The following is a 56298-nucleotide window of genomic DNA, read 5'->3' as shown; positions in this document are numbered from 1 at the left end:
CAGCCGCGAGGGGTCCGCCGGTCAGCAGGACCAGGCAGGTCAGGAGCAGGACCCTCAGCAGGCGTCCCATGACGTCACTCTAGAGCTCACGTGGCGGGTCGTCGTAGGACCGGCGTCACAGCACGCCGGTGTCCCCGCGCTGCGCCGGCCGGACGCTGCGGCATACCGTGGGGTGCAGCCAGGTCCCGATCCCGGAGGGGGAGCCATGAGCACCCAGCACCACGACGTGGTCGTCGTCGGCGGCGGCAACGCCGGCATCTCGCTGGCCGCCCGGCTGCTGCGGGACGGGTGCCGCGACCTGGCCCTGGTCGAGCCCTCGCCGGTGCACCGCTACCGCCCTCTGCTGTCCTACGCGGGCTCGGGCCTGGCCGAGCTCGCGGACCTCGAGAGGCCGCAGGCCGACGTCGTCCCGGACGGCTGCCGCTGGTATGCCGACCGCGTCACCGGGGTGGACGCCGACGGCTCGTGTGTGCGGCTCGCCGGGGGAGGGGAGCTGAGCTACACCGACCTGGTGGTCTGTCCGGGCTCGGAGGTCGACTGGGCGGCCGTCCCCGGCTCACGCGATGCGGTCGCCACGCCGTATGCGTCGACCAACTACGTCACCGAGCTCGCTGCCAAGACGTGGTCGCTGATGTCGGCCCTGACCCGTGGCACGGCGGTCTTCTCCGTCGCCGACGGGCAGGTGCCCTGCGCCCCGGTGGGGCTCAAGCCGCTCTTCACCGCGGCCGACCACTGGCGCCGGCAGGGGGTGCTGCCGGCGGTCACGGTCGAGCTCGTCGTCCAGGCGGACCATCTGGTCGACCACGCCCGTGCCGACCGGGAGCTGCGCGCGGCCGCGGAGCGCTACGGGGTGCACGTGCGCACCGGCACCACGGTCGAGTCCGTGGACATCCACACGCGGGAGCTGCACCTGCGGACGCCCACCGGCGAGGAACGGCTGCATTACGACGCCTGGCATCTCACGCCGCCGCACCGCGCGCCGTCGTGGGTCGCCGACAGTGGCCTGGCCGGCTCGGCCGACGGTGGCTTCCTGGCGGTCGACCCGCGGACCCTGCAGCACCTGGCCTACCCCCGGGTGTGGGGCCTGGGCGACGTGGCCGACGCGGACGCCATGCCCTCCGGTGGTGCGCTGCGCAAGCAGGCGCCCGTCGTGGCCGACAACATCGCGGCAGCGCGTCTGGGCCGTCCGCTGCGCCACTACGACGGCTACACCGTGGCGCCGGTGACCACGTCGCGCCGTCGTCTGGTGCTCGCCGAGTTCGACCGTGCCGGGCAGCCGGAGCCGAGCGTCCCGTTCCCCGACCTGGCACGGCCCCGGGCGAGCACCTTCTTCTTCGACCGCTACCTGCAGCCGGGGCTCTACTGGCACCAGATCCTGAAGGGCCACGTGTCCTGAGAGCCCCGGCTGCACCGTCCTCTAACTGGAGCGGGCGGGCACGACCACGTCGTCGTGCGCGGGGACCAGGTCCTCGTGCGAGGACTCGACGCCGGCGAACTCCGGGTCGTCGGCGAAGGACTTGATCCGGGCGACGCGGTAGATGATGAGCGCGTAGACGCACTTGGCCGCGATGTCGGCGACCGAGTAGCCGATCTGCTTGCCGACCCACGCGTCCCCCCCGGAGATGTCGAGCATGGGCAGCAGGTAGGCGACGGGGTAGACCGTCCAGCTGAGCACCAGCAGCCACCTCAGGTTGCTCAGTGACCTGCGGACGCCCTCCGGCTGGCGGTCGAGCGACGCGGTGAGCTGGACGAAGAGGACGTAAAGGATGTAGAGGAAGGGGATCATCGACAGGACGAAGAAGACGATCCGCACGGTGTTGTCGTCGCTGACCTCGCCGGGGTAGCCGAGGGCGATCATGAGGACCGCGGCCGGGACGAGGCGGGCGAGCAGCCGCGACTGCAGTGTGCGCGCCAGAGCCAGGACCGCGATCAGCTCGACGAGCAGCAGCGGCACCGTCAGCAGCCAGTCGACGTAGCGGTAGCCCTCGTTGAACGACGCGCCTTCGGCCTGCACGTAGACGCCGGCCCCGCCGACCGCGTCGGTGACGAAGGCTTCCTTGAACGAGTCGAAGATGCGGAAGTAGTGGTAGGCCGCGATGCCGCAGACGACGATCGCGACGGTGATTGCCTGGCGGTAGCGAGGCAGGATGCGCGGGAGCGAGATGAGCAGGAACACAGCCGTGAACAGCTGTGAGGCGATCACGAGCGACAGGAAGTTGTAGACGGTGTCGTACTGACCCTGCGACAGGACGTCGGGAATCACGGGATCCTCCATCGGTTCATCGAGCCGCCAGCGGGTTGCGTGGGCAGGAGCTCGGTAGTGCTTTACTAATTAAAGCATATGATAAGTGAAGTATCTTCCCCCTGTCGTACGATCGCGGGGTCAGTGAGCCGGCGGTGGGATGCGGCGTCCCCGGACCGATGGAGGGCCCCTATGACCGCGATGTGCAGGCGCAGGCACCTGCTGACCGGTCTGCCCGATGCCGTCATCCACCTGCTCCGGGCACTGGAGGAGGACCGCCGCCGCATCGCCGCCGACCACGGACTGTCCACCAGCGAGCTGCGGAGCCTGTTCCGCATCGCCGAGTCCGGCAGCCTGACGCCTCGGCAGCTGGCCGCCGACCTCTCGGTGACCAACGGCGCCATCACCGGCATCTCCACCCGCCTGGTCACTGCGGGCCTGCTGCACCGGGTGCCTCACCCGGACGACCGACGCAGCCTGTGCCTCGAGCTGACCGACGAGGGCCATCGTGCCGTCGCTGCGATCCACGCGGACTTCGCTGCCATGGTGGGTGCGGCCACCGGTGACCTCACCGACGAGGAGCGCGAGGTGGCGACCGTGGCGCTACGCCAGGTCACGAGCGCGGTGCGCACCCGGCTGACGGCATCCGTGACGGCCGACCCCGGCTGACCCTGCGACACCTGGCGGTGACGGGGGACGCAGGACGTAGGTCCTCGGGGCTCGGGCCGTTCGACTCCACCGCGACACCCGGGGCGCGGCGGAGAATGGGGTTCGGCAGCGCCGGAGCCCGGGGCGGGACGCGTCCGGGAGGCGGCGTCACCGGAAGGAGAGCCGCGTGATCGAGGCTCACGAGCTGACGAAGCGGTACGGCGACACGACAGCGGTCGACGGGGTCACCTTCACCGTCTCACCGGGGTCGGTCACCGGGTTCCTCGGCCCGAACGGTGCGGGCAAGTCCACCACCATGCGGATGATCGTCGGCCTGGACCACCCGACGTCGGGCTCGGTCACGGTGGACGGCAGACCGTACGCGCAGCACCGGTCCCCGCTGGGTGAGGTCGGTGCGCTCCTGGACGGGCGGGCCGTGCACCCGGGGCGGAGCGCCTACCAGCACCTGCGCGCCCTGGCCGCGACCCACGGCATCCCTCGGCGTCGCGTCGAGGAGGTCATCGAGCTGACCGGGCTGCAGAGCGTGTCCCGCCGGCGGGTCGGTGGTTTCTCGCTGGGGATGGGGCAGCGCCTGGGCATCGCGGCCGCGGTGCTGGGCGACCCGCGCACGCTGATCCTCGACGAGCCGGTCAACGGTCTGGACCCGGAGGGTGTGAAGTGGGTGCGGACCATGGTGCGTCACCTGGCGCGTGAGGGCCGGACCGTCTTCATCTCCTCGCACCTGATGAGCGAGATGGCCCAGACGGCCGACGAGCTGCTCGTGATCGGTCGGGGGCGGATCATCGCCGCAGGGCCGGTGGAGGAGATCGTGCGCAGCACCCAGGACGACCGGGTGCGGGTGCTCTCGCCCAGGGCCGGCGAGCTGGTCGACCTGCTCACCGCCGGCAGGGCAGAGGTGGTGCCGGTGGGCCCGGGTGCGCTGGAGGTGTGCGGGATGACCAGCGCGGAGATCGGGGAGGCCGCTGCGGCGTCCGGCGTGCCGCTGCACGAGCTCACTCCGCTGGGCGGGTCGCTGGAGGACGCCTATCTCTCGCTGACGCACAGCGAGGTGGAGTACCGCTCCGAGCAGTCCCTCCAGGAGTCACGGTCATGACGTCGCACGCGGAGGTGACCCGGGCGCCGGCGCCGGCGCGCACCCTCGTGACGGCGCCGGTGACCTTCCCGCGTGTGCTGCACGCGGAGTGGATCGAGCTCTGGAGCCTGCGGTCGACCTACTGGACCGTGCTGGCGACCCTGGTCGCGATGGTGCTCATCGCGAGTCTGATGGCCGTCGCTGCGACCGTCGCGCCGCCCGACAGCGGCACTGCGCCGGACGGCACCATGGCCATCGGTCTGGGGTACAGCTTCGCGCAGGTCGTCGTCGCCGTGCTCGGCACCCTGGTCGTCACCGGGGAGCACTCCACCGGGCGGATCCGGTCCACCCTCGCCGCCGTGCCGCGACGGGTCCCGGTGCTCGCGGCCAAGGCTGTGCTCATCGCCGCGCTGTCGTTCGTGCTCGGGGTCGTCGGCGTGGCCCTGTCGTTCCTGGTGAGCTACCCCCTCCTGGGAAGCGCCGCAGCGGCCGACCTGTCGGACCCCCAGGTGCAGCGTCTCTTCTGGGGCACCGGGCTCTACCTCGCCGGGGTGGGCCTGCTCGGGCTGGGCATCGGCGCGCTGCTGCGGCACACCGCGGGAGCGATCACCGCGACGCTGGGCATCCTGCTCATGCTCTCCACGCTGGTGCAGCTGCTGATGATGACCTCCGACTGGTTCACCCGCATGTACCCGTACCTGCCCTCCACCGCCGGTGAGCGCATCGCGACCCCGGAGGTGACGACGGCCCTGGCCGGCGCACCGGTCGCGCTGTCACCCTGGACGGGCTATGCGGTGTTCATGGCGTATGTCGTGCTCGCCCTGGCCGCCGCCGCGCTGCTGCTGCGCAGACGGGACGCCTGACCTGTGCTCAGTCCTGGGGAGCCGCGGGCCTGGCCGGTCGAGGTGCGCCTGTGCGCCGGCGCGCCAGTGCGTCGACGGGACCGGTGAGCAGCAGGAACGCCAGCCCCAGCAGAGGCCACCACAGCGCGACGACCAGCGCCAGGGCCGTCAGCCCCAGCATGGCGCCCCACCCCACGACGTGCCCCCGCCGCTCGTGCTCGCCCATGTCGTGCCGCCACAGGCGCGCGCGCTCGGCGTGGTGCACGATGAGCACGATCAGCCCGGTGATGACCAGCATCAGGGCGAGGTAGACCACCGCCGGGGCCACCTCGCCCGGGTCGCGGCCGATGAGCTCGGTCGGGAAGGGCACGAGGGCGACAGCCCCCAGGAGGGCGAGGTTGAGGAGGACGAAGCCCGGGTCGACCTCCTCGATGCGCGCGAGCAGCCGGTGGTGGTGCCACCAGAAGTTGGCGACGATGGCGAAGCTCAGGAGGAAGGCGAGCGCCTGCGGCAGGACGGGTGCGAGGTCGGCGAAGGTCGTCACACCCTCGGGCGCGTCGACCTTGAACGCGAGCAACGTCATGGCGATCGCGAACACGGCATCGCTGAGGTTGACCAGCCGTGCGTGCTCCAGCGACTCCCGGCCGTACCGCACCCCCGGACGTGCCGCGCCCTCCGACGACCCACCCGCCGATGCCCGCACTGCGCTCACCGCCACACGTCGATGCCCTGTCCGACCATCGTCCCACGACCCGGTCGGTCGGGGGCGGACACGAGCAGGAAGAACAGCATCATCGGCACATCGACGCCCTGACCGATGGCAACCCCGCGGCGCCCACGGGCGCGACGGCAGCGCGTAGCCTTCGTGAGGTGACGGAGAAGCAGGCCTACGACGTCGTGCAGGCCTATGCGGGGTTCGAGCTGCGGCGCTATGCGCCGCACCTCGTGGCGGAGGTCGTGGTCCGGGCGCCGTTCGAGGATGCCGGGAACGCTGCCTTCCGGACGCTGCTCGGCTACATCAGCGGTCAGAACCGCTCGGCCACCAAGGTCGCCATGACGGCGCCCGTCCTCCAGCAGGAGCACCAGAGGATCCCGATGACGGAGCCGCTCGACCAGCGCGAGACCGGCGACGGCGAGTATGCGGTGGCGTTCGTCCTCCCCTCCTCGTTCACGCTGGACAGTGCGCCGGTCCCGACGAGCCCCGAGGTGCAGCTCCACGAGCGCCCGGCGGTGCTGTGCGCCGCGCGTCGGTACCGCGGTCGGTGGACCCGGGCCTCGTTCGAGCAGCACCGCAAGGAGCTCGACGCCGCGGTCAGGGCCGCCGGCCTGACGCCGGTGGGTTCGCCGAGGTGGGCGCGCTACGACCCACCCTTCGTGCCCGGGCTCCTGCGTCGCAACGAAGTGGTGCAGGAGGTCGCCCAGGAGGGCCCAGCAGCCGGGATGAGCGGCACGTAGTCTCATCCCGCATGAGGACGGAGCCTGACGGGGAAGCTGCCTCCGGCGGCCAGGAGATGAGGCTGCGCTACGCCGGCACATGCGCCGTGTGTGGTGTCGCGCTGGGGGCCGGGACGCGGGGCGTGTACGAGCGGACCAGCAAGACGGTGCGCTGCGTACGGTGCCCCGGCCAGGCGGCCCCGCACAGAGGGGAGGATGTGGGTGTCCCGGACGGGGTCGTTGCGCCCGGTGCCCAGGGCTCTGCCGGCGCGTCGGCGAAGCGCGTCTTGGCCGACGGCTGGACAGCCTGGCATCGGCATCGGTAGGGGTGCTGCACGACCGGCGGATCCCTGCCACGCACCGAGAAGCTGATGGTCGGCAGCCGGGACTGCAGCACGCTCGTCGACGGGGTGCTCACGCAGGTCGGCCTTGTGCAGGCGGTCCTGGCTGAGGACGAGGTGCCGGTGCATGGGGTCCTGTGCTTCGTGGCAGCGGACTGGCCTGTCATCGGTGGTGCGTTCCGCACCGGTGGTGTGCATGTGCTCTGGCCCAGGAAGCTGGCGTCGCTCCTCAGCGCGGAGGGTCCTCTGCACGCGGCACCCGCTGCCGAGATCCATCAGCGGGTCGCGACCACCTTCCCGCCGGCCTGACTCGTCGGTCGTCGCACACCTAGATGCGCGCTGCTGCGTGCACGTGGTGTGCGACCAGCGCTCGGGCGGCGAGCTCGGCGAACTCTTCGGTGCTGAGGGGCGGCGCTGCTCGACCATGTAGACCTCGCGATCGGCATGGAAGGCGTCCTCGACCGCCGGATGGTTCCTCAGGACGGCGACCACCGGGTCGTCCTCCTCGTCGATGTCGAGATCGAGGTAGGGCTGGACCTCGTCGCCGAGGCCGATCGCCCACCCATCGTCATACTCGAGCCAGATGTAGGCCGCCAGCTCCTGTGCGGTCGCGGCCGATCGCCCACCCATCGTCATACTCGAGCCAGATGTAGGCCGCCAGCTCCTGTGCGGTCGTCGGCTCGAAGCGGGTGTCATCGAGGTGGCTCACCTGCCGCCACAGCGGGGGCCCGGCCGCGAAGGCAGCGGTCACGCCCGGCAAGGACAGCAGCTCATCCAGGCGATGCGACTGCCCGTCGCCTTCGGCGTCGGGGGGGAGGTCGCCGGACACCCGCGACGCAGTGGGCCGGTCGGCTTCGTCGGCTCGGACCCTGCCTGCCAGGAACCCGCCCACGTTGAGGACGACCAGAGCCACGCCCACCCAGAACCAGGCGCCCCGTTCGTCCCAGGAGACGACGACGAGGGCGAGCGACGCCGCCAAGGCCAGCCCCCGCATCAACGGACTACGCGTCCAGCCGATGCGCGCACGCTACGCCAGTGCGGGCTCCGGCACAGCGGGCGCGCCAGCACGATCGAGGTGGGAGCATGCACCATGGGGGCTGTGGACTGGCAGGTGACGGGGCCGGACGTCGATGACGCAGAGCAACTGGCCTCGGTCCATGTCCAGGCGTGGCGGGAGGCCTACGGGGAGCTTCTGCCGGAGCGCTTCTACGACGACTCCGCCCGCAGCGGGCGACTGCTGATGTGGTCACGTCTGCTTGCCCAGGAGGACGCGGGAGACCGGGTCCGCGTCGCCCGCCATGAAGGTCGTCTCGTCGGGTTTGCTCTGCGAGGACGGGCTGTCAGGCACGGCGACCACCCGCCGGCGCGCGAGGAGCAGCTGTATGCGCTCTACGTGCTGGCACCCTGGTATGGCCGCGGGGTCGCCCACGCGCTCCTCGAGCAGTGCCTGAGCGGGCGACCTGCGCAGCTGTGGGTGGCGAAGGACAACGCACGAGCCCGACGTTTCTACGAGAAGAACGGCTTCACGTCCGACGGCACCGAGCAGGCCGACCACGAGCTCGACGGGCTCGTCGAGGTGCGCATGGTGCGGTAGGCCGGACCCCGGCCTCGCACCGTGGCGTCCCTTCCCCACACCCAACGGACCGGGCCCGGGCGGCGGTGGTGCCCTCAGAAGGTGTCCAGCCGTGCCACCTCGGCGAGGAACGTCAGCTTGCGGCGGTTGTAGTCGTCCGTCCACGCGGATGGCTGGGCCATGAAACCGTGGCCGAGCTCGGCGTCTGACCGCGGGTAGAGGACCAGCTCGTGTCGGACTCCCAGCTCGGCCAGACGAGTCGCGAGAGCGCTGGCCTGGTGGGGGAAGGTGCCGGAGTTGCCGTCGGTGATGAACGCGGCCGGGAAGGCCGCGGTGACGTGGTCGGTGACGCTCGCCTCGACGATGCGTGCGGGGTCGAGGCCGAAGTAGGTGCGCAGGGACAGACCGAAGAGCAGGTCGTTGCGCCAGGAGGGTGTCTGCGTCCGGGCGCCCGGGCGGAGGTCGAACGGCGTGCTGTCGAACATGACCGCTGCGAGGTGGCCCGGGTCGAGCGTCGGCCGGAGCCCCAGGCGTGTGGCGTAGCCGGGGTTCGTCTGGACGTTCGCGTACTGGCCCACGACCTGGCCGCCGGCGCTGAGCCCCGACAGGATCACTCGCCCCATGTCCAGACCGATCTCGGTCGCGTGCTCGCACAGGAAGGTGACCGCCTGCCCCAGCTGGATGACCGGTGTCGGGTACGGCACGTGGGGCGCCAGGCCGTAGTCGATACAGACGACGTTGTAGCCGGCATCCAGCACAGGGCCGTGGCCGAGCGCGAAGGACGCGCTGTCCGCGCCGGCGTGCGGGTCCTTCTCGGACTTGCGGCCGGCGATGAACCCGCCCCCGTGGACGACGACGACAGTGGGCCGGCTCCGCGACGCCGCCGCGTCCGCCCGGTACACGTCGAGGTAGCTGTTGGGATGGAGGTCCCCGTACCGGATGTCGGTGGTCACACGCGCGCGCCGGACGACCGAGGTGCGCGTGCGTGCGGCCGGCTCGTCCGAGTTCCGTGCGCGCATCGCTGTCTGCACCACCCGGCTCAGGGCGGTGACGGCATACCAGGGGACCGGCGTCCGCGGGTGGTTCGGCTCCTTCAGGGTGCCCACACCATGACCCCGTCCTCCTCATGCCCGCTGACTGGCCTGAACCCCTCGGTCGCGTACAGGCGCTCGGCGTCGTTCCCGGTCTCGACCGAGAGGCTGAGACGGGCGACGCCCCGGTCCTTCGCCTCCTGCTGCAACGCCTGGAGGAGGGCCCTGCCCACCCCTTGCCCGCGGAAGCCCTCCCTCACCCACAGGCTGATCTCGGGGGTGGACTCGTCGACGAAGCCGTAGCCGGGGTCATCGGCGGGGAGGAAGAGTGCCCATGCCACTCCGAGGGGCTGACCTTCGTGCTCGGCGACGACGCCGAAGTCACCTCTTGTGTCCACGACCTGCGTGTAGTGACGGAAGTGGGACCGCTCCCTCACGTCGTGCATCGTGAAGCGCTGCTCTGACCAGTTCAGGTTGTCCAGGGTGGCGGCGGCCAGCAGAGGGTCGTCCGTGGCTGCCAGTGGCCGGATGGTCACCCTCTCGGTCATCCGACAAGGCTACGACGCAGGGTCCTTCCACCACACCGGTCCATCCGTGAGGGGACGGGTCATCGACGCGTTCGCCCACGTGCGGGCGCAGGGGAGCTCGGCCTTCTCCGGTCGTGCCAGGCAGCGCGTGACGGTGCCTGTGCGCCCGTAGGCTGTGAGGCGGTCGGAACCGGGTGGTCGCGTTCGCCTGCGTGACATGGAGACTGCGGGTGTTCCCGACGTGCTCGAGGTCCAGGAGCCGGGCGCGGTGCGCGAGGACGAGCTCCCTCACTTCGGGATCGCTGTCGAGGAGTGGGGCACGGGAGTCGCTCAGGACGCACATGCCGCCGTGCTCGACCGCATGCGAGCGCGCGGGAGCCGGCGGGCGTGGCTGCGGGTGTTCACCGACAACCGTCGTGGCCGCGGGTTCTACGAGAGGCTGGGATGGCGTCAGACCGGCGAGCGCAGCCACAGCACCGTCCCGCCCCACGCGGAGCTCCTGTGCGACGAGCGGGACCTGGATGACGGGGGAGCGCAGCGTCCGGAGCCGATCACGGTGAGGTCGGTCACCTCTAGGCCGGGTGTGGGCGCGTCAGTTTGGGTGGCGACGCGAAGGGGCGGATAGTGGACACAGTGAGTGAGCCGACGCGTCTTCAGATCAACTGGGTCAATTCCGCAGGTGGCGCCTTGGGCGCCGTGTCTTCGGCCGTGCTCCTGTCCAGTCTCGGCGCGGCCGGCACCCTGCTGGGTGCCGCGCTGGGCAGCCTGTGCATCACGGTGGGGGGCGCCGTCTACTCGCACTACCTGGCGATGACCAAGGACCGCGTCGCAGCGCAGGCCTTCGCGGCTCGGCGCACCGGCCGCGAGCGCGAGCTGGTGCCGGCCCGGGTAGGGGCAGGCGCACAGGCCGAGGACCACCCGCACGCCGAGGACGTGGACCACACCGACCGACCGGACGCGAAGAGGCCCGTCGGGCAGCTGCTGCAGGGCCTGCCCTGGAAGCGGATCGTCGCTCTCAGTGCTGCGCTCTTCGCGATGACGATGGTCGTCATCGTGGCCTTCGAGCTCTCGACCGGGCGCGCGGTGTCCACCTACACGGGCGGCACGAGCAACACGAGTGTCGGGACCTCGATCCCTGGCTGGAGCGGCACGGGGGAGGAGTCGCCCGACGTGGAGCTCGATGTGCCTCTGCCGGGCGACGTCCAGGAGGGTGACGTGCCGCAGGAGCAGGCGCCCGAGGACGCGCCGGAGGATGTGCCGGACGAGCAGGCTCCGCAGCAGGAGGCGCCGCAGGAGCAGGCGCCTCAGGAGGACGCACCACAGGAGCCCGCCCCCGAGGAGCCCGCTCCGTAGGGCATAGGGCATCAGTCGAGCAGGACAGCGGCGTGCTCAGGACCATGAACCGCCGCGCAGCAGCGCACCCGTCCCGACAAGCACGACTACGACAGCCTGGCCGGCGAGACCTGGGCCGTGCACGGAGGCAACCTGCCTGACGCGACCACCGGTGCGATCCGCACCCCGATCATGCCGGCCCACTCCTACCTCGTGCCCCCGGACCCGACGACGATCGACGACCGGGCTTCGACGGCCTCGTCGACACCCGCGAGCACGGCGGCAACCAGCGCGGCCTGGAGCAGACGCCGGCCACGCTCGACCACGGGGAGGCGGCGGCGGTGCTCGGGCCCGGGATGGCCGGGGGGTGACGGAGCAGTCTGCCCAGAAGCGCACTCGGCCACTGGTCCCCACCGGCAGGAGGCGAACAGGGAACGCGCGACGCATGCGCAACGACCGGCTGGGGCAAGGTCCGCCGGCAGGGGCGCACCACTGTCACACGGGCAAGCGGTGCCCCTCAGGCGACGAAGATACAGAACGGATGTCCTGCCGGATCGGCGTAGACGTACAGCGGCTCGTCCAAGTCTTCCGTGCGATGGAAGAGGAGCTGAGCGCCCAGGTCCAGCGCCCGCAGATGTTGTTCTTCGAGCGCTTCCCGGTCGGGGACAGTGAGGTCCAGATGCATCTGCATCGGCACGTCGGGCATGGGCCATGTCGTTCGCTTCAGGTGGTCGACGTGCTGGAAGGCCAGCTGGCGGTTGCCCTGCGCATCGGTCAGCACCAGCCAGTCGGCAGCGTCAGGCGTGCTGTCTCTCGGCGGTTCGTCACCGGGCCGGTACCGAAGGCCGAGGAGCTGGCGGTAGAACTCTGCCAGCGCTCGGACGTCCGGCGTGTCCAGGACGGTGTGGAGCAGCTGGGGGAACCCGGTCATGGAGCGAAACTACCGACCGTTGCGGATGCTCGCGACCGTCCTTACGGTCGCGGCTCGGCCCGTCTGATGGTTCGACCGAGCTGGTGCCTGGGTCCACACTGGGTTCCTGGGAGGAGGCTGATGGCATGCCGACGTTCGTTCCGGGGGCCGAGCTGAGCCGGCGGTTGTACGACGATGTCGTGCAGCCGGTTCTGAGCGCCGAGTTCGCTGACCTGCGGCACTCGGCGGCGCTGCTCGGCCGGGGGTCGGAGGTGCTCGGTTTCGACGACGAGATGTCGACCGACCACGACTGGAAGCCGCGGGTCCTGGTCTTTCTCGACGAGGGGGACGAGCCGCGCTATGGCGTCGAGGTCCGTGCGGCGCTGCGGCGGGATCTACCACCGACCTTCGCCGGCCACCGGATCGGCTACGAGGTCCACACCGTCCCCGGTTACGTCCGGCAACAGCTGGAGCTGGACATCGACCGTGACATCGAAGTGCGCGACTGGCTGACAATGCCGGAGGACGTGCTGCGCATGCTCACCTCGGGGGCCGTCTTCCACGACGAGGTGGGCCTGCAGGCAGCACGGGACCGTCTGGCCTACTACCCCCACGACGTCTGGCTGTACCTGCTGGTCGCTGGTTGGTGGCGCGTCCACCCGGAGATGAACCTGGTAGGCAGAGCAGGAGCCGCGGGCGACGAGCTGGGCTCATCGGTAATCGGGTCGCGTCTTGTCAGCGACCTCATGCGGCTAGCCTTCCTGATGGAACGGCAGTACGCGCCGTACTCGAAGTGGTTCGGAACGGCCTTCTCCCGCCTTGCGTGTGGCTCGGAGCTGACGCCCGTGTTGTGGGATGTCGTCCGCGCGCAGACCTGGCAGGACCGCGAAGCTGCCCTGATGGCGGCGTACGGGAAGCTGGCCCGCATGCACGACGCGCTGTGCCTGACCCCTCCGGTGACGACGAAGGTCGTGCAGCTGTGGGACCGACCCTTCAAGGTCGCCTGGGCCGACATCCCGGACCTGCTCCTCCCGCTGATCCAGGACCCAGCGGTCCTGAGCATTGCGCATAGATGGCCGGTCGGGCCTGTCGACCAGTTCCGCGAGCTCATCTGGCCAGCGAAGAACCGACCCCTGCTGTTACGTCTGTTCGACGAGGGCGGCGACGCGACCAATCCGCCGCCCGAGAAGGATGGTTGCCGGTAGCCACGCACCGTGAGACGTCCTCAGCCCATTCGATGTGCGCGCTCAGCGGCACGACCCTTCGGCGGCAGGCAGGAAGGCGTCAGTCCGTCGGCCAGCGGTGCGGGAGGAGCTCACGGAGGGTGGCTGAGTCGGTGTCGTTCGCCATGGTCTGTGTGTCGAGGTTTGCGTCGGCGAGCTTGCCTACGACGCCGCACCTTCTACGACGAATACACCGCCGGGCAGCACCACCTCAACACCGCCGCTTGACAGAACCAGAACCTGGGATGTCTGCCGCGTGCAAGGTTCTGTGTTCCCCGAGCCCTAGGAGCGCACATCTGGGGTCAACCTCACGGCGTCGTAGCTCAAGCGGGACGGCGCTCACTGCCATGGCAGCACATCGGCGATGTCGTACGAGTGATCTTCGCTCCGCGTGCCCGACCGGTGGCGGTCTGCGCGGTTTCGTTGCCGACGCGGGCGGGCTCGATATGGAGGCCAGTGGGGATGACAGCCCAGTGTCCGTCGCGGGGGGCGCGTCGACGCCTGGCGTTCACTATCGACGCCCGGACCAGGTTGAGGACGAGGACGTTCCCGGTGAGGTCACACGCGTAGTCCTTGGTGTGCGGTACCTGTACCTGATCACACTCCCAACAGCAGCCAGGGGCGGGACCCTCACGTGATGCGAGGCGATGCGGTGCGCCTGGCGCCTGCTTGACGTGCAGTCCTGGATCAGCAAAGCGGTGACGTCTGGTCGCGCTCAAGGTCCAGGCCCATCACCAAGTCACGACGCGACCACGAGTCGCCGTCATATGCCTAGACTTGTTCTGCCTGGGCGCACACCCGGAATCACTTGTTGAACAACATCTGGATCGATGCGTTCTGTCTCGGTCTGCCGTGACCGTGATCTACGTCGCTGCCTGAAGAGCCGCAGGCACATCTGACGAAATGACCGAGCAGTGCCAGCGAGACTCCTTCCACCCTGCCGGGGTCTGCTTCCAGATCAGCGTGGCAATGCAGTCGAACGTGGCCGTCAGCCCGGCCACGGTCAGGGTCTGGCGAAAATCAAGCACGCCATAGCCGAGATCGCCGTTGCGCAGCGCCTCATAGCCAGTGATCTCGCTGTCGGTAGAGGCCCCCATCTGCTCCAGCCTGGGGAACAGCGAGTCCCGAAACCATGCCTCCCACTCCGCACGTGTCCGAATAGGCACACCGGACCCATCAGGCGCGATGTCGACGATCCCGAAGTCGTCATCGCACAGCCGTGCCAACGTGTCGAAGTCGTGGTCACGAACGGCCCTCAGCAACGTCACGGTCTCGGCGAAGAACGGCTTCCCCGCAAGCTCGACCGGCGGCTCATCCAGTGGAGAAGAGGACTGGGCGTGCTTCCCTATCATCTCCGGATCGTGACACGAACCGCCTGCCCGCGCACCTCGCCCGCCTCACCGTACACGGTTCCGCAGCCAGACTCGTGGGCCGCGACGCTGGTCCGTGACCAGCCCATAGCCGCGCCCAGCACACGCGGTGACACCTCGACCGCCGAACGGTCGGACAGCACGGATGGAACCGGTCCACCCACAGCTTCTACTGCCACACATCCTGTGGATCGCCACCGGGGTGGACATCAAGACCATCGCCGTCTGGCTCGGCCACAGCCCCACGAAACTGACGCTGGACACTTACGGGCACCTTAGGGGCACCGACGCCGAGCGGGCCGACATCGAGCGGATCAACCGCGCCGCTTCGGGCACCATCCAGGCACCAGTCCGTGCCAGGCTCAGCCCGATAGTGACCGACGGCGGGGAGGCGGCTGCGTCTGACCTGCACAGACACAACGTGCCCCCGGCAGGATTCGAACCTGCGACACCCGCTTTAGGAGAGCGACCTGGGGAGGGACGCGACGAGCGCCACGCCGAGTCTTGCCTGGTCAAAGGCCTAGAGCATGTGGTCGACACTGGGACGTAGTGGGCCTCTCAAGGTGGTGACGTCCCACTGACGTCCCACACGTCGGCTGCTGGTGCCGTGCCTCATGGACCGTCGGCCGAGGCATGCAAGCGGGGCTCTTGTTGATCCGTACGGGATAGCGTACGGTTGCTGTGGAGGTGGGTGATATGACCGCTGTGAGCGCGACGACGGCCCGAGCGAATCTGTACCGGCTGATCGACCAGGTGAACCAGGAGTCTGAGCCGCTGACCATCACTGGTCAGCGGGGCAACGCTGTGCTGATCGGAGAGGACGATTGGCGAGCGATCCAGGAGACCCTGTTCCTGGAGTCGGTCCCTGGCCTGTCCGAGTCAATCCGTCAGGCCCGAGCCGAGGGTGTTGAGTCTGGGTCCACCGAACTCGACTGGTGAGCGATACATCCTGGGCCCTGGTCTACTCGTGCCAGGCCCAGAAGGATGCCAAGAAGATAGCGTCGTCAGGCCTGAAGAAGAAGACGCAGGACCTCCTGGACATCCTGGCCGAGGACCCGTTCGCCACGCCCCCGCGCTACGAGAAGCTAGTGGGTGACCTCGCCGGCTGTTACTCGCGGCGGATCAATATTCAGCACCGACTCGTCTACGAGGTGCTCCCGGAAGAGCGCGTTGTCCACGTGCTGCGGATGTGGACTCACTACGAGTAGGGCTTGCCAGTGCCAGCGGCCCTCGTTGCGCCGCGCTCGAGAGATCGAGGCGGCCCATCAGCTCGAGCACGGGATCCGGGCCCCGTGCTGGGCATGACTCCTGAGCAGCAACCGGTAGATCCGCGGCAATAGCGGATGGGTCGGATAGCCTCGTCAAAGCCCGCCTTGAGGCGTGGGTCTTGCTCGTGCTGGTCGGGGTGAAGACAACCGACACAGGGGACACTTCTGCGGGCGACTCGGCCGGCAGGTAGCGTCCACACGCCTGAACATCTCCGGGCCTGAAACGCTCCTCCTGCTCCTGCAGGTGATCATCACAACCTTCATCCTCTATTTGGTGGTGAGAGCGGCCGTCCGCCACGCGATCCGCGAGGCGCGAAGAGACCAGACCTGCCTGGGGAGCGCCACGCCTTGGGAGGTCACCAGGGCGACGGCCGAGGACACTTAGGCTCGAACCCATGCCTTCCGCCCGCCGTGCTCCCCGTCGAGGCCCGGCCTGGTGGGTAGTGGCCGCGGCCCTGGCGATGGCGCTGGTCGTGGTCACGGTCACGACCAGCTTCCTGCTGCGGCCGGCCCAGACAGTCCAGGAGTTCGCGTTGTCCAGGGTGGTGCCCGAGGTGCACTCAACGCAGGTGGTGACCGAAGACCGCGCTGAAGGACTGCACCTGTATCTCGTGCCACACGCAGACGACGAACTGTCCGGGTGGACCTCGCTCGCGGAGGGCTCCGACCTGTACCCCGTACTGGTGCTGCTCACCCAGGGAGAGCAGACCATCCGCTGCACAGCAGAAGGACTCCAGCGCCATCTGCAGGCCGAGCTCGGCGAGGAGCACCCCACTCCGGATCCCACTACGGGGCGGGACACCCCAGCCTGTCGGCAGGCACGGTGGAACGCGTTCCAGGAGTCGCTTCGAGAGGCCTCCGAACACACGCCGTCGATGGACCTCACCGACGCGCAGGAGGTCACCACCACTGTTGGAGGAGACTCGGCGACAGTGGTGCGCGGCAGCGGGGTCACCGTCATCGCTCTCGACCTGGGCGACACACAGCTCACCCCCGAGTCGGTGCGCGAGGCGGTCGACCATGTGCTCGCGCTGGCCGGGACCGAGCTGCCGGACCTGCCGCTGACCCGGATCACCTCCTCCGCCTATGTCGGCGCCGACGCGACCGGCTCAAAGGACTGTGCCCAGCCGGCGCTCTGTCCCGACGGGGAGCAGGGTTACGGTTACGCGCACGATGACCACCGGGCCACCCATGAAGCCGCCAGGGCACTGGCTCCGCGCGCCACGGAGGGTGCCTTCCTGGTGACCCACCCCTACGACCCGGCAGCGAACGAGCACCGCGCGTTACCGCCCAAGGTCTACGACGCCTTCATGGAGCTGGGTCCCGGCGACGCCGACAGTGCCCGTCGCCTGGGCAGTCACCAGCGCATTTACGGCTGGCTCGCCTTCCCCGACGTCTGGCGGGTGGGGGAGCTGCCGTTGCAAAGCACCGAGGTCTTCTTCTCGCGCGTGCAGTCCTACGAGGTGTTCGCCCCGTGACGACAAGTGCCCCAAGTGCACCCGCCCGTCCCCGGATCATGTCGCTGGACGTGGCGCGCGGACTCTTCCTCATTGCCTCCGTGACCACCGCCTCAGCGTTGCCGCCGGTAGCGCCCTGGATGCGCCACCCTGCCTGGTTCGGGGTGACCCCCTACGACTTGATCTTTCCGCTCTTCGTGACCCTGTCCGGAGTCGGGCTGGCCTTCGCCTACCGCAGTCCGACGCCGACCACGGTGACCGTCCGGCGAGTGCTCGTGCTGCTGTCGGTGGGAGTGCTCTATACCGCGGTGCACGGCGACCACTACCAGCTCTCGACCCTGCGCTTGACCGGCGTGCTGCAGCTGTACGCGGTCCTGGTCCTGGTCGCGGCGGCGCTGCACCAGGTGACTCGCACCTCGCGTGGGTGGGCGGTGATCACCGTGGTCACGGTCCTGGTCAGCACCCTGGCCTACCTCTGGGCGGAGCAGCAGTGTCCCGGCTCCCTGCTCACGCCGGAGTGCAACCCGTCGCGGTGGATCGACGGCCGTCTCCTCGGGGAGCACATGTACGCCCAGGGCCGTCTCGGACACGACCCCGAAGGAGTGGTGGCGATCGCCGGTGCGTTCCTCACCGCCGCCGCGGGAACCACCGCCGGACACCTCGTGCTGGACGCCCGGCGCGGCTCGCCGCGGGTAGGGGTGGTGCGGCTGGCCGTCTGGACCGTCTACTGCGCCGCAGCAGGCGCCGCACTGGCCACGGTGGTGGAGCCCTTCAAGCGGCTCTGGACACCCAGCTTCTCGCTGCTCGCCGGAGCCCTGGGGTTGGTCATCCTCCTGGTCGCCTATGTCACCTTCGACGTCCTGATGCGGGAGCGAGGGGTCCGGGCGCGGGACCGCGCGACCTGGCCGTTGGTCGCCCTCGGTCGGCAGTCGTTGCTGGTCTACTTCGGCTCACACCTGCTTGCGGTGCTGCTGATCCGCAACGGTGACCCGTCGATCGCGCAGCGGCTGGGAGAGTGGGTGCCCCTCCCGGGCGGGCCAGGGGCCGGCTTCGTCGTCCTGAGCCTGGTGCTCTGGTGGGGGATCGCGATGCTGTTGCACCGGGCCAAGGTCTACGTCAGGCCGTGACCGTTCGACTCATGCTTGCCCCATCGTCTCGCGGCCCACGACGTCGGATTCTCAGTCCGGTAGCGCGGGTTCGAGTCCAGCTGGGGCCCCGGGCCGGCGGGCGGCCTGGTCTACCGCGACGGTCTGTCCGTCGTGTGGAAGGGCCCGGGACGGTCTCGCCCTGGGCCTGTGGAGGTGGCGCCATCTCCACGGGCCGCCGACAGCCCGGTCGCGGAACCCAGCTGCCAGAGCGCCTCGTTCACACCGAGGACGCCGTCAACAGCAGGTTTGAAACCTGAACGTCCGCGGTGCGGCAGATCCGGATGCTTGTGCGGACTACCTCCTGCGGTCGCCCATGACTTTCAAAGCCCGCCGTTTTCAGCCGGGCGGGGGCTCGGCGCCGGCGGCGCGGCTGACCTCGGCCAGGCGCTGCTCTAGGAAGGCGCGCTCCGCGGCGTTCGCCGTGAGCTCCATCGCGCGCCGGTACGACTGAGCCGCGCCGGCGGCGTCGCCGAGGCGGCGCAGCAGGTCGGCGCGGGTGGCGGGAAGGTAGGGGTAGTCGGCGAGCCGGGGATCGGTCGCCAGCTCGTCGAGGAGCGGCAGGGCGGCGGCCGGACCGTCGGCGAACGCCACGGCGGCGGCCCGGTTGAGCGCGACCACCGGGGTGTTCCACACCGCGAGCAGCCGGTCGTAGAGGTGCACGACGCGCGGCCAGTCGGTCTGCTCGAGGGACGGTGCCATCGCGTGCACGCCGGCGATCGCCGCCTGCAGGGTGAGCCGCCCCGGTGGGCCGGAGGCCAGCGCCCCGGCCGTCACTGTGAGCCCCTCCAGAATCGCGCGCTGGTCCCAGCGCGTCCGGTCCTGGTCGGCGAGCAGGAGCAGCTGACCCTGCTCGTCGGTCCGGGTGGCCCGGCGCGCGTCGGTGAGGAGCAGCAGGCCCAGCAGGCCGCGGGTCTCGGCCTGCTCGGGGAGCAGCGCGGCGAGGGTGCGCGCGAGGTACAGGGCCCGGTCGCAGAGCTCCGCACGGACGAGCGCGTCCCCCTCGCCGGCCGTGTGGCCGGTGCTGAAGAGCAGGTGGACGGCGGTGAGCACGCTGTCCAGGCGCTCGGGCAGCTCCGCCCGGCTCGGGACCCGGTAGGGGATCCGCGCTTCGGAGATCTTCTTCTTGGCCCGGGTGATCCGTGCCGCCATCGTCGGCTCGGACACCAGGAAGGCCCGGGCAACGTCGGGCGTGGGAACGCCGCAGACCAGGCGCAGGGTGAGGGCGACGCGGGCCTCGGGGGCGAGGGTGGGGTGGCAGCAGGTGAACACCAGCCGGAGCCGGTCGTCCGGCACCGCGGCGTCGGGCCAGTCCAGGTCGGCCGGGTCGTGCGGATCGACGGTCGCCGGCTCCACGAGCAGCGGGAGCTTGCGCCGGAGGGTGACCTCGCGACGCAACCGGTCCCGCGCCTTGTTCCGCGCCGCCGTGGTCAGCCACGCGCCGGGCCGCTCCGGGACGCCGTCCCGGGTCCAGGCCTGCAGCGCGCTGACGTACGCCTCCTGCACGCACTCCTCCGCGACGTCCAGGTCGCCCGCGACGCGCACCGTGGCGGACAGCACGAAGGCCCACTCGGAGCGGTGGGCCTGCGCCAGCGCGGCAGCGACCGCGTCCGCCTGCATGACGGACGCGGTCGGCTCGTCGCTGGGAGCGATCAGAACGGGTTCATCGTCGGATCCACGACCGGGCGAACCTCGACGCCGCCGCCGGGGGCCGGGCACAGCTTGGCGATCTCGACGGCGTGGTCGAGGTCGCGCGCCTCGACGACGTAGAAGCCGCCGAGGGCCTCCTTGGTCTCGACGAATGGGCCGTCCGTCACCGTGCCGCCACCCTTAATCGTGGTGGCCGTCATCGTGGGCGCGAGCGCCTCCCCGCCCGCCAGGGACCCACCGAGCTCGAAGACCTGCTTGGTGAACGTGCTGTGCGCGTCGACCAGCGCGCCCCACGCCTCGGGCGACATGTTCTCGTAGACGGTCGGGTCGTCGTAGATGAGGATTGCGTACTTGGTCATGGAACTGTCTCCTGCACTGGGTCGCGGGCCGGCCTGTCCGGCTCCGTCATTAGCGACGACGAACACCCTGCCACCGGATCGACAGCCAGGCCCGGATCTTATCCAAGATTTTTCCAGCGCCGCCGCCGTGCGTGCCGGAGTCCGCCTTGCGTGCTGAAGTGCACTCCAGCGAGTACTCCGGCACGCAAAGTGCACTCCGCCACGCAAGGGGTGGGGGAGGCGGGGTCAGGCGGGGGCTCCGCGCCGGACGGCGGCCAGCAGCATCCGCGCGACGTCCACGACCTCGACGTTCTGGGGTGCGGAGCCGGCGGCCTGCTGGGACGTCAGGGCGTCGGACAGCATCACCCGGCAGAACGGGCAGGCGACGGCGATCTCGTCGGCACCGGTGGGCACCGCCTCCTCGCTGCGGTTGCCGTTGATCCTGGTGCCGAGCTCCTCCTCCATCCACATTCGGGCGTCACCGGCGCCGCAGCAGAACAGTGCGCTTCTCGACTGGGCGCCCGCACTGGGGCACGTGGTGCTCACGCTGAACGCAGTAGTGCATCAAGGGTCCGCCGGGCGAGTTGGAAGATCGTGGGGTTGGAGTCCTCGTAGTAGTGCAGGCCGCCGATGGCCATCTCGAACGCCCATCCACGCCCCCTTTGCGATGCGGCCTCATCCATGCCCATTGCCTGACGAAACCGCCTGCCGTGGGGTTCGTCGAAGACGTTCCAGGCCGGCTGCAGGTCTGAGGCGGGGTCACCCACGACCGGTTCGGACACGTCGATCAGGCCGCTGAGTCGTCCCTCGCGCAGGAGGAGGTTCCCTGGCATCGGGTCACCGTGGATACGTACCGGCGGACCGTCGTGGGCCGGTGCGGCCAGGGCCCTCTCCCACACTGACGTGGCCGCGTCACGGTCGATCAGGTGCGCGCTCCGCTGGATCGAGGTGCGCACCCATTCGGAGTCGGCGAGCGGACGGCCCCCGCGTCCGTTGTCGCTCCACCCAGACCGGTCCCACGGGAGCTGGCGGATCGACTGCAGGAGCTGCGCCAGGTCCTCAGCCAGGTGCGCCATGTCAACTGACCCGGATGCGTCGAGCAGGATGTGGTCCAGCGAGCGGCCGGGAAGCCAGGTCCAGACTGACCACGCCCCTTGATATCCGGCGAAGGGCCTGCCTACCCCGACCAGCTGGGACACTGACACCGGCACAACGCTCGCCAGTGCCCGGGCGTACCGGCCCTCTTCGTGAAGGCGGTCGTGGTAGGCGCGGTCCGTGACAGGGACCAGCGGCAGCCGCGCCACCAGTTCCTGACCCACGCGGAAGGGTGCGATGACGGTCCCGGCCGATGACACCACCTGGACAGGCTGATCGGCCAGGTCCGGGAACTGGTTGGCGATGGCTCGTCGTAGCGCAAGGACCGGCACCTGAACCTGCCCCTCGTGCATCACGCCGACCAACGTCGCACAGGAGGACAAGCGGGGGCCACCGGATAAGGGACGGAGGTCGCTGGGTGCACAGAGGTCAACCGGCACCCGAGACGTGGCAAGAGAAGGAGTGCGTGCTTAACCGGTTGACGCCGCTGCCCAGCGGTGCGCACCATCCAGACATGACCGACGACGGTATTGCCTTGGTTCGGCTCACCGAGGTGCCGCTCGAGGCCGTCGCCGCGTTGCTGAACGATGTCCGCAGCCACCGTCACCTCCCGCTGGCGACGGGACCGCTCTCGGTGGAACAGGTGGCCGCCTGGGTGCGTGACAAGGACGCTCAATGGGATGACGCCGGTTACGGGCCGTGGGCCATCACGGTAGACGGACGGCTGGTGGGCTGGGGCGGGTTCCAGCGCGAGGACGGCGCTGCCGACTTCGCCCTCGTCCTTCACCACGCCGACTGGGGCCTGGGCACAAGGCTGTATCCGCTGATGCTCGAACGCGGTTTCACCGACTTCGCGTTCGACGCAGTCACCATCGCGCTGCCGTTCACGCGCAACGCCACACGGGCCCTGACCCGGGTCGGTTTCCGACCAGATGGCGAGGTGACCTATGGCAGCACCTCGTTCCGGCAGTACCGGCTCAACCGCGCTGACTGGCAGGCACGTGCAGAACCGCCACCGTCATGACACCCGCTTTCACATCATCGTCGTCGGACGGTGAGCGACTGGGTCTCCGTGCAAACGGCGATCTGAGCGCGGCAGAGTCCTGCGCTTGGCGACCGTCCTGGCGATCCAGGGATCAGGCTGGACTCGCGGTTCCCATAAATGGCTTCTACGCTCGCATTTTCCGACGACACGCTCATCCGTTCAGCGCCTGGTCGAGGCTCCTGAGAGAACCGCTGCTGTCGATGCCCTATGGATCGGAAGTGGTCGTTGTAGGTGCCCATCGGCGCTCCGGGGCCTGGCACTTGGGTGGATATGGCGTTGCCCAGGCGCCGAGGCCATCATGATTGCCTTCTGCGCGTGGGCAACGCCTGCGTGTTGCTGGCCAGAGTTCCTCTTCAGTCTGGAAAGATCAGCACACGCGCATCACACACTGGAGGGGCGTCATCGAAGCGAAACGACCCGAGTTGCACTTCGCACGATACCGGTGTCCGCCTGAGGTGTCGTTGTCCGCTATCCTGCCACTCACGGGATCTCGTTGCGGCATCTACGTCCTGCACTTTGCTGATGGCTCGGCCTACGTTGGCCAAGCGTCGGATTTTCTGACGCGTTTTGGTACCCACCGCCGGCGATGGGGGGCCGACATAGTGGATGTTGAGTTCTCGTCGGTGAAGCGACCTTCCTTGGACGAGATGGAACGCCTCACCATTCAAAGGCTTGAGCGTGAGCAGCGTCCGCTACGCAATATCGCGTTGGTCGGTCTGCCCATGGGGGACAGCACGCTTGACGTCGTGGTCGAGAGAATAGAGCAGGAACAGTGGCTCGTCGGGGCGGCCACACGGGAGTATGACCTGAAAGCGAGGGTCCACTCGGCTCGGCAGCGGCAGCAGACTGTCAGTACGCGATGGCAGCAGTTGGCTGATCGCCCCGACTATGAGGCGATTCGGCGGGCGTTGTGGGATTACTTAATGGTGGCAGTGCCATGGCCTCATGAGACGGAGAGTCGGTTTTGGACAGTCACAGCTATGCCACAGACGAACCGTTCGAGTCGTCACCGTCGGTTGTCCGCCATCTCGGTCAACAACGTCGAGACCTTGGTTCTGACGGAGGACCGGGACAGGTTAGGGCGCTGGGTTGCCCGGGGCTTCGTGAACGTGGCTCTGGGCGCTGGCGGGCCACGCGCGACCCGGAACGAGTACCGGACCACGGGCCCCCTCGACACCATCCCATTCAGAGGTTGGGGAGACCTGCGGAGACTGTTGCGGGATGATGACGTGGCTGAGGGGGCGCGGCGCACCGTCCTTGGGTTGATGCGGAAGGGCCGGGGCATGATGGGCAAGTACCACGATGACAGCCTGGCGGACGCCTTGTTCGAGCACGGCTACGGTCGGGAGAGAAGAGAGAAGGCCAGCAGGACAAGAAGGTCTTGACCGCCTGTCATGCGGTCAGGTCGCACTCGAGGATGCGAGTCAGGCTCGAGGAGGCTCGGCACGGCTTTACTGCCCTCGTTGCGGCAATACCGGTCGTCCTGGTCAAGCCGCAACGCCATCGCATGATCGAGTCACTGGCTCTCGTGATGAGGTCCAGGATCCGAGGCCATCCCGTTGCTAGCCGCTGGCCTCGAGCCGTTCTCCTGCAGGGTTTGAATCCTCGAGCCCTGCTTCCGCTGGTCCGTCTTGTGAGGAGAGTCCGCCAGATGCTAGTCCTGCTGGCGAGGGAGTCTCCAGGGTCTCCTCCCTGAGTTTCGGGGGAGACGCCGACCATGCCTTCAAGTGCTGCAGTACATCTGCGTAGAAGGTGTCAGTGAGGTCGAGGACCGAGTCGATGAACCCTCCGCGGCCACGCGCGCGCTTGGTTCCCATGGGGGCGCTCAGGGCCACGCGGAAGCTCTTGATGTCCCGCTTGGGGTCTGCCACCAGCAGAGCAGGGGTCTCCCGCACTGCGCCCAGGAGTTCAGTGGTGCCCGGCCCGCGAGTGTTCGCCATGAAGGCCTCGACCCGCACACCGTCGGGAGCGTTCTTCAGCTGACGCACCAACCAGTTCACCCTGGTCTGCGGGCGTCCCTGTCGGGGTGCGTCGATATCGGTGTGGCAAGTGACCTGACCAGCTCGCAAGTCGACGGTGATAGTGATCGCACCGACGGCATCCGGTACACGGATTGCCCCGATCAGCACGCCGTCCGTCTCCAGCGAAGATAGGAGCGTCTGAGGACGCAGAGCAGGGTCCGAAAGCTCACGGCGGCTCAACAGGTGCGTCACGTCAGTCCCTAGACGCCGACCAAGGCGCAGGCCGGCGTACCTGAGCAGGGCATCGAACCGAGCGACGATGTCCGGGCCGCCCTGATCGCTTGCACGGAACGTGCTCGCCGTGACCGCCTGCCGGACCGGCACCCAGTCCGCGCCCATGTCCTCAAACTCCATGGCGCCAGAGCGGGGATGCTCCAGATACCTGATGAGTTCCCCCAGGATCCACGCCTGCTCTGGGTCGGAGACCCCTCGGTGCTCCTTCTGAACGACCGCGGTAGACAGCAGCAGGCTCCACGACCAGTGATGGATGGAGACCTTGCGCAGCTTCCGCCTGTCGACCTTCGTCGGATGCTGAGTAGGTGTAGGCGGGATCTCGTTGCTGATGGTCAGCAAGGCGTCGAACCCGTGCTCTTTGGCAACGTCCAGGTAGGCCTCAAGCTGCTCACTCGCCAGCGCGTTCTTCCCCGTCTTGACCTCGACCAGCGCAGTCCAGACCTTCTGGCCGCGGGACACCCGGATGAGACCGTCGGGGTAGACCCGTTTCCCGTTGAGGTCGAAGGGAACCTCGATATACGCCTCGACCTTCCCGGCTGGCACCCCCAGCGGCTTCAGCATCGCTCGGCTGAAATCCGGAACCGCCGACATCACCGCCAGCAGGGCAGAGGTGGCCCTCCGTTCCTGCTCCTCCGCTCCTGAGATACCGGACGTCGGAATCAGGCGCGCCTCATTCCATGCTTCTTCCGTCATGTTGCTCCTCCCGTTCGATCGCAACCATAGCCTTCACCTACCCACACGCGTGCCGGTACGGGCGCGCTCAGGCCCGGGGACAATCTTGCGAGGCAAGTCTCTGATCCGCCTCATCCGGCACAAGCAGGGCCTTGGTGGCGTCCGACCTGGCCGAGTTGCGCCCTAGCTGAGGCATGAGCCGCAGAGGAATCGGAGGATGTAGTTCACGGCTCACCTCTGGCGTAACAGCTGCTCGATCCTGCTCCACGGGATCACGCGTCGGACTGCAGCGCATTGCGATGCGGCTCGCGGTGGAGCGGCTTTGACCTCGAGAACCGCCTGCTTCACGATGTCAGGCTCCTCGCCCAGCGCTTCGCTGAGCCACAGGAGGCCAGGGGCGCACTGAAAATGGTTGTAGGCCGCCTTTGCGTCCCAGTTACGCGACTCTCGACCGTAGGCGCCGGGTCCGGAGAGCTCTCGCAGCCAGCCAGCTAGGTGCTCACGCTGGTTCCGCCAGCTCTTCCCGGGGCGGGGAGTGCCCAAAGGGTTCTCAGCTTGGTAGGCGTCCGTTACGGGTTGATGGATCGGCAACATCTCGATGATCTTCGCCAGTTCCGCTCCCTGCATCAAACCACCCTATTGGTCGAGAGCGGGATCACCCGGTAGCCGGCCCCAGCACGACAGGCGGCAGAGGCGTGCGTCTGAGTCGGTCCCGGTTGACGCCGCCGCAGGCCCGCAGAACACTGGCCGTTACGTACTTCGTGCGATCAGGGAGGTTGTCATGAAGCGTCTTCCCCGCGCTCCCCGTGTCCTGTGTGGTGCGGCTATTGCGCTGGGCCTAAGCGCCGTCGGAACGGTTGCTGCCGCGGCCGTACCTCCAGCTGGTGGAGAGTGTTTCGGCCCGTGGGTCGAGAACACCACCTTGGTGAACCCCGACAACCCAGGGTTCTTTGACACGATCGACAAGAACGGGGACGAGGTGATCTGCATCAAGGACTGGACCGGGCCGGATCCAGACCCCGACGTCGGTTTCCTAGCGATCGACAACACTGGGCGACACAACGGGTAGTCGAGCGCCGAGCCGTTCCTAAGGGCCCCAAGGCACTGGCTCCGAGGACGCGGCCAGCGGTCCTCAGGCTTCCCAAGCGTGATGGCGGAAGACGACCACGGCAGCTGGATCTCCGAACCAGGGCGCCTCCGTCAGGCGACAGTCCAACTTTGCCTCTCGGAATTCCGGTGGCGCCGCGTCGGCCACCACCGGCGGGACACCGGTCGCCACTCTCCTGCCGGCAAAGTCGGATGCACGGATGGCTGCTCCGACGTGGGGATCATCGCCCCTTGGGTGCGCCACGATCCCACCAAACGATCGAAGGCTCGTTGCGTTTGATCAGGGACGCAGTCAGCTCGACCGACCCAATGTTGCAGAACCTCCACAACTCCTTGGCAGCGCGCGAGTACTGGAAGAGGACCTGGTCGACCTCGAAGGCGTCCAGTTGGCCCGACCGGAAGGCGTCGATGGCCTCACCGACCCGTTGCAGCAATCGGGCCAACTCGGCCTCGTGGTAGGCAGCGACGGTCTCTCTCGCAGCTCGCCGATCCGCCTTGCTCGACACGATCCGAGGCTACCTCGGATCGCCCGCCCCCAGACTCAGCACTAGGACGCTCACTCTCGTCACTGCTCGCGGCAGAATCGGATGCGTCGGAACCGTCTCAGGAGCGAGGGCGATTCGACCTCGCGGTTTCTGTCGGCGGCTTGCAGCAGCCGGACTTCCTTCGGGTGCCTGGGTTCATCGTCTCCACCCAGTCGTGAGCCAAGGGTTCGAGCAGCCCAATCGTTCCCGCCCTAAGGTCAGCAAAACGGTCCTCCGGCACGCTGGTGTCGGTCAGGTGCTGCTGCCAGGTGCGCGCCCTCGCGCGTTCAATCGGAGGACGGCAAGACAGCGTGGATGGCCTACCGCCGGGCGTCGCGCGGGAGCGGTGCTGGAGCGAGTTGGGACCGCCCACTCAGAAGACTGGCAAGGTCGGCCAACGTGTCATCTGCGAGCATCCCGGGATTTCTGACCATCTGCTCAAGCAGGCCCCGGACCTGGTCGTGGGGCAGTTGCTTGATCGACTCCTCGAGCTCTGGCAGTCCCTTCATGTCGGCGATGTCACTGCGCATCAGCAGGTCGATCTGCCCGTCGCTGTAGGCCCGGGCGGCCAGGGCCGCGAGGTATCGCGCCTGCGCCTCCGCGCGCGACATGCTTGGTCTCCCTGCGGCGGATGGCTCCGCCAGCTCGTGGGCCGGCAGGACAGCTACGTCATGCGCGGTATCGGCCTTCTTCCGTTTCTTGAGGTGGGACTGACCAAAGCGCCGAGCCGCCTGCTTGGCGTCCCTCATCGCCGGGCGGCCAGTGCTCTCCCACCACTGCAATGCTGCTGGAAGCTGCTCCACGCCGATCTCGATCAGGCGCAACACGACAGCGACCCTGTCCGCGTAGTCGTCATCGCTGAGGCGCTCTTCGGAGGGGAGGTAGACCGTGTCAGTGATGATCAGTGGCTCATCGTCACCATCGTCGGGGACGAACCGGGCGCTTCCTTTGAGCTTCCCCCCGCTGTCGAAGAGATTCTGGTGAAGACCCCCCTCCTTCTTCTGACCAGGGGAGAGCTGGTCGTCGTCCCACTCGTAGTAGCCCTTGATACGCCCCATGCCCGTGGACTCTAGCCGGCTGCGCTCCTGCCCGTGGTGCGACCGTTGGCCGTGCCCTCCGCGCCCAGGCCGACGTCGCCGTTGCTGACTCGGCTCAGATTTCTTCGGCATGACTGCATCCTTCCTGACCGGCAACGATGCGGCACGATTTTCCGAACGGTTCACGACGACGGGACTACGGCACCCAGAACCACTTGGCGTAGAACGCCTCACGCTGATGTGCGGATGCGTGGGCAAGGCCTCGTCAGAGGCGCCAGTCTTGCCCGGGCTGCGCGCTGGCGTGCAGCAGGGGACGACCAGCGCGGGCACCCCTCTGGCGGGACGGCCTACAACGTGGGAACGTGAGGGTCGGGGGTAGGGGCCTTCGCACTCTAGGAGGGGTGCTAGACGGCCTAGGGTCCCGCGCTGTGTTCCCCTGCACCAGCGCGGGACCTCTACCCGTGCACTGTCGCCCAAACCACCATGCGCCGGTCCGCTATTCTCGCCGTCCCGTGGCAGAACGCACCCCCCCCGGACCTAGCCCTGGACGACCCATATGCCTACACCTTGCTGACGGTCGCCACTCGCGCCGGGCCCAGGCATCTTGCCGCCGACCACCTGCGCGCGGTCCTGGTCACCGAGTTCGGCGATGACAGCTGCGCGTGGGAGATTTGACGGCTTCCGTTTGGGTCCCGCGCAGATATCCACGCGTGCCCTCCCCGCGGCAAGAGCGGACATCAGAGCGCGGCGCGAATGTGCGCCGCTGTGGCGTCTAACTGCACCCGGGCCGGATGGGAGAACTCGGCACTGATCTGAAACCCATCGCCGCTGGTCCGGGGCACCACGTGCAGGTGGACGTGGAAGACCTCCTGGCCGGCCACCTCGCCGTCGGCCATCAACAGGTTGATGCCATCGGTCGGGACGGCTGACCGACGAAGCGCGCCGACGAGCTCCTGCGCGACGACCATCAGCTGTGACGCGTCCTCGGGGTCGACGTCCGCCAGTCCGGTCGCGTGCGCCCGCGGCACGACCAGCAAGTGCCCTGGCGTCGCGGGTGCGATGTCAAGGAACGCAAGCACTCGCTCGCTCTCGAAGACGGGGCTGCAGGGCAGATCGCCCCTGACGATGGCGCAGAAGACACAGTCCATGTCGTCGAGTGTGACGCCACCCTCTTACGCACGACTGCGCCCACGCCCAGGCCCGCGCACGAGGTGCGGCATGAGAGTAGGTGCAGTCCGGGGCGCGGCGGAGCCTGGTTGGGGCTCGCTGCCGCGGCGACTCTTGCAGGACGGTCACCGGTGGGTGTGCCCCCCGGGGGCTGTGTTGCGGTGGTCGCGGCTGGACCCATCGGCAGGGGCGGGTGGTTACGTGACCCAGCAGAGACAGAACGGGTGGCCAGCCGGGTCTGCGTAGACCTGGAAGCGGACCGGTTCCCCGGTGTCCTCAGCGGGCTTCAACAGCTGTGCTCCGAGCGCGATGGCGCGCTCGTGGGCAGCCTGTGGGTCCTCTACCCACAGGTCGAGGTGTAACTGCTGCTGCGTCCCGTCCGGCCACCCAGGAGGGGTGTGGTTCGGTGCGTGCTGGACTCCAAGGCGCCACTGCCCGTCGACCATGATGCTGTGCCAGCCATCGTCCTTCTCGACAGTGCCGGCCAGCAGGCCAGCCCAGAAGGCGCTGACCGCGTCGATGTCGGCGGCATCGAGGACGACGACGGTGCGGGTGATCTTCATACGGTCATCCTCGGGGACAAACAACGTCCGTAGAAGCCTCACGATGGAGATCGTCGTTGGTCGCAGGGTGTGGGCCAACAGTCGACCCAGGCAGACCACACTGACACGGCATGTATATGGGCCTCAACGGGACCGGTCGGCGGCATGAGAGTGGTCCCGAGGCGCTTCGCGAAGGTTCGCGGGCCCACCCTCGACCCTGCGACAATTAACGTCAAGAGGCGTAGAGTGGAGGCAACAACCAAAAACACTCGCGCAGCGCGCATTTACATCGTACGGACAGGCTAGGCCCGCTGTTCAGCAATCAGATCAGAACTAGGGCGGGTTCTGGGACCGGTATGGTTATCTCTTGCGGAACTCTAGGCATCACCCAGCCTCCTTAGCATCTCCACGAAATGGAGGCGGTGCTTGCCTGGTTGCGCAAGCCCATTGGAGAGGGCCCTCATTCGACCAACCAACCGAGCCGGGCCGTGCTGTCCGCCAACAATCGCCTTCTCGTCGCCCTGAAGTCGGTCAATTAGTACGCCGACAATTTCTTCGAACTCGAGTGCGCCAGGAGCGCCACGAAGGCGGAGAGCCCTGGCCGCTTTTTGAGCGGCTCCAAGGCTGTAAACAATCTGGTCGGCGTATAGCGGCACTCCACTCATGTCACTACATGAACGCAGTGCAAGCCGCAATGCTTCGGTAGGGCGCGAAGAGCCCAGTTCCAAAAGCGACCACTCGACCAGGAATCCGCGATAAGTGTTCCGCCAATCAGAAAAATCGGAAACGTGAGTTTCAATACCGTCCGCGTACTTGGTCGCGAAGTCATGCTTCCGGTTTTGTCTCAAGATCCAAAGATAGGTCACTCTCGCTTCGAGGCGTCCCGTCGCTGCATCCCTATAGGCCGCCCCCCACACTTGGGCGTCCTCTGGGTCGAGTGAGCGGTAAGGGCTTAGAGCACTCAAAACCTCACGGTCCCGTTCGCGATGGGCAAGCTGCCTGCCAGCACCGCGGCCCAGTAGCCCCAAAGCACTGTTCCGCGCAGTGGCAAGAGCAGCCTCCCCTTCAACAGGGTCGGACTCTGCAATCAACGCCTCGGCGATCGCAGGGTGTCGGCAGTAGATGCGATCGCCAACACGCGAGATGCCAGCCTCGCGACCCAACGGAGAGATGACGATGGGGAGGACATCAACCTCGGCAACTTCAAGCATGACGGCAAGGGACTGGACGGTTAGGCCGCCACTCCCTCGCCCGTGACGGTCACTTGCTATTTGAGCAAGCGCAATTGCCATCAGGACTTGATCGAGGCCCACGCCGCGGACTGAGAATCGAGTCAGACGCTCCATTAGATCAGTTAACCGCGCGAGAAGTTCCTCGCCGTACCACAAATGGAGTACGGCCCCAAAGAGCGAAGCATCACGCATGTCAACGCCAGCTGCCTGGATGATTTCCTCCGCGACATGTTCTTTCCCCTGGTCCGAGTGTGCAGACGGCAATACGCCGCTGCGGAGGTACAATTCGGCCAAATCGTACGCATCCGTTCGGGCGAGGCCCTCGAAGTCGATCTGCCGTGCGCGCAGACGACCAAGCGCACTTCTGAAGCTAGTTAAGTGATCATGGTGGCGATGGGCGCTTGCGAGGATCAGAACGCCAGGTTTCCCTGCAATCCGAGGTCGCGCGGCCTGGACAGCGTCTGCAAGTTCTTCGAGTATGAGATCGGCGTCATCGATGAGCAAGACCAACCGCCCCTTTGCCGAGGCGGCAGCATCGAGGATCGCCTCTGTGGTTAGGGGTGGCGCACCTGGTCGCATACGCCAGATCCGGAGCGTTTGGTCTTCCAGCATCAATTTCCTACCCGCTTGCAGTAGTCCAATTGACTTACCCTCACCTGTGGGACCCATGGCGATTACGGAGGAAATGCCCCCATCGATGCGTGATAGTTCATCTCTAGCCGCGTCCAACAGGCGTAAGGTGTGCGAAAGAAGGGGTGCTGACGCGACGGCGTTTTCGTCAACGCTTCTCCCCTCCGTCAGTGCGACGACATCCGCCATATCTGTCGATTCGAAGGCCGGGGAGAAAACCTGCCATCCTTGGGGCAATTGATCGGGCACAGGGGCGGACTCTGTGCGCACGCTCGCCTCCGTGAGCATTTTAGTGGCATCAACGTTTATGTACTCCGTGATTCCTACGCGTCCAAAGACCCCCTGAAGTCCGGCGGATTCTATGTCGGCACTCTGCTGCCCATGGGTGACCCAAGCAATCTCGGCCTGCAATAGCTCGAGGGAGGTGCCCTGCACGAGGGTGCGGAACGCGCGCATAAAGCTGTCCTCCCATCCACCATAGCCCATTACCCACGTCATTGTGTCGCGGATGCTTGACAGGATAGCCTCTTCAAGCTCTTCCCGGGCTGCGCCCAGTTCGAGTATCGTGTTTAGCGTGGCACTGTCCTCGCAGAAACCATGAAGATGCACGACAGGTAGGGCTCCATGCACCTGGCGCGGGTTGATGGAGCGGTCACCTCCGACGGCCAGTGAAAAGGTATCCACTCCCCTTCGTTTCAAGGCGACCTCGATCAAGGGATCGAAATTGGTCGTGTACACGACGAGTCGCCTTGAGGGGTGAATGTTCTTCAATACACTCGCAAACGCTGTAAGGCCTTTCGGCACTTCCCACGCACTGACTGGGACCTGAGCGATCTTTTCAGTGTCTTCGTACCCAGGGGCCGCCAAGAGGGTGGCCCGCTTGATTACTCTTGCTAAGGCTCGGGGGCCGCGTCGTCTCGTCAGTAATCGAGCAGCTTCCTGATATGCGCCTGCTGGCCCTAGTCTGTCGATCAATTCGTCGTACTGTTCCGATTGCCCCATCTCGGCGCAAAACAGCTCGGTCATGCCTGCTACTCCAGGTACACGACCGTTACTCATGCCGGATCCCAAGACGAAGGAGAACTCGCGGTCGGGTTCCTCCTCCATGGCATAAACCAGACGTTCCAGCGCGTCGTCTTGAGCTCCCATGACCAAGTCCCCTGCATCGTCGCGGATACGATCGTCCGTGAAACAGTACAAGACCCGCCGGCGGCGAGTGCGGATTCGCCGCCAACGCGGCTGCGCCTTGTTCTCGGGCAGCGGAGCGCGGTGTGTCCGACCGCGTGGAGGGTCGTGACCAGGTATCCGGACGCGGGCGGTCCGCGGCCTGCGCCGAACGTCCGACTCTCGGCAGATCCGGTCTGTCACGACCCTCGGCGCGTGCCGATCACCGTATATATCCCTGATGAGTGCACGCACCTCGGCAGATCCGGTCTGTCACGACCCTCGGCGCGGGCCCAGCACCTACATATCCCTGATGAGTGCGCGCACCTCGGCCTGTCCGCGATGTATCGACCACGGTGTTGCGGGGGGTCAGCGCTGACCGACTCCGGTCACCGCGAAGGGCCGGATACGTCGTGTGAGGGACGTTCACGGAGCCGGTCGCGCTCAGCTTGTCGCTGACTGATTCGTAGCTTCTCGCGCTCAGCGTCTGCCGTCTGCCTGCTGAAGACCGAAGACGGTGCGCTGAGTCGCCGGTTGAGTCGGGCCTGGTGCCGGGCTGCGTCGGGTTCTTTCGTGGGCGGACCGGTGGGGTTGGGCTCGGTCGGCGCGATGCCGTGGGCGGCGCGCCAGACGGCGAGGTCGCCGATGAGCTGGTCGTCGACGTCCGGGGGCAGTGCCCGTTGCCAGGGCGCGCGGGCCGCGGCGCCTGCATGCTGGGCCTCGCCGGCGACCCGTTGCACGAGCTGTTCGACCTGCTGGGTGAGCCGGTCGAGATAGTCGCTCGTCGCCGTGTCCTGTCGTAGGGCGGGTGGGATGTCGGGTAGCCAGGGCAGGGGTGCGTCCCGGTGCGACGTTGGGCAGGTGCCGGCGATGCGCCAGGCAAGGGCGGCGGCAGGGTCCTCGGCCTCGGTCAGGGCCTGGGTGCCGCGGTACCATGTGGCCTGCTCGACCACGGTCTCCGGGTGGGTCCCGTCGACCCAGTGCAGCGCCAGCTGTCCCCGCAGGTGCGGGTAGCCCGGTTGCTGCGTCAGGCCGGGGATCCACCGGTCCAACGCGTCGTCCAGCGCGGCCATCCGCTCGGCCCCGAGGTGCTGCTGGGCCAGGACGGGAAGGGCGTCTTGGTAGGCCAGCGCCGCCTGCCGCAGGTCCCGTGCGGCGTCGCCCCGCTCGACGGTCGTGGCGGACTGTGCCCGGCCGTCCCGGGCCAGGATGTCCGTGAGCAGCTCCCGCGGGTCAGCGGTTGCGTCATGGACCTCGGGGCCAACGCCGTCCAGCGTTGGCGCGGGCGCGCCGAGGTACAGGTCATTGGTCTGCCGGCCGCGGGACACGGCGACATACAGGCCCTGACGGGTCTCAGCCCCGGTGAGCACGGTGTGGGTGGTGTCGACAGTGGCTCCCTGGGCGCCGTGGATCGTGCTGGCATACCCCAGCTGCACGTGCGCGGCCACGTACCCGGCGGGCAGGGTGAGCCGACGGGCAGCACCTGCGTGTGTGCTGTGGTCGTGGCGTTCGACCGTGACAGCCCCGTCGCGGTGGACGTCCACGAGGTGCCACCGGTCGCCGTTCTTGACCCAGGACCCGTCCCCGGTCCGCAGGGCGCGCTCGTTGCGTCTGGTGATCACGGTGTCGCCGGCGCTGGCCCGAGTGCCGTCCGCCAGGACGATCTCACGTCCAGGCGGCTGGCCGGTGGTGTCGAGACGGTCCTGCCGGGCGCGCTGATTCAGCTCGCGCACGGAGTCGCGCGTCGCGGCCAGCAGCAGGCTGGACAGCCCGGCCTGCTGGTCGGCCTTCCACGCGGCGTACGCCGTGTCGGTCGCGGTGCCCACGTCGCCGGTGTGGACCCGGCCGTGGTCGAGGTAGTGGTCCAACGCGGTGGGGTCACCGTCCCGGACCGCGAGGGTGGCGGCTCCTTCGGCGGGGTCGGAGAACCGGTGCAGCTCGGTCAACGTGGCCGTGGTGCCGTGCGCGTGACCCTGCTCGGCCAGGTCTCGAAAGACCCCGCCGGCGGCGACAGCACTGAGCTGCTGGTCGTCCCCGACCAGCCGCACACTCCCACCGGCGTCGACCACATGCCGGACCACCGCGGCGAGGTCACGGGTCCCAGCCATCCCGGCCTCGTCGATGACCACCAACGTCCCCGGCCCCACGTTCGGGTGCCCATCGCTAGCAGCGTCTGTGGCGTTGCGCGTGGTCTGGTGGAGGAACTTGGCAAGGGTGTCGGCGGGGATCCCGGTGGCGCGGCCGAGCTCGTCAGCCGCGACCGCCGTGGGTGCGAGCCCGACCACGTGCCCACCGGAGGCCTCCCACGCCCGGGCGAGCACACGCAGGGCGGCGGTCTTGCCGGCCCCGGCCGGGGCGAGGGCGACCTGCACGCGGCACCCGCTGGTGGCCAGGTCGCGGACCATGGCGGTCTGGGACCGGTCCAGGGTTATCCCGGTGCCGGCTTGGCCGACCAGGACAGCCTCCACCACCCCGGGGCTCACCTGCCGGCCGTCACGGTGCACCCCCAGGCCGAGCAGCTCTTCCTCGGCGGCCAGGATGGCCCGGGAGGTGTAGGCCTGGCTGCCGTGCACGGTGTGGGCGGACTGCCCGTCCGAGCGGCGCAGCACCGCCGGCTCACCCAGCTCCGGTGGTACCCCTACGGGCACGGACAGGCCGGTCAGCACTTCGTTCTCGACCTCTCGGACATAGTCGTCGAGCTCGGCGAGGGGTACCTGTGCGGTGCGGGCCTGGCGCAGGGCCTCGGCACGGACGTGCCACACCTGCCACGTCGCCCTCGACCCCTCCAGCACCTGCAGCACCCGGTCGGCGACCACCTGGGGGCGCACGTCCCCACCCCGCCGCTCCCGGACGCGTCCCTGGAGCGTCCCCACCCGCTGACCTGCGGCGATACTCCCGTCCCCACCGCCTTCCCGGTTGCGTCCCTGGTGCGTCCCCACCGCCGCGGCGATGAGCTTGGCGACGGCCACGTCCCCACCGCGCCCGCCCCTGGCGTACATGGCGCTGGCCTGCGCCCACCACTCGCGCCGTTGCTCGGCTTCGCTGCGGGGTTCGTGCTTGGCCGGGCGGGTCTCCAGGTTCGCCTGTTGCGCCAACGCCAACGCCTCGACGGCGGTCGGGGCACGGTGGTGCTCGGCCCGGAACACCGCGACCAGCTCGCGCTGGCGCAGCTCGATGGCATGCCGGCGGCTGGACCACACCGCGAGCAGCCCGGCGTCCAGGCCGGCGATCTCCCGCACCGGCCTGCGCCCGGCTGGGGCGGGCCGGTCGACGAACCGGACCCCGAGCCGGTCGACCAGGCTCGCTTCGAGGTGGGTGTTGTAGTGCTCGGAGGCCATCACCTTGGCCTTGAACAGCATCCGCCCATCCAACGTCAACCACCGGCCGCCCTCCTGCGGCAACGACTGCACCTTGTTGGACACGACCACATGGGTGTGCAGGTCCGGGTCCCCGGTGCGGGAGTCGCGGTGGTCGAACGCCGCCGCCACCAGGCCGGTCACCGGTACCTGCCGGATCCCGCCCTTCCCGACCCGCGTGAACGCCACCTCCGCCTCGAGCATCGCCAACGTCGCGCGGACCGCGTCCTGATGCGCGGCCTCCACCTGCTTGGCAACGTCAACCGGGGCGAGGGCCCACAGGGCCGAGACCGACTTCACCGGCGAGAACGTCAGGTCGAACCCCGCGACCGGGACCTGCGCCGGCCGCGACGCCGACGCGACGAACCCCGTCAGCTCGCCCTCGTCCACCGGCGCCCGGCCGTGACGGTCCACGAACGCCTCCCGGGCGACCTGGGTGCGGATCCGCGCCCGGACCTCCGCCGGGATCGGATGGTTCCATACCAGCCCCTGCCCGGTGTTGTGCTCGCTGAACGCCCGCGCGATCACCTGCCGCAAGGTCGTGGCGCCGAACGTCGGGAACGCCCGCCCCAACCCATCCCACCCTTGGGCAGCCGCCTCCGGTTCGTCGGAGCGGGGGTGGCGGCCCTGCCCGAACAGCAGCTTCATCTGCTCCTCGGTCACCACGTCCCCCACGTTGAGGTCGAGGCCGGCCAGGCCAGTGCCCAGCCAGCGGCCCGGTGCCTCACCCTTCTCCTCGTAGTAGGCAGCGAGCCCGACCTGCCGCATCTCCGTGGCGTCGTGGGCAGCGACCTGCTTCGTCAGGTACGTGTACCCGCTGCCGGCGGCGAGCTTGTGCAACGTCATCACACCCACCAAAGCGGGCGGTCAACGCTCAGGGTCTCACCGCGGCGACCGAGTGCACCGGGTGTGTTCCTTCTCCGTAGTGCTCATGCGGCTGTCGACTGTCTGCTCAGGCCCTGGGGTCACGGCTGAGTCGGCGCCGGCGGCGCGCACATCGAGAAGTGCGTCTAGAGCGGGCTGATGTGTGACAGCGAGAGGGCTGGGGCGGCCAGGTCGAGCGTGAGCGAGTGGCTCGAAGTGCGTGGCTGTCTGTCCACAGCGTGGTCGGGGGTCGATCGTCGGACGGTCGGAAGTGGCTGAATTGGAAGAAGGTGAGTCCCTGGGGTGGATCTCGACGCTTTGGGGACTACAGCAGAAGAAGCTGACCACGAGTGAAAGGAACCTCAACGCCATGTCTCAGACCATCAGCCCCATCGAACTGCTCACCATCGAGGAGGCGGCCCGGTGGTGCCACATCTCGCCGAACACTCTCAACTACCTCCGCCTCCAACGCCGGTTCGCCCCGGCCATCCGTGTCGGTCGCAGGGTGTTCTTCAAGCCGTCGGACCTCAACGACTGGCTGGAGGCTCAGCGAGAGGTCCTGGAGTGATCGAGAAACGCGGACGCCGCTACCGCGTCAGGGTGTGGCATCGAAGTCGGATCGTCGCCACCCGCTCGTTCGAGCGGCGCGGGGACGCCGTCGCGTGGGAGCGGGAGCAGCAGCAGCTCATCCTCATGGGCGACTTCGTCTCCCCGTCAGCCGGCAGGGTCAGCGTCGCCGACGTGGCCAAGGGCTTCCTGGAGGTCCGTCGGGGGCAGGTCTCGGTGCGGGCGTGGGAGTCGGACGAGAGCGCCCTCCGGGTCCACATCCTCCCGGTGTTCGGCCAACGGTCGACGGGATCGGTGAACCGGCTGCAGATCGAGCGGTTCCTGGCCGACCTTGCGTCCTCCCGCTCGGTCGGGACCGCAGCGAGGGTGCGGACGACCCTCCGTGGCCTCTTCGACTATGCGGTGCGAGCGAGGGTCATCCGGGACTCCCCGGCCGCCGCTGTGCGGATGCCCCGCCCGGACGCGCCGAGCGCGGGCGCCGAGGTGCGTCCTTTCACGCTGGACGAGCTGCTCGCGCTGGTGGACGAGCACCGAGAGCTCGCCGGCGACCTGGCCGACGTCACGCTGATTCTCGGTCTGACAGGACTGCGCTTCGGGGAGCTGCGGGGGCTGCGGGTCCGGGACGTGACGCGCGTGCCCTACCCGGCCCTGGTGGTGTCCAGGTCGCTGCCGCAGTCGGGTCGGACGGGCAAGGTCATCGAGAGGTCCACCACCAAGAGCGGCCGGAGCCGTGTCGTCCCCCTGCTGTCGCTGGCTCTCCCGGCCGTCGAGTCGCGGGCTGTCTCCCGGGAGCCGGACGATCTGCTCTTCCCGGCGCCGCACGGCGGTTACCTGCATGCGCAGAACTGGCGCCGTGACGTGCACTGGAACGCGACGGCCGGCGGTCGACGCCCGCACGACCTCCGGCATACCGCGGCGAGCATGTGGATCGCAGCCGGCGTGGACATCAAGACCATCGCCTCGTGGCTGGGCCACAGCTCGACCAAGCTGACGCTCGACACCTACGGGCACCTGATGGGCACCGACGCCGACCGGGCAGCGATCGAAAGGGTGAACCGGGCATTCACGTCCCAAACACGTCCCAAGATGGGGCAGGGGATCGATCTGGGAGGCAGCCTCTGAGCATCGGCATCACGTTGACCTGCACAAATGCAAAGTGCCCCCGGCAGGATTCGAACCTGCGACACCCGCTTTAGGAGAGCGGTGCTCTATCCCCTGAGCTACGAGGGCGGGGATGGTGGGCGCGGCCGGGTGGGTCTCGGAGGGAGGACCACCGCACGCCGCCACGTCCGAGCGGGAGCCTATCGGACCACGCGGGTCTCACCGACACGGCGACAGTTCTGGCGGATGCTCCGGGTGCAACCGGACAAGTGGTCGATGAGCGCTTCTACGACGACTGGGCAGGCCTCGGCGGCCCCGCGACGCTGCTCACCTTCGAGCGACAGGACACCGGGCGGGAGTACGTCTGGAGCATCAACGTGACCCTGATCCTCTCCATCGACGACGCGACTTATACGTCAGCCTGACCACCGGCGAGGTCGTGCACGAGCCCCGGCGTCAGACGGGCGACGAGGTCGCCAGGGTCTGTGCGGCACTGGCTCCCTGACGACCCGGTGGGTGAGCCTGCAATAGTGCTCAGGTGACCACTGCACTGCCCACCGCTGCACAGGTGCCGGCCATCCAGGCCCGCACGGTCCGCACGCTGATGGGCAGCCAGACCCTGGGCGGCATCGGGGTCGCCAGCGGCATCGCGGTGGCGGCCATCATTGCGGCCGACATCAGCGGCAACGACGCCCTGTCGGGACTGGCGACGACCGGTCAGGTGCTCGGGGGCGCGCTGCTCACCATCCCCGTTGCGCGCGTGATGGCGGCACGCGGTCGCCGCGCCGGGCTCGTCACGGCATACGGTCTGGGCACCCTGGGCGCGCTCCTGGCGATCGCTGCCACGGTCACCGAGATCTTCGTGCTGCTGCTCGTAGGCACCTTCCTGTTCGGCGCGGCCACCACCGCCAACAGCCAGGCCCGGTATGCCGCGGTCGACCTGGCGCAGCCGGACCACCGGGGCCGTCAGCTCAGCCTGGTGGTGTGGGCCACGACCGTCGGCTCCGTGCTCGGGCCCAACCTGCTGGGCCCCGGGGCCGCGGTCGGCCGCTTCCTGGGGATCCCGCCGCTGGCCGGCGCCTGGGTGATCAGCGGGGCCGGGTTCCTGGTCGCCATGGCCGTGCTGTCGGCGTTCCTGCGCCCGGACCCGCTGGTGACCGCGCGCGCCCTGGCCCAGGCCGAGGCGCCCGCCGACCCGGCGCACAAGCACGGGTCGGTGCGGCACGGGCTGACCGTCATCCGGCACACCCCGGACGCGCTGGCCGGCACGCTGGCCGTGGCGGGGGGCCACATCGTCATGGTCGCGGTGATGGTCATGACGCCGCTGCACATGGCGCACGGCGACGCCGAGATCGAGGTCATCGGCTTCGTGATCTCCATGCACATCCTCGGCATGTACGGCCTCGCGCCGGTGGCCGGCAAGCTCACCGACAGCTGGGGCTCACCACGGGTGGTGCTGCTCGGCGTGGTGATCCTGCTGCTGGCCTGCCTGCTCGCGGGCCTGTCGGTCGCCGGCTTCTCCTGGGCGCTCACCGCCGGGCTGATCCTGCTCGGCCTCGGCTGGTCCTGCACCATGGTCGCCGGCTCGGCGCAGGTCGCGGCCGCCTCACCGGTGCACGACCGCTCCGCCGTGCAGGGCGCCGCCGACGTCGTCATGGGACTGTCGGCAGCGGTCGGCGGCGCCCTCGCGGGTGTGGTCGTGGCCTACCTCGGCTACGGCTGGCTGTGCGCCATGGCGGCCGTGGTGGCCCTCGCGCTGGGCTCGGTGACGCTGCGTGGTCTGCGTTTCCGGCTGTTGCACTGAGCCCTCCGCCACGGGGCCGGCGAGGCAGTGAGGACAACGTCACAGCCGCGACACGCAGGTGGTCGCCGACATACCGTCACAGCGCGCGGATCCGTGGCTGTCACTGGTTAGCCTGACCGGGTGAACCCTTCCGTCGACGTAGCCGCTGCCCGCGTCGACGTCGTCCGTGCGGCGCAGGAGCGGTGGCGGGCGGATCTGGCCGACCTCGGCGGCCGCAACACCCTGCTCTGGCACCGTGAGCTGCCCCTGGGCACCTTCGACCTCACCGTCGCCCACCCCGGGGGAGTGGCCAAGCTGCTCGCCGGCGGTCCCACGCGCCTGTCCGAGCTGGTGCGCGAGAAGGTCGCCTTCGGCGAGGCGCTGCGCACGGTCGGCGCCATCCGCGGCAAGACCCTGCAGATGCGCCGCGAGCACGGCCTCACCACGGGGTTCATCGCCGTCGGCCTGGCCTCGTGGACCCTGCCCCGTAGCAAGACCCAGCCGCGTGCCCCCGTGCTGCTCCGGCGATGCCGCATCCACCCGGTCGACGCGAGCCACCGTGACTACGTGGTCGAGCTCGACGCCGACGTGGTCTTCAACCCGGTGCTGGACAACTACCTGCGGGGCGAGGTGGGCATCGACATCGACCCGGTCGAGCTGGCCCGCCTCTCCACCATGGAAGGGGGCTTCGACCCGCGGGCGGTCTACGACGAGCTCGAGTACCTCTGCCAGGACATGCCCGGCTTCAGCATCGGGCCCAACATGGTCATCAGCACCTACCCCTGGGCCAAGCTGCCGCTGGTCGCGCACCTGTCGATGGACCCTGCCCGGCTGGCGACCCACGACCTGGTGGCGGCCCTCGCCGGCGACCAGGTCCGACCCCCGGTAGTGACCCCCGACCCGGTCAGGGCCGACGACCCCGCCCAGGAGCTGTCGGTCCTCGACGCCGACCACGACCAGCGCGTGGTGGTCGACGAGGTCGCGCGCGGGGCGAGCCTGGTCATCGACACCCCTGCGGGCACGGGTGCCACGCAGACCGTGACCAACATGGTCGCCGCTGCCCTGGCGCAGGGGCACACCACGCTGGTGGTCAGCGAGGAGCGCCCGGCGCTGGACGCCATGCGCCGCAGGCTGGCCCACGTCGGGCTCCACGACATCGTGCTGGACCTGCCGGAGGACCCGCGGCGGGCGCGGGCGGCCGTGGCGCGGCTGGCCGAGCAGCTCGAGGCGGCGGTCGACACACCGGAGCCTGGCTTCCCCGACGACCCCCTGCAGGCATGGCGCCAGGCCCAGCAGACCCTGCGCATCCACGAGGTGCGCATGCACACGCCCCACGCACCGTGGGGCCGGACCCTCTCCCAGACCCAGTCGGCGCTGGCCCGCCTGGCGGGTCTGGACCGCCCGCCGCTGTCCCACGTGCGCCTGGAGCTGCCCGTCCTGCAGACGCTCACCCCGGAGCGGCTGGCCGAGGTCACCGCGGTGCTGGTCGAGGCGGCACGGATCGGGGTGTGGCAGCGCGGCCGGGTCGAGGACCCCTGGTACGGCGCCGAGCTCACCGACGAGGACGACGACGCCCCCCGTGCGGCAGAGATCGTGGCCGGGCTGGTGGCCGGCGACCTCGCCACCGCACGTGGCCAGATGCAGCAGGTATGCCGTGAGGCCGGGCTGCCCGAGCCGCTGAACCTGACCCAGTGGGCCCAGCGCCTCGACCTGGTCGGTCGGGCACACGAGACGCTGGACGTCTTCCAGCAGCAGATCTACGACGCTCCGCTGGAGGACATGGTCGCCGCGACCTCCGCCAAGGGCCCCACGCGGCCCGGAGCGGTCTCGCGTGGGCGGCTGCGACGCCAGGTCCGCACGCTGCTGCGCCCCGGCCCGCCACCCCCCGACCTGGCCGACCGGGTGCGCGCCGCGCGGGACGAGCGGGCCGAGTGGGAGGAGCTGGCCGGCCGGGCGGCACGACCCAGCACCCCGGAGGGGTGGGAGGAGGCGCTGGACGCCTTCGCGCCCATCGAGAAGGACCTGACCTGGCTGGCCGGTGTGCTGCAGCACACGCCCAGCGGACAGGACCTGATGACCACCCACCTCGACCTGCTGCTCGACCGTCTCCTGCGTCTGGACGCGCGCGCGGAGCGGGTCGCGGTGGCCGCCCGTGCCCACGGCCTGCTGCAGCCCCTGCGGGATGCCGGTCTCGGCCCGCTGGTCGACGACCTGGCCCGACGCGGCATCAGCGCCGACGACGTGCCCACCGAGGTCGAGCTCGTGCACCAGGCCTCGCTGCACGACCACCTGACCCGCGACGAGGTCGGCGTGCCCAGCAGCGAGGACCTCCTCGAGGCCTCCCGCATCCTGCGCCGCGCCGACCGCGAGCACCTGGCCCGCAACGCGGCCCGGGTGCGGCGCACCCTGCACCGGCGGCTGCAGCGTGTCATCGCCGCTCACCCCATCCAGGTCACAGCGCTGCGGCAGGCCGCCGCGGCGGGGGTGCACGACATCCGTGAGGTGCTGCACTTCTGCCCCGACGTGGTGATGGCCCTGCGCCCGTGCCTGGTCGGCAGCCCCCTGGTGGTGCCCGCGACGCTGCCTGAGCACCTCCGGGTCCGGCTGGTCGTCGTCGAGCACGCCGGGCGCACCCGCACCGCGCACGTGGTCGCCGCACTCACCCACGGCACCCAGACCGTGGTGGTCGGTGACCGGCTGCGGCCGCCGCCGACCGCCTTCAGCTGCGTGGTGGAGGAGACGCCTGCCGACCCCAGGCCCCTGTCGTCTTTGCTCGACGACGCGCGTCTGGTGCTGCCCGCACGCACGTTCACCACGCACTACCGCGCCCTGGACCAGCGGCTCGTCGACCCGCTGGGGCTGGTGGCCGAGCCGCACATCGAGGGCTTCCCGGGGGTGCTGCGCACGCCGCGGTTCACCGAGCGCGTCGTCGAGGACGCCCCCGCCCTGGTGCACGCCGCGGTCGGTGCCGTGCTGGAGCGGGTGCGCCGCCGCCCCGACCGCTCGGTCGTGCTGCTGGTGGACGACAGCGCGCTCTGTGCGGCCGTGGACGAGGCACTCGGGCTGGCTCTGGCCGAGGACCGACCCAGCTGCCTGGCCCTGTCCGAGGACGCCCCTGAGCCGTTCCACCTCACGGTCACCGACCGGTGGGCGGGCGAGGTGCGCGACCACGTCGTCTGGGTCGGTGCGCTGACCGCCGACGGGATGCCGGCCCACCGGGTGAGCACCGCCCTGGCCGCTGCCCGGCGCACGGTCACCCTCGTGACGACCGAGCCGGTCCGGTCGTGGCCGACGGGCGTGGGCACCTCCGTGGCCACGGCCCTGCTGGCGCCCGGCCCGTCGGACGACGACACCCCTGCCGTCCCCACCCTGCTGGCCGACCTCGCCCGACGGCTGGAGGCCGAGGGGCTCACCGTGCGCCACGACGTGGGCCACGGCCGTCATGCGGTGCCCCTGGGCATCGAGGACCCCTCCCGCCCGGGCCGCCTCATCGTGGCCGTGGACTCCGACCTCGAGCCGCTCACCGACACCCCGGGCAGGGACCACTTCCGGCTGCGCCCCGAGCAGCTCACCCGCCTCGGGTGGGGGCACACCCGGGTGCGCTCCAGCGAGCTCTTCCGCGACCCGGCCCGCGAGGTGGCCCGGCTGGTCACGCTCGTGCGCGAGGTCTCCACCCGGACCCGGCCGGATGACCGCTGAGAGACCCGCGCAGGACGCCGACGGCCGCCCGGGCAGGCGCGGGCACCGTCGCGTGGTCGCGCCGGCGACCGACGGCGTGCCGGAGAGCGAACGGGCCGACGACACAGTGAGCCTGGACGCCGAGCCGACCGACGACTCGGCGAGCGAGGACACGACTGCGCAGGTCACCGAGCGGGGCGCGCGCTCCCACCCGCAGGACGAGCATGCTCACGGCGAGGGGTGGTGGCAGGAGCAGCGTCCGCCCCACTGGGAGTGACGGTCACCCGGCGTGGCCGGGGGAGACAGGGGCCGGTGCCGGTGGCGCTCAGCCCTGGTCGCGGTGGGCGAGCAGGTCGCGGATCTCACGGAGCACGACGACGTCCTCGGCCGGCGACGCGGACTCGGGCTCCTCGCCCCGGGCGCGCAGCGCAGCGAGCCTGTTCATCGGCACCACGAACACCGCGTAGACGACCGCGGCCGTGATGAGGAAGACGACCATGGCGTTGATGACCGCCCCGATGTCGACGAAGGTCGCCTCGTTGCCCTCGCGGATCGCGAAGCCGAGCCCCGAGGCGTCCGGCCCGCCCACCGCCGCGAGGATGGGCTGGACCAGCGCCGAGACCACCGTGTCGACGATCGTGGCGAAGGCCGCACCGATGACGACCGCGACGGCGAGGTCGACGACGTTGCCGCGGGTGATGAAGTCCTTGAAGCCGGTGAGCATGGGTGATGTCCTCGCAGACAGGAGAGCGGGGAGGTGGGGGCACGGGCCACGCGCGTCGACGCAGCGCGGCGGCCCAATCTAGCGTGCTTCGGCGGACCGACCGTATGCCGTGCTCACCCGCCCTGCGGTGGGTGCAGGACCACCGTCACCCCGGCCTCGAGCACCCCGGAGCCCGTATGGGCGGCCATCTGCCCGGCTCGCTCCGCGGGCAGCGCGACGAACAGCCCCGCGCCTCCGGCCGAGTCGGGCCCCAGCACCAGCACGTCGGTCGCCAGGGTGCTGCCGTCGACGACGGAGAGCACGTCGACGCGGGTGCCTGCGGTGGCGGCGGCGGCCAGCGGCGGGTTGCCCAGCGGCAGGTGCGCCACCACGGTGCCCGGGCCCAGCCCGTCGGCCAGTGCGGCGACCGAGACGTCCGCGCCGGTGAGCACCTGGCCGGCCTGCCAGGCCGTGGAGCTGGCGCGGCCGACGGCCTCGGCCGGGTCGGTCAGGCCGCCCGTGGGCACGACGTCCTCGGGCACGTGGGTGAGCGAGACGTCCCCGGTGCCGACCGTGCTGCCGGCGGGCAGGTCGCTCGCCGCTACGAGCACGAGCGGACCGGGGTCCGGCGCAGGGGGCCGCAGGGCTCCCACCACCAGCCACACCGCCGCGCCGGCAGCGAGCGCAGCCAGCCAGCGACGGGCCTGGTCGGTGCCCGACCCACGGCGTGCCCGGTTGCGCAGCCCACCACGCGGCCCGTCACCTCGCGACCTGCCGGCTCGCGACCTGACCCCTCGGGGCGCGTCGCCGTGAGCCGCCATACGTCCCATCAGCCCGGTAGTGCGAAGGGCAGGGGCATCTCGGACCCGCCGACCACGGCGACGTCGGGCCGGGCGTCGGGGAGCTGTGCGGGGTCTGGGTGCGTCGTCACACCCCGCAGCGTAGGACCGGCTCAGCCGTCCTTGGTTGGCGTCGAGGAGCCTGTGGACGACGACCCGGACCCCGAGGTGCTGGGGGTGGAGGACCCGCTCTTGGAGGACCCGCTCGTGGAGGAGCCGGAGCTGCCTGCACCGTCCGCGGAGCCGCCACCGGACCCGGCGGAGGTCGTCGACGTGGCGGAGCCGGAGGAGCCCGAGGAGCGGGAGTCGGTGCGGTAGAAGCCCGAGCCCTTGAACACGACCCCTACGGCGCTGAACACCTTGCGCAGCCCGCCGCCGCACTCGGGGCAGACGGTCAGGGCGTCGTCGGTGAAGGCCTGCTGGATGTCGAAGCGGTGCTCGCAGTCCCGGCAGGCATACGAGTAGGTAGGCACGGTGGGCAAGTCTATGCGGAGGGGCGGCGTGGTCTTGACGCCGACCAGCGGGGCGAGCCCACACGGTGCTGCAGGTGGCATACCCTCGGTGTCGTGCCTCGACTGCTGCGCCGTGTCCTCGTGCCCCTGGCGGCCGTGCTGGCCGTGGTGCTCGTGGCCGCCACGGTGCTCGCCGTGGGCCTGGTGCGCCGCAGCTTCCCGGTGACCGAGGGGGAGCTGCCGCTGGCAGGTCTCGGGGCCGAGGTCGAGGTGGTCCGTGACGAGCTCGGGGTGGCCCACATCTACGCCGACACCGCCGAGGACCTCTTCCGCGGCCAGGGGTATGTCGCAGCCCAGGACCGCTTCTTCGAGATGGACCTGCGCCGGCACACCACCGCCGGCCGGCTGGCCGAGCTGGTGGGCGAGGGCGGGCTCGAGACCGACCGGGTCATCCGGACCATGGGCTGGCGCCGGGTGGCCGAGCAGGAGCTGGCCCTCCTCGACCCCACCGCGCGCCGCTACCTGCAGGCCTACAGCGCCGGGGTCAACGCCTACCTGGCGGCCAACCCCTCACCCTCCCAGGTCTCGCTGGAGTATGTCGTGCTGGCCCAGAGTGCGCCCGGCTACCAGATCGAGCCGTGGGACGAGGTCGACTCACTGGCCTGGCTCAAGGCGATGGCCTGGGACCTGCGCGGCAACTACCGCGACGAGCTCGCCCGCGCCCGGCTCGCCGGTGAGGTCTCGCTGGCCCAGCTGGGCTCGCTCTACCCCGACTACCCCTACGACATGCACGCCCCGATCCTGTCCAACGACGAGTGGCGCCCGGCCCAGAGCAGCGCCGGCAGCGGTGAGAGTCGCGGTGGCAGCGCCGCCGACCCGGCGCCGGCGCCCGACTCGGACGCCCCGCGCAGCGTGGAGGGCGGTGCCCGCGGGCCCAGTGAGCAGCACCTCGCAGCTGGAGAGTCCGCCTACACCAGCGCCCTGGCGGCGCTCGACGTCATCCCGTCCATGGTCGCCGAGGGTGACGGGGTCGGCTCCAACTCCTGGGTCGTCTCCGGGGAGCACACCGAGTCCGGCCTGCCGCTGCTGGCCAACGACCCGCACCTGGCGGTCGGCCAGCCCGGCCTCTGGCTGCAGGCCGGCCTGCACTGCCGCGAGGTGACGGAGGAGTGCCCGTTCGACGTCAGCGGCTTCACGCTCGCCGGGGTGCCCGGCGTCATCGTCGGGCACAACCAGGAGATCGCCTGGGGCATCACCAACCTCGACCCCGACGTGACCGACTTCTACCTCGAGGACATCGAGGGCGAGCGCTACCGGGTGGACGACGAGTACCGCCGTCTGGACACCCGCGTCGAGACGCTCGAGGTGGCCGGGGGCGACCCCGTCGAGATCCTGGTGCGCGAGACCCACCACGGGCCGATCCTGTCCGACGTGGTCGACACCGTCACCCAGGCCGGGGTCAACCCCCCGCTCCAGGGGGTCGAGACCTCCGGGCGCTACGACGTCTCGATGGCCTGGACGGGCCTGGAGCCCGGCCGCACGGCCGAGTCGATCTTCGAGATCAACAAGGCCACCGACTTCGAGGAGTTCCGGGCCGCCGCCGAGCTGTTCGCCGTGCCCTCGCAGAACCTCGTCTACGCCGACCGCCAGGGCAACATCGGCTACCAGGCCCCCGGTCTCATCCCGGTGCGCGAGTCATCGACCAACAGCGCACCCCCGGGCTACTGGCCCTCACCGGGCTGGAACAGCGCCTACGACTGGAAGGGCTGGGTGCCCTTCGAGCAGCTGCCGTGGACCCTGAACCCGGACGACGGCGTCATCGTCGCGGCCAACCAGGCGGTGGCCCGCAGCAGCACGCCCTTCCTCACCACGGAGTGGGACAAGGGATACCGCAGCCAGCGCATCGCAGACCTGCTGGCGACCGAGATCGCCCGCGGGCCGCTGACGGCCTCGACGATGCAGGCCATCCAGACCGACACCTACAACTCCTTCGCCGACACCCTCGTGCCCTACCTGATGTCGGTCAACCTGGGCAACGAGCCGTTCTACTCCGAGCCGCGCCGGCTGCTCGACGACTGGAACCGCACGGCACCTGCCGGGGACGGCGAGCAGGGGGCGGCGGCCATATACTTCTACGCGGTCTGGGCCCACCTGCTCGAGCTCACCGTCGACGACGAGCTGCCGCTCGACCTGCACGCCAACGGCAACTCCCGGTGGATGCTCATGGTGGAGAACCTGCTGGAGCGCCCGGAGGACCCGTGGTGGGACGACAACCGCACCCCGGGTGTGGTCGAGACCCGCGACGAGGTGCTCCGCCAGGCGATGATCGACGCGCGCCTGGAGCTGACCCGCGACATCAGCAAGAACCCCGCCGACTGGCAGTGGGGCCGGCTGCACGAGGTGCATCTGGACCACCCCGTGCTGGGCGAGGAGTCCGTGCCCGGGGTCGTCCAGTCCTTCTTCAACCGCGGGCCGTATGCCGCGCCCGGCGGGTCTGCACTGGTGGACGCGTTCAGCTGGGACGCCGGCCAGGGCAGCTTCGAGGTGACGGCCGGGCCGTCCATGCGGATGGTCGTCGACCTGGGCGACCTCGACGCCTCCACCTGGGTCAACCAGACCGGCAACTCCGGGCACGCCTTCCACCCCCACTACGACGACCAGACGGAGGCGTGGCTCGCCGGGCTCGCCTACCCGTGGTCGTTCACCCGCGAGGCCGTGGAGGCCCGCGAGCAGCACCGCCTGGTGCTCACCCCGGAGGACTGACCGCCTGCACGCCGCGGGGGGTGAGCACGGCGTCGACCCGGATGTCGTGCGCCCGGCTGGGCACGTCCGCCACCCACTCGTGGTCGTGCACCACCGCGACCACCGGGGCCGGGTCGGTCCGTGCCCGTAGGCGCGGCAGGGCGCGGTCGTAGTAGCCGCCGCCCTGGCCGAGCCGCCGGCCGTCCGCCGCGACCGCCAGCGCGGGGACGAAGGCGACGTCGACGCTGTCCAGGGCCTCGGGGCCTGCGCTGTCCTCGACGGCACCGGGGTCGGACCGCAGCGGGTGACCGCTGCCTCCGGGGCGGGTGGTCCAGCGCAGCACGCCGTCGGGCAGGGTCACCGGCAGCAGCACCTCGACGCCACGGTCCCGCAGCGCGCGGACGAGGTCGTCGACCGGGGGCTCGGCGGCCATGGGCGCGAAGGCGGTGACCCGCCAGCCGCGCAGCGACGGTCGGCCGCGCTGCGCGGCATACGACTCCAGCCAGGTGAGGGCGCCTGTGGCCAGCGCACGGGCCCGTGCCCGGCGCCCCTCCTCGCCCTCGGCGCGCAGGAGCTCCTGACGCCGGCGGCGCACCGCCGCGCGCCACTCGGCCTTGCCGGCCGCCACCGGCGGCATCTCGTCACCCATGGGACCAGTGTGGCGCTGCGGTCGACGCAGCCGCCGCCGCGGTTAGGCTGACGGCATGGCCGATGGAGCGATCAGCAGGGCCGGGGAGCACCCCGGCGAGGACGGCACCGCATGATCCCGGTCGACGAGCACCTCGCGGCGATCCTCCGCAAGGTGCGGCCCAACCGTGAGGTCGAGCTGTCCCTGGCGCGGGTCAACGGGCTGGTGACCACCCAGGACGTCACGAGCCCGGTGGACCTGCCGAGGTTCGACAACTCGGCGATGGACGGCTACGCGGTGCTGGCCGAGGAGGTGCGCGGCGCGTCGCCCGAGCACCCGGTCCTCATGCCTGTGCAGGGCGACATCCCGGCCGGTGACACCGCTCCCCGGATGCACGGCACCGGCACGGTGTGGCGGATCATGACCGGCGCCCCGATGCCGCAGGGCTCCGACGCCGTCGTGCCGGTGGAGGACACCGACAACCGCCCCCGTGAGACCCAGATCCGCCGTGCGCCGAAGGTCGGTGCCCACATCCGGCGGGCGGGGGAGGACCTGCGGGTCGGGGACGTCATCGTGCCCGCCGGCACGACGATCGGCCCGGCGCAGGTCGCCGTCCTGGCCTCCGCGGGGGTGACCCGTGTGCGGGTCAACGGGCCCGTGCGCGTCGTCGTGCTGTCGACCGGCGACGAGCTCGTGCCGGTCGGGCAGCCGCTCGAGCCCGGCCAGATCGTGGACTCCAACGGCCCGATGCTGGCTGCTGCCGTGCGCGAGGCCGGCTACTACGCCGTGCATGTCGGCCACCTGCCCGACGACGAGAAGGTCATCAAGAAGGAGCTCGACCACCACCTGTCCTACGCCGACGCGGTGATCACCAGCGGTGGCGTGAGCAAGGGTGCCTACGACGCCGTCAAGGCCGTGCTGTCCAAGCAGGGCGCCATGACCTTCACCGAGGTCGCCATGCAGCCCGGCAAGCCGCAGGGCTTCGGGGTGCTGGGTCGGCGCAAGGTGCCGGTGTTCACGCTGCCCGGCAACCCGGTCAGCGCACTGGTGAGCTTCGAGGTCTTCGTCCGGCCGGCCCTGGCCCGACGCGCCGGGCGGCGCTACCAGGCCGCCACGGTGAGCGCCCTCGTCGCCGAGGGATGGCGCTCGCCGGAGGGCAAGACGCAGTACGCCAGGGTCGGCGTGGAGCAGGACGTGACGGGGACGTATGCCGTGCGGCCGGCCGGCGGGGCCGGGTCGCACCTGGTCGGCGGGCTCGCCGCGGCCGAGGCACTGGCCGTGGTGCCGCCGGAGGTGACGGAGGTGGCCGTCGGCTCGGAGGTCGACCTCGTCCCGCTGCGTCCCTGGGGCGAGATCGAGGCCCGGCTGGCCGCCCAGCGCCGGCTCGCCGAGGACGAGGAGGAGCTGCGCTCGCCAGGGCGTGGCCGACACCGGTTCCGCACATGAGCCTGAACCACCTGCGCGACGACGGCACCGCGCACATGGTCGACGTCAGCGCCAAGGCGGTCACCACGCGCAGCGCCACCGCGCGCGGCCGGGTCGCCCTGTCGGCGGTCGCCGTCGCCGCGCTGCGCGAGGGCACCGTGCCCAAGGGCGACGCCCTGGCCGTGGCCCGGATCGCGGGCATCCAGGCCGCCAAGCGCACACCCGACCTCGTGCCGCTGGCCCACCCCGTCGCCGTTCACGCCGTGGACGTCGACCTGCGGGTGGCCGACGACGGCGTCCACATCACCGCGACCGTGCGCACCGCCGACCGCACCGGTGTCGAGATGGAGGCGCTCACCTGTGTGAGCGTGGCTGCCCTGGCCCTGGTCGACATGGTCAAGGCGGTGGACCGTGAGGCGAGCATCGAAGGCGTCCAGGTCGTCGCGAAGTCGGGGGGCCGGTCCGGGGACTGGGCGCGCGGCGGCCCCTGATGTGGACCTGGCCCACCGAGGTCCGCACCACGAGGCCCGACGGCACCGAGATCACCCTGCGACCGCTGCGCCGCGGTGACCGCGCGCACTGGGAGGCGTTGCGCGAGCGGAACGTCGAGTGGCTGCGCCCCTGGGAGTCGACCCTGCCCGGCGGCCCGGAACAGGTGCCTGTGTTCCCGCGGCTGCGCCGGGCCTACGACCGTGCCGCCCGCGAGGGCAGGCTCGTGCCCTTCGTGGTCGACGCCGGCGAGGGCCCGGTCGGGCAGATGCACCTCTTCGAGATCCAGTGGGGCTCGCGGTGGACGGCCTCGGCCGGCTACTGGCTGGACCGCGCCGCCACCGGCCGGGGTCTGGCGACCTGGGCCCTGGCGATGCTCATCGACCACGCCTTCGACGAGGTCGGCCTGCACCGGGTCGAGGTCAACGTGCGCCCCGAGAACGTCACCAGCCTGGCCGTCGCGCGGCGGCTGCAGCTGCCCGAGGAGGGCCTGCGCCGGGGGCTGATCCACGTCGACGGCGCCTGGCGTGACCACATCACCTTCGCCATGACCGCCGAGCACCCCGAGGCCGGCGCCCTCGTCGCCGGCCTGGCGCGACGGCATACGCGCTGAGACCTCACCCGTCACAGCCGTCACTTCCACGACACGCACGGCGGTTGCGCCGGTCGGCGCGGGCCAGCCCCTACCGTTGCAGTCGTGCCCCCCAGCAGCTTGATCTTCGTGGTCATCCTCGCGGTGTGGGCTGCCTACCTCGTGCAGCACTGGGTGCGCCGCCGGGACCACATCGCGACCGCCCGCTCCGTCGACCGCTTCTCCGAGGCGATGCGGGTGCTCGAGCGTCGCCAGCGCATGCCGCACACCGACATCTCCCGCCCCGCTCCGCGCTCGTATGCCGTGTCGCCCATCCGTCCGGCCAGCCCCGAGGTCGTCGTCAAGCACGCGTCGCCCTCGGTCCTTCCCTCGCCGGCCGCGGCGGCGGACCCGCACGACGTCGACGCGCTGGCCCGGGCGACGTCCGGCCCGGCCCTCGCCCCGACCGGTCCTGGCTCTGCTCCGGCACGTCCTGACCAGCCCCGTCCCGCAGCGGCACGTCCCGCAGCGGCACGTCCCGCAGCGGCACGTCCCGCGGCGGCACGTCCGGCCGCGGCAGCGTCCAGGACCCGCCCCGCAGCGCAACGGCGGTCGGCTCCTCGGGTCTCCTCGCCCCTGTCGTCGGTGAACGGTCGCCTGGCCGCCTTGCTCCTGAGCAGCCTGGCCATGGTGCTCGGCACCGTGCTGGGCATGCTCGGCGTCTGGCCCTGGTGGACGGCCGCTGCCGGCATCGCAGCGTTTGTGCTCACCGGCGTCATGGCCCGGCGTTCCGTGGCCCGTGCGGCGCGCAGCACTGCGCGACCCGTGCGCCGCCCCACCGCCCGGCCGGCGACCGCGCCCGCCCGCCCCTCCGCCGCACGTCCTGCCACACCGGTGGACGCACGCCCCGCCGCCACCACGCCCGGCCCCGTCCGTCCTGTCGGCGCGTCCGCCACGGGGTCCGGCGCCGAGGCGGCCCGGGCCCCGCGCCGTCCCGGCAGCCGGCCCGCCGCGACCGCGCTCGGCGGAGCCGCCGCCGCGCTGGCTGCGCGTTCGTCGACGCCCGCGCGTCCCGCGACGGGAGGGGCGACGGCTGCCCGTCGTGCCTCCGCCGGCGCGGTCTTCGACATCGACCTCGTCGAGAGCCGCCAGCCGGTCCGCAGGCCGCAGCCGAGCACGACCCCGGCCCGGCCCGTCGCACAGACCGCCCCTGGCAGCTGGCAGCCGGTGCCGGTGCCGCCGCCCACCTACACCCTCAAGGCCAAGGCACACCAGCGCCCGACCGAGCAGGTCACCGCACCGGCCCCGGCCTCCACCCCGCAGGAGGACCTGCCCTTCGACGGGCTCGCCCTCGGCTTCGCCGAGGAGTCCGAGGAGCTGCCCGCGGTGCGCACACAGCCCTGACCGGCGCGGGTTCGTCGGCGCCCATGGCGGAGTGGTAATCTCCGTAACCGCTCGACACCTTGGGGCTGTGGCGCAGTTGGTAGCGCGTCTCGTTCGCAATGAGAAGGTCAGGGGTTCGAATCCCCTCAGCTCCACCACCACGACACCCCTTCCCTCCTGCCGGAGGGGCGGGGTTGTCGCTCGTGGGCGAGGGTGCCCACCCGTCCGGGGCCGCCGCGGCGCACACACACATCCCGCCGCCGCGGAGGCCGGACAGCACGCGCGGGACCGGGAGATAGTCTCGGGCGCAGCACCGCATACCCACTGACCGAGGAGCGCCCCGATGGCGATCAACCTGCGTGGTCGCAGCCTGCTGTCGCTGCAGCACCACACGCCCGCCGAGATCCGCTACCTGCTGGACCTCGCCCGCGACCTCAAGCACGCCAAGACCACCGGCAACGAGCGGCAGATGCTCCGAGGCAAGTCGGTCGCGCTCATCTTCGAGAAGACCTCCACCCGCACCCGGTGCGCCTTCGAGGTCGCGGCTGCCGACCAGGGCGCGTCGACCACGTTCCTCGACCCCGGCTCGACGCAGATCGGACACAAGGAGTCGATCAAGGACACGGCCCGGGTGCTGGGGCGGATGTACGACGCCATCGAGTACCGCGGGTCCTCCCAGGCGCTGGTCACCGAGCTCGCCGACCACGCCGGCGTGCCGGTCTACAACGGGCTCACGGACGACTGGCACCCCACCCAGATGCTGGCGGACGTGCTCACCATGATGGAGCAGGTGCCCAAGCTGCTGGAGGACATCGGCTACGCCTACGTGGGCGACGCCCGCAACAACATGGGCAACTCGCTGCTGCTCATCGGTGCCAAGCTCGGCATGGACGTGCGCATCGGAGCACCCGCGGCCTACCAGCCGGCACCCGAGCTCGTGCAGCAGTGCCGCGAGGTCGCCGCCGGGACCGGGGCCCGCATCACCATTACCGACGACCCCCGCGAGGCGGTGTCCGGTGCCGACGCCGTGCACACCGACGTGTGGGTGTCCATGGGTGAGCCCGTCGAGGCCTGGGAGGAGCGCATCAGCGCGCTGCTGCCCTACCAGGTCAACGCGGACCTCATGGCTGCGACGGGCAACCCGAGGGCCAAGTTCATGCACTGTCTGCCCGCCTTCCACGACACGGACACCGCGGTGGGCCACGCGCTGGTGCAGCAGCACCCCGAGCTCGCCGGAGGCCTGGAGGTCACCGACGAGGTGTTCGAGTCCTCGGCCAGCGTCGTCTTCGACCAGGCGGAGAACAGGCTGCACACCATCAAGGCGCTCATGGTCGCCACTTTGGGATGATGGGCAGGTGACCACCGAGACCGTGACGCTGCGCGAGCCTGCCCACCTCGTCTCGCCGCAGGCCATCCGCTACTGGGCGCTCGGCGGACTGGTGAGCGGGGTCGTGGAGTGGGTGGTCCTGTTCGTCGCCTACTCTTTCCTCGTCCCGGACTCGTGGCAGAGCTGGGCCGGCCCCCTGGTCGCGGCCCTGGTGGTGCTGCGGATCGTGCACCTGGTGGTGATGCCGCACTGGCGCTACCGGGTGCACCGCTGGGAGGTCACGCCGACCGCGATCTACACGCGGTCCGGCTGGCTGAGCCGGGAGCAGCGGATCGCCCCGCTGTCGCGGGTGCAGACCGTGGACTCCCACCGCGGGGCCGTGATGCGGATCTTCGGGCTGTCCTCGATCACGGTCACCACGGCCTCCGCGGCCGGCCCTATCACCATCGACTGCCTCGACCAGGACGTCGCCGAGCGGGTGGTCGCCGAGCTGACCGAGATCACCGGGCGCACCCACGGCGACGCGACATGAGCGGCGGGCCCGCGGGGGAGGGCCCGCGAGACCTGCCTCCGCCCTCCGGTCTGCCGTTGCCCCCGCCCGAGGGTGAGCCGGCTCCGTTGCCGCCACCCGAGGGTGCGCCGGCCCCGCGCCCATCGCCCGAGGGCGCCCCGGCGATGCCTCCGCCGTCAGGTCCTCCCGTGCCCCTGCCGCCGCCCCCCGACCTGGTCAAGGGTGACCAGTGGCAGCGGCTGAGCCCGCGGATGCTCTTCGTCCACCCGGTGCGCACGGCCGGGCAGCTGATGGTGCCGCTGGTCATCGCCTTCTTCGGCTTCGGCGGCGCCGGCGAGGGCGGGCCCTTCTCCAACCTCGGCTTCGTGGCCTTCGCCGTGGTCGCCGTCGTGCTGCTCGGGCTCGTGCCGTGGTTCACGACCTACTACCGCATCGCCGGAGGCCAGCTGCAGGTGCGCCGGGGCCTGCTCAACAAGACGACCCTGACGGCACGGCTCGACCGGGTGCGCTCGGTCGACCTGGAGTCCTCGCTGCTGCACCGGCTGCTCGGCCTGTCCAAGGTCTCCATCGGCACCGGCGTCGACGCCACGCAGATCCCGCTCGACGCGCTGACCGTCGCGCAGGCGCGCGAGCTGCAGGACTTCCTGCTGGCACGGGCCGAGGTCACCGGGGCCGTCGAGGCCGGGGAGCACGGCGACGGGTCGCCCGCACCGGGCGCCGGCGCGGGGGTCCCGCGCTCCGGGGTGGAGCTGGCCCGCATCGACTGGTCCTGGCTGCGCTTCGCGCCCTTCAGCCTGTCCAGCCTGGTCATCGTCGCCGGCATCGGCGGTCTGGCCTCGCAGTTCGGCGGGCAGGTGCCTGTCGAGGACGTGGAGGTCGTGGAGAGCGCCTGGGACTGGGTGCGCAGCCAGACGGTGCTCTGGTTGACGCTGCTGGTGCTCGGCGGCGTGCTGGTCGCCTGGCTGGTGCTGTCGACGCTCAACTA

General features: G+C 70.0%; 53 protein-coding genes, 3 tRNA genes and 1 pseudogene (2 of these 57 running past the window's edge). 32 read left to right on the top strand and 25 right to left on the bottom strand.

From position 1 onward, the window contains the following. On the bottom strand, window positions 1-70 hold the 5' portion of the coding sequence (locus LVO85_RS02590; RefSeq protein WP_232745827.1) for a glutaredoxin family protein. The gene continues 1235 nt to the left of window position 1, outside the view; only the first 70 of its 1305 coding nucleotides appear in the window; the start codon lies at window positions 68-70; its stop codon lies off the left edge, out of view. Between the two features lie 135 nt (window positions 71-205). On the opposite strand from LVO85_RS02590, the gene LVO85_RS02585 reads away from it, so the two are divergent. Continuing rightward, window positions 206-1396 carry an NAD(P)/FAD-dependent oxidoreductase gene (locus LVO85_RS02585; protein WP_232745826.1) on the top strand — a complete coding sequence of 397 codons (1191 nt, stop codon included), beginning with the start codon at window positions 206-208 and terminating at the stop codon, window positions 1394-1396. 21 nt (window positions 1397-1417) lie between these two features. Here the strand turns inward: LVO85_RS02585 and LVO85_RS02580 are convergent, their stop codons facing one another. Continuing rightward, window positions 1418-2263, bottom strand: a complete 846-nt coding sequence (locus LVO85_RS02580; protein ID WP_232745825.1) for a bacteriorhodopsin-like — start codon at window positions 2261-2263, stop codon at window positions 1418-1420. Between the two features lie 171 nt (window positions 2264-2434). On the opposite strand from LVO85_RS02580, the gene LVO85_RS02575 reads away from it, so the two are divergent. From LVO85_RS02575 to LVO85_RS02565, 3 genes are all read left to right on the top strand, one after another. After that, window positions 2435-2911, top strand: a complete 477-nt coding sequence (locus tag LVO85_RS02575) for a MarR family winged helix-turn-helix transcriptional regulator (protein WP_232745824.1) — start codon at window positions 2435-2437, stop codon at window positions 2909-2911. Between the two features lie 166 nt (window positions 2912-3077). Further along, a complete protein-coding gene (locus LVO85_RS02570) occupies window positions 3078-4004 on the top strand; it encodes an ABC transporter ATP-binding protein (protein ID WP_232745823.1) in 927 nt (308 codons plus the stop codon). Beyond that, the gene (locus LVO85_RS02565; protein WP_232745822.1) at window positions 4001-4846 is read left to right on the top strand and encodes an ABC transporter permease subunit; all 846 of its coding nucleotides are present in this window, start codon (window positions 4001-4003) and stop codon (window positions 4844-4846) included. The genes LVO85_RS02570 and LVO85_RS02565 overlap by 4 nt, the downstream gene beginning before the upstream one ends. Window positions 4847-4853: 7 nt before the next feature. Here LVO85_RS02565 and LVO85_RS02560 read toward each other — a convergent pair whose 3' ends face one another. Further along, on the bottom strand, window positions 4854-5537 hold the full coding sequence (locus LVO85_RS02560; protein WP_232745821.1) for a TMEM175 family protein: 684 nt from the start codon (window positions 5535-5537) through the stop codon (window positions 4854-4856). A gap of 158 nt (window positions 5538-5695) precedes the next feature. Here LVO85_RS02560 and LVO85_RS02555 point away from each other — a divergent pair, with 158 nt between their 5' ends. Together LVO85_RS02555 and LVO85_RS02550 are read left to right on the top strand one after the other, a co-directional pair. Then, entirely contained in the window at window positions 5696-6280 is a 585-nt protein-coding gene (locus LVO85_RS02555) for an SOUL family heme-binding protein (protein ID WP_232745820.1), read from the top strand. 350 nt (window positions 6281-6630) lie between these two features. Then, window positions 6631-6909: a hypothetical protein gene (locus tag LVO85_RS02550; protein ID WP_232745819.1), complete on the top strand. Its 279-nt coding sequence runs from the start codon at window positions 6631-6633 to the stop codon at window positions 6907-6909. 259 nt (window positions 6910-7168) lie between these two features. On the opposite strand, the gene LVO85_RS02545 is transcribed toward LVO85_RS02550, so the two are convergent. Then, complete coding sequence (locus LVO85_RS02545; protein ID WP_232745818.1) at window positions 7169-7594, bottom strand: hypothetical protein; 426 nt, start codon at window positions 7592-7594, stop codon at window positions 7169-7171. Between the two features lie 105 nt (window positions 7595-7699). On the opposite strand from LVO85_RS02545, the gene LVO85_RS02540 reads away from it, so the two are divergent. Further along, complete coding sequence (locus LVO85_RS02540; RefSeq protein WP_408637662.1) at window positions 7700-8194, top strand: GNAT family N-acetyltransferase; 495 nt, start codon at window positions 7700-7702, stop codon at window positions 8192-8194. A gap of 74 nt (window positions 8195-8268) precedes the next feature. Here the strand turns inward: LVO85_RS02540 and LVO85_RS02535 are convergent, their stop codons facing one another. Both LVO85_RS02535 and LVO85_RS02530 read right to left on the bottom strand, forming a co-directional pair. After that, a complete protein-coding gene (locus tag LVO85_RS02535; protein WP_232745816.1) occupies window positions 8269-9279 on the bottom strand; it encodes an alpha/beta hydrolase in 1011 nt (336 codons plus the stop codon). Then, complete coding sequence (locus LVO85_RS02530; RefSeq protein WP_232745815.1) at window positions 9267-9752, bottom strand: GNAT family N-acetyltransferase; 486 nt, start codon at window positions 9750-9752, stop codon at window positions 9267-9269. Before LVO85_RS02530 ends, LVO85_RS02535 begins: the two co-directional genes overlap by 13 nt. Before the next feature lie 196 nt (window positions 9753-9948). Here LVO85_RS02530 and LVO85_RS02525 point away from each other — a divergent pair, with 196 nt between their 5' ends. Continuing rightward, window positions 9949-10356, top strand: coding sequence for a GNAT family N-acetyltransferase (locus LVO85_RS02525; RefSeq protein WP_232745814.1), 408 nt, complete (start codon window positions 9949-9951; stop codon window positions 10354-10356). A 62-nt stretch (window positions 10357-10418) separates the two neighbouring features. Continuing rightward, the gene (locus tag LVO85_RS02520) at window positions 10419-11084 is read left to right on the top strand and encodes a single stranded DNA-binding domain-containing protein (RefSeq protein ID WP_232745813.1); all 666 of its coding nucleotides are present in this window, start codon (window positions 10419-10421) and stop codon (window positions 11082-11084) included. A gap of 496 nt (window positions 11085-11580) precedes the next feature. On the opposite strand, the gene LVO85_RS02515 is transcribed toward LVO85_RS02520, so the two are convergent. After that, window positions 11581-11994, bottom strand: coding sequence for a VOC family protein (locus tag LVO85_RS02515; protein WP_232745812.1), 414 nt, complete (start codon window positions 11992-11994; stop codon window positions 11581-11583). A 251-nt stretch (window positions 11995-12245) separates the two neighbouring features. Between LVO85_RS02515 and LVO85_RS02510 the strand changes: the two genes are divergently transcribed. Further along, on the top strand, window positions 12246-13178 hold the full coding sequence (locus tag LVO85_RS02510; protein WP_232745811.1) for a DUF4037 domain-containing protein: 933 nt from the start codon (window positions 12246-12248) through the stop codon (window positions 13176-13178). An 881-nt stretch (window positions 13179-14059) separates the two neighbouring features. Here LVO85_RS02510 and LVO85_RS02505 read toward each other — a convergent pair. Both LVO85_RS02505 and LVO85_RS02500 read right to left on the bottom strand, forming a co-directional pair. Further along, window positions 14060-14548, bottom strand: a complete 489-nt coding sequence (locus tag LVO85_RS02505) for a nuclear transport factor 2 family protein (protein WP_232745810.1) — start codon at window positions 14546-14548, stop codon at window positions 14060-14062. Window positions 14549-14988: 440 nt separating this feature from the next. Then, window positions 14989-15086 (bottom strand) — tRNA-Arg (locus tag LVO85_RS02500). A 176-nt stretch (window positions 15087-15262) separates the two neighbouring features. Here LVO85_RS02500 and LVO85_RS02495 point away from each other — a divergent pair. From LVO85_RS02495 to LVO85_RS02480, 4 genes are all read left to right on the top strand, one after another. Then, window positions 15263-15505: a type II toxin-antitoxin system Phd/YefM family antitoxin gene (locus LVO85_RS02495; RefSeq protein WP_232745809.1), complete on the top strand. Its 243-nt coding sequence runs from the start codon at window positions 15263-15265 to the stop codon at window positions 15503-15505. Beyond that, window positions 15502-15774 (top strand): Txe/YoeB family addiction module toxin, encoded by a 273-nt coding sequence (locus tag LVO85_RS02490; RefSeq protein WP_232745808.1) that lies wholly within the window; start codon window positions 15502-15504, stop codon window positions 15772-15774. The genes LVO85_RS02495 and LVO85_RS02490 overlap by 4 nt, the downstream gene beginning before the upstream one ends. A 455-nt stretch (window positions 15775-16229) precedes the next feature. Beyond that, a complete protein-coding gene (locus LVO85_RS02485) occupies window positions 16230-17312 on the top strand; it encodes a hypothetical protein (RefSeq protein ID WP_232745807.1) in 1083 nt (360 codons plus the stop codon). Window positions 17313-17350: 38 nt separating this feature from the next. Continuing rightward, window positions 17351-18418, top strand: coding sequence for a heparan-alpha-glucosaminide N-acetyltransferase domain-containing protein (locus tag LVO85_RS02480; RefSeq protein ID WP_232745806.1), 1068 nt, complete (start codon window positions 17351-17353; stop codon window positions 18416-18418). Window positions 18419-18775: 357 nt separating this feature from the next. On the opposite strand, the gene LVO85_RS02475 is transcribed toward LVO85_RS02480, so the two are convergent. From LVO85_RS02475 to LVO85_RS02460, 4 genes and pseudogenes are all read right to left on the bottom strand, one after another. Continuing rightward, entirely contained in the window at window positions 18776-20056 is a 1281-nt protein-coding gene (locus LVO85_RS02475; protein WP_232745805.1) for an RNA polymerase sigma factor, read from the bottom strand. A 32-nt stretch (window positions 20057-20088) separates the two neighbouring features. Beyond that, a complete protein-coding gene (locus tag LVO85_RS02470; protein WP_232745804.1) occupies window positions 20089-20445 on the bottom strand; it encodes a YciI family protein in 357 nt (118 codons plus the stop codon). Between the two features lie 225 nt (window positions 20446-20670). After that, a pseudogene (locus LVO85_RS02465) lies at window positions 20671-20925 on the bottom strand (heterodisulfide reductase-related iron-sulfur binding cluster); the annotation flags it as partial. A gap of 41 nt (window positions 20926-20966) precedes the next feature. Next, window positions 20967-21872 carry a phosphotransferase gene (locus tag LVO85_RS02460; RefSeq protein WP_232746179.1) on the bottom strand — a complete coding sequence of 302 codons (906 nt, stop codon included), beginning with the start codon at window positions 21870-21872 and terminating at the stop codon, window positions 20967-20969. A 161-nt stretch (window positions 21873-22033) separates the two neighbouring features. Here LVO85_RS02460 and LVO85_RS02455 point away from each other — a divergent pair, with 161 nt between their 5' ends. Next, window positions 22034-22543 carry a GNAT family N-acetyltransferase gene (locus LVO85_RS02455; RefSeq protein ID WP_232745803.1) on the top strand — a complete coding sequence of 170 codons (510 nt, stop codon included), beginning with the start codon at window positions 22034-22036 and terminating at the stop codon, window positions 22541-22543. Between the two features lie 659 nt (window positions 22544-23202). Continuing rightward, window positions 23203-23949 (top strand): hypothetical protein, encoded by a 747-nt coding sequence (locus LVO85_RS02450; RefSeq protein WP_232745802.1) that lies wholly within the window; start codon window positions 23203-23205, stop codon window positions 23947-23949. A gap of 177 nt (window positions 23950-24126) precedes the next feature. On the opposite strand, the gene LVO85_RS02445 is transcribed toward LVO85_RS02450, so the two are convergent. Next, complete coding sequence (locus tag LVO85_RS02445; protein ID WP_232745801.1) at window positions 24127-25512, bottom strand: hypothetical protein; 1386 nt, start codon at window positions 25510-25512, stop codon at window positions 24127-24129. 760 nt (window positions 25513-26272) lie between these two features. Between LVO85_RS02445 and LVO85_RS02440 the strand changes: the two genes are divergently transcribed. Continuing rightward, window positions 26273-26560, top strand: a complete 288-nt coding sequence (locus LVO85_RS02440) for a hypothetical protein (RefSeq protein WP_232745800.1) — start codon at window positions 26273-26275, stop codon at window positions 26558-26560. A 259-nt stretch (window positions 26561-26819) separates the two neighbouring features. Here the strand turns inward: LVO85_RS02440 and LVO85_RS02435 are convergent, their stop codons facing one another. The 6 genes from LVO85_RS02435 to mobF form a co-directional block, all read right to left on the bottom strand. Then, the gene (locus tag LVO85_RS02435) at window positions 26820-27104 is read right to left on the bottom strand and encodes a hypothetical protein (protein WP_232745799.1); all 285 of its coding nucleotides are present in this window, start codon (window positions 27102-27104) and stop codon (window positions 26820-26822) included. 338 nt (window positions 27105-27442) lie between these two features. Beyond that, on the bottom strand, window positions 27443-28180 hold the full coding sequence (locus tag LVO85_RS02430) for a hypothetical protein (RefSeq protein ID WP_232745798.1): 738 nt from the start codon (window positions 28178-28180) through the stop codon (window positions 27443-27445). Between the two features lie 716 nt (window positions 28181-28896). Then, window positions 28897-29307 carry an HIT family protein gene (locus LVO85_RS02425; RefSeq protein WP_232745797.1) on the bottom strand — a complete coding sequence of 137 codons (411 nt, stop codon included), beginning with the start codon at window positions 29305-29307 and terminating at the stop codon, window positions 28897-28899. A 216-nt stretch (window positions 29308-29523) separates the two neighbouring features. Continuing rightward, window positions 29524-29967 carry a VOC family protein gene (locus tag LVO85_RS02420; protein WP_332875399.1) on the bottom strand — a complete coding sequence of 148 codons (444 nt, stop codon included), beginning with the start codon at window positions 29965-29967 and terminating at the stop codon, window positions 29524-29526. A gap of 278 nt (window positions 29968-30245) precedes the next feature. Beyond that, window positions 30246-32879, bottom strand: coding sequence for a P-loop NTPase (locus LVO85_RS02415; RefSeq protein ID WP_456299706.1), 2634 nt, complete (start codon window positions 32877-32879; stop codon window positions 30246-30248). 404 nt (window positions 32880-33283) lie between these two features. Continuing rightward, the gene (gene mobF / locus LVO85_RS02410) at window positions 33284-37096 is read right to left on the bottom strand and encodes a MobF family relaxase (RefSeq protein ID WP_232745795.1); all 3813 of its coding nucleotides are present in this window, start codon (window positions 37094-37096) and stop codon (window positions 33284-33286) included. A 388-nt stretch (window positions 37097-37484) separates the two neighbouring features. On the opposite strand from mobF, the gene LVO85_RS02405 reads away from it, so the two are divergent. Further along, window positions 37485-37682, top strand: a complete 198-nt coding sequence (locus LVO85_RS02405; protein ID WP_029202704.1) for a helix-turn-helix domain-containing protein — start codon at window positions 37485-37487, stop codon at window positions 37680-37682. A gap of 32 nt (window positions 37683-37714) precedes the next feature. Continuing rightward, window positions 37715-38803 carry a tyrosine-type recombinase/integrase gene (locus LVO85_RS16920; protein ID WP_332875398.1) on the top strand — a complete coding sequence of 363 codons (1089 nt, stop codon included), beginning with the start codon at window positions 37715-37717 and terminating at the stop codon, window positions 38801-38803. A 35-nt stretch (window positions 38804-38838) separates the two neighbouring features. On the opposite strand, the gene LVO85_RS02395 is transcribed toward LVO85_RS16920, so the two are convergent. Further along, a tRNA-Arg gene (locus LVO85_RS02395) sits at window positions 38839-38911 on the bottom strand. 140 nt (window positions 38912-39051) lie between these two features. Between LVO85_RS02395 and LVO85_RS02390 the strand changes: the two genes are divergently transcribed. From LVO85_RS02390 to LVO85_RS02375, 4 genes are all read left to right on the top strand, one after another. Further along, window positions 39052-39207 carry a hypothetical protein gene (locus LVO85_RS02390; protein WP_232745794.1) on the top strand — a complete coding sequence of 52 codons (156 nt, stop codon included), beginning with the start codon at window positions 39052-39054 and terminating at the stop codon, window positions 39205-39207. Window positions 39208-39320: 113 nt separating this feature from the next. After that, window positions 39321-40586 (top strand): MFS transporter, encoded by a 1266-nt coding sequence (locus LVO85_RS02385; protein WP_232745793.1) that lies wholly within the window; start codon window positions 39321-39323, stop codon window positions 40584-40586. 120 nt (window positions 40587-40706) lie between these two features. Continuing rightward, window positions 40707-44264 (top strand): hypothetical protein, encoded by a 3558-nt coding sequence (locus LVO85_RS16915; RefSeq protein WP_232745792.1) that lies wholly within the window; start codon window positions 40707-40709, stop codon window positions 44262-44264. Continuing rightward, window positions 44254-44520, top strand: a complete 267-nt coding sequence (locus LVO85_RS02375) for a hypothetical protein (RefSeq protein ID WP_232745791.1) — start codon at window positions 44254-44256, stop codon at window positions 44518-44520. The genes LVO85_RS16915 and LVO85_RS02375 overlap by 11 nt, the downstream gene beginning before the upstream one ends. Window positions 44521-44568: 48 nt before the next feature. On the opposite strand, the gene mscL is transcribed toward LVO85_RS02375, so the two are convergent. From mscL to LVO85_RS02360, 3 genes are all read right to left on the bottom strand, one after another. Beyond that, window positions 44569-44967 carry a large conductance mechanosensitive channel protein MscL gene (gene mscL, locus LVO85_RS02370; RefSeq protein ID WP_232745790.1) on the bottom strand — a complete coding sequence of 133 codons (399 nt, stop codon included), beginning with the start codon at window positions 44965-44967 and terminating at the stop codon, window positions 44569-44571. Window positions 44968-45080: 113 nt separating this feature from the next. Continuing rightward, window positions 45081-45767 (bottom strand): SAF domain-containing protein, encoded by a 687-nt coding sequence (locus tag LVO85_RS02365; RefSeq protein ID WP_232745789.1) that lies wholly within the window; start codon window positions 45765-45767, stop codon window positions 45081-45083. Window positions 45768-45898: 131 nt separating this feature from the next. Beyond that, window positions 45899-46258: an FmdB family zinc ribbon protein gene (locus tag LVO85_RS02360; protein ID WP_232745788.1), complete on the bottom strand. Its 360-nt coding sequence runs from the start codon at window positions 46256-46258 to the stop codon at window positions 45899-45901. 93 nt (window positions 46259-46351) lie between these two features. On the opposite strand from LVO85_RS02360, the gene LVO85_RS02355 reads away from it, so the two are divergent. Beyond that, complete coding sequence (locus LVO85_RS02355) at window positions 46352-49000, top strand: penicillin acylase family protein (protein ID WP_232745787.1); 2649 nt, start codon at window positions 46352-46354, stop codon at window positions 48998-49000. On the opposite strand, the gene LVO85_RS02350 is transcribed toward LVO85_RS02355, so the two are convergent. Beyond that, a complete protein-coding gene (locus tag LVO85_RS02350) occupies window positions 48984-49628 on the bottom strand; it encodes a 5-formyltetrahydrofolate cyclo-ligase (protein ID WP_232745786.1) in 645 nt (214 codons plus the stop codon). The two genes, LVO85_RS02355 and LVO85_RS02350, sit on opposite strands and share 17 nt — an antisense overlap. A gap of 111 nt (window positions 49629-49739) precedes the next feature. Between LVO85_RS02350 and glp the strand changes: the two genes are divergently transcribed. The 8 genes from glp to LVO85_RS02310 form a co-directional block, all read left to right on the top strand. Further along, the gene (glp, locus tag LVO85_RS02345) at window positions 49740-51053 is read left to right on the top strand and encodes a molybdotransferase-like divisome protein Glp (protein ID WP_232745785.1); all 1314 of its coding nucleotides are present in this window, start codon (window positions 49740-49742) and stop codon (window positions 51051-51053) included. Next, window positions 51050-51523: a cyclic pyranopterin monophosphate synthase MoaC gene (gene moaC, locus LVO85_RS02340; RefSeq protein WP_232745784.1), complete on the top strand. Its 474-nt coding sequence runs from the start codon at window positions 51050-51052 to the stop codon at window positions 51521-51523. Before glp ends, moaC begins: the two co-directional genes overlap by 4 nt. Further along, entirely contained in the window at window positions 51523-52134 is a 612-nt protein-coding gene (locus tag LVO85_RS02335; RefSeq protein ID WP_232745783.1) for a GNAT family N-acetyltransferase, read from the top strand. The genes moaC and LVO85_RS02335 overlap by 1 nt, the downstream gene beginning before the upstream one ends. 84 nt (window positions 52135-52218) lie before the next feature. Then, window positions 52219-53496 (top strand): hypothetical protein, encoded by a 1278-nt coding sequence (locus LVO85_RS02330; protein WP_232745782.1) that lies wholly within the window; start codon window positions 52219-52221, stop codon window positions 53494-53496. A gap of 61 nt (window positions 53497-53557) precedes the next feature. Beyond that, a tRNA-Ala gene (locus LVO85_RS02325) sits at window positions 53558-53633 on the top strand. 185 nt (window positions 53634-53818) lie between these two features. Then, a complete protein-coding gene (locus tag LVO85_RS02320; protein WP_232745781.1) occupies window positions 53819-54823 on the top strand; it encodes an ornithine carbamoyltransferase in 1005 nt (334 codons plus the stop codon). 7 nt (window positions 54824-54830) lie between these two features. Then, window positions 54831-55334 (top strand): PH domain-containing protein, encoded by a 504-nt coding sequence (locus LVO85_RS02315; protein WP_232745780.1) that lies wholly within the window; start codon window positions 54831-54833, stop codon window positions 55332-55334. A gap of 167 nt (window positions 55335-55501) precedes the next feature. Continuing rightward, window positions 55502-56298, top strand: partial view of a PH domain-containing protein gene (locus tag LVO85_RS02310; RefSeq protein ID WP_232745779.1) — the 5' portion only. 736 nt of this gene lie beyond the right edge of the window; only the first 797 of its 1533 coding nucleotides appear in the window; its start codon is at window positions 55502-55504; its stop codon lies beyond the right edge, outside the window.

Origin of the sequence: Ornithinimicrobium sediminis, from assembly GCF_021272345.1 — a bacterium.
In the GTDB taxonomy this organism is placed as follows: domain Bacteria; phylum Actinomycetota; class Actinomycetes; order Actinomycetales; family Dermatophilaceae; genus Ornithinicoccus; species Ornithinicoccus sediminis_B.
Note: the sequence above shows the minus strand (reverse complement) of the source record. Positions and strands in the feature narration are given on the sequence as shown.

What these genes read in the sequence shown, in the direction of transcription:
- LVO85_RS02585 (WP_232745826.1), top strand. Translation starts at nt 206, where the DNA reads ATGAGCACCCAGCACCACGACGTGGTCGTCGTCGGCGGCGGCAACGCC.
- LVO85_RS02575 (WP_232745824.1), top strand. Translation starts at nt 2,435, where the DNA reads ATGACCGCGATGTGCAGGCGCAGGCACCTGCTGACCGGTCTGCCCGAT.
- LVO85_RS02565 (WP_232745822.1), top strand. Translation starts at nt 4,001, where the DNA reads ATGACGTCGCACGCGGAGGTGACCCGGGCGCCGGCGCCGGCGCGCACC.
- LVO85_RS02550 (WP_232745819.1), top strand. Translation starts at nt 6,631, where the DNA reads ATGGTCGGCAGCCGGGACTGCAGCACGCTCGTCGACGGGGTGCTCACG.
- LVO85_RS02545 (WP_232745818.1), bottom strand. Translation starts at nt 7,594, where the DNA reads ATGCGGGGGCTGGCCTTGGCGGCGTCGCTCGCCCTCGTCGTCGTCTCC.
- LVO85_RS02530 (WP_232745815.1), bottom strand. Translation starts at nt 9,752, where the DNA reads ATGACCGAGAGGGTGACCATCCGGCCACTGGCAGCCACGGACGACCCT.
- LVO85_RS02525 (WP_232745814.1), top strand. Translation starts at nt 9,949, where the DNA reads ATGGAGACTGCGGGTGTTCCCGACGTGCTCGAGGTCCAGGAGCCGGGC.
- LVO85_RS02515 (WP_232745812.1), bottom strand. Translation starts at nt 11,994, where the DNA reads ATGACCGGGTTCCCCCAGCTGCTCCACACCGTCCTGGACACGCCGGAC.
- LVO85_RS02505 (WP_232745810.1), bottom strand. Translation starts at nt 14,548, where the DNA reads ATGATAGGGAAGCACGCCCAGTCCTCTTCTCCACTGGATGAGCCGCCG.
- LVO85_RS02495 (WP_232745809.1), top strand. Translation starts at nt 15,263, where the DNA reads ATGACCGCTGTGAGCGCGACGACGGCCCGAGCGAATCTGTACCGGCTG.
- LVO85_RS02485 (WP_232745807.1), top strand. Translation starts at nt 16,230, where the DNA reads ATGCCTTCCGCCCGCCGTGCTCCCCGTCGAGGCCCGGCCTGGTGGGTA.
- LVO85_RS02480 (WP_232745806.1), top strand. Translation starts at nt 17,351, where the DNA reads ATGTCGCTGGACGTGGCGCGCGGACTCTTCCTCATTGCCTCCGTGACC.
- LVO85_RS02475 (WP_232745805.1), bottom strand. Translation starts at nt 20,056, where the DNA reads ATGCAGGCGGACGCGGTCGCTGCCGCGCTGGCGCAGGCCCACCGCTCC.
- LVO85_RS02470 (WP_232745804.1), bottom strand. Translation starts at nt 20,445, where the DNA reads ATGACCAAGTACGCAATCCTCATCTACGACGACCCGACCGTCTACGAG.
- LVO85_RS02460 (WP_232746179.1), bottom strand. Translation starts at nt 21,872, where the DNA reads ATGCACGAGGGGCAGGTTCAGGTGCCGGTCCTTGCGCTACGACGAGCC.
- LVO85_RS02455 (WP_232745803.1), top strand. Translation starts at nt 22,034, where the DNA reads ATGACCGACGACGGTATTGCCTTGGTTCGGCTCACCGAGGTGCCGCTC.
- LVO85_RS02445 (WP_232745801.1), bottom strand. Translation starts at nt 25,512, where the DNA reads ATGACGGAAGAAGCATGGAATGAGGCGCGCCTGATTCCGACGTCCGGT.
- LVO85_RS02440 (WP_232745800.1), top strand. Translation starts at nt 26,273, where the DNA reads ATGAAGCGTCTTCCCCGCGCTCCCCGTGTCCTGTGTGGTGCGGCTATT.
- LVO85_RS02430 (WP_232745798.1), bottom strand. Translation starts at nt 28,180, where the DNA reads ATGGGGCGTATCAAGGGCTACTACGAGTGGGACGACGACCAGCTCTCC.
- LVO85_RS02425 (WP_232745797.1), bottom strand. Translation starts at nt 29,307, where the DNA reads ATGGACTGTGTCTTCTGCGCCATCGTCAGGGGCGATCTGCCCTGCAGC.
- LVO85_RS02415 (WP_456299706.1), bottom strand. Translation starts at nt 32,879, where the DNA reads ATGGGAGCTCAAGACGACGCGCTGGAACGTCTGGTTTATGCCATGGAG.
- mobF (WP_232745795.1), bottom strand. Translation starts at nt 37,096, where the DNA reads ATGACGTTGCACAAGCTCGCCGCCGGCAGCGGGTACACGTACCTGACG.
- LVO85_RS02405 (WP_029202704.1), top strand. Translation starts at nt 37,485, where the DNA reads ATGTCTCAGACCATCAGCCCCATCGAACTGCTCACCATCGAGGAGGCG.
- LVO85_RS02375 (WP_232745791.1), top strand. Translation starts at nt 44,254, where the DNA reads ATGACCGCTGAGAGACCCGCGCAGGACGCCGACGGCCGCCCGGGCAGG.
- mscL (WP_232745790.1), bottom strand. Translation starts at nt 44,967, where the DNA reads ATGCTCACCGGCTTCAAGGACTTCATCACCCGCGGCAACGTCGTCGAC.
- LVO85_RS02365 (WP_232745789.1), bottom strand. Translation starts at nt 45,767, where the DNA reads ATGGCGGCTCACGGCGACGCGCCCCGAGGGGTCAGGTCGCGAGCCGGC.
- LVO85_RS02350 (WP_232745786.1), bottom strand. Translation starts at nt 49,628, where the DNA reads ATGGGTGACGAGATGCCGCCGGTGGCGGCCGGCAAGGCCGAGTGGCGC.
- glp (WP_232745785.1), top strand. Translation starts at nt 49,740, where the DNA reads ATGATCCCGGTCGACGAGCACCTCGCGGCGATCCTCCGCAAGGTGCGG.
- moaC (WP_232745784.1), top strand. Translation starts at nt 51,050, where the DNA reads ATGAGCCTGAACCACCTGCGCGACGACGGCACCGCGCACATGGTCGAC.
- LVO85_RS02335 (WP_232745783.1), top strand. Translation starts at nt 51,523, where the DNA reads ATGTGGACCTGGCCCACCGAGGTCCGCACCACGAGGCCCGACGGCACC.
- LVO85_RS02320 (WP_232745781.1), top strand. Translation starts at nt 53,819, where the DNA reads ATGGCGATCAACCTGCGTGGTCGCAGCCTGCTGTCGCTGCAGCACCAC.